Origin of the sequence: Pseudomonas sp. AOB-7, assembly GCF_003696305.1 — a bacterium.
GTDB lineage: Bacteria > Pseudomonadota > Gammaproteobacteria > Pseudomonadales > Pseudomonadaceae > Aquipseudomonas.
On the sequence record NZ_RFFK01000005.1, the window covers coordinates 111,527 to 164,487 of the forward strand.

The following is a 52,961-nucleotide window of genomic DNA, read 5'->3' on the forward strand; positions in this document are numbered from 1 at the left end:
CTGCAGAGCCGCGAGGTGGTCGCGCCCGAGGGCTTGCGCGCCGAGCTGCGGCCCTACCAGCTGCAGGGCCTGAACTGGATGCAGACCCTGGCCGAGCTGCGCGTCGGCGGCGTGCTGGCCGACGACATGGGCCTGGGCAAGACCCTGCAGACCCTGGCGCATATCCTCTGCGAGAAACAGGCCGGGCGCCTGAGCCAGCCGGCGCTGATCGTCATGCCCACCAGCCTGATTCCCAACTGGCAGGACGAGGCCGCGCGCTTCGCCCCCGAGCTGCGCGTGCTGGCCCTGCACGGCGCCAGGCGCCGCGCGCTGTTCGAGGAGATCGAAGCGCACGACCTGATCCTCACTACCTACGCCCTACTGCCGCGCGACCTCAAGGCGCTGAACCGGCATGCCTATCGCCTGCTGATTCTCGACGAGGCGCAGAACATCAAGAACCCGCGCAGCAAGGCGGCCACCGCCGCCGGCCAGGTGCGCGCCGAGCTGCGCCTGTGCCTGACCGGCACGCCGCTGGAAAACCACCTGGGCGAGCTGTGGTCGCTGTTCCACTTCCTCATGCCCGGCTGGCTGGGCGACGCCAAGGCCTTCACCCGCGACTACCGCACGCCGATCGAGAAACGCGGCGACGCCCAGCGCCTGGCCCACCTGGTCGGGCGCATCCGCCCCTTCCTGCTGCGCCGCAACAAGGAACAGGTGGCCCGCGAGCTGCCGCCGAAGACCGAGATCACCCACTGGGTCGAGCTGACCCAGCTGCAGCGCGACCGCTACGAGACCCTGCGCCTGGCCATGGATCAGAAGGTGCGCGCGGAGATCGCCCGCCAGGGCCTGGCGCGCAGCCATATCGTCATCCTCGAGGCGCTGCTGCGCCTGCGCCAGAGCTGCTGCGACCTGCGCCTGCTGGGCGACGGCGCGGCCGAGCTGAGCGCCGCCGACTCGGGCAAGCTCAGCGCCCTGCTGGAGATGCTCGAGGAACTGGTGGACGAGGGTCGCCGGGTGCTGCTGTTCTCCCAGTTCACCTCGATGCTGGCGCTGATCGAGACGGAACTGGCGGCGCGGCAAATCGCCTACGCCAAGCTCACCGGCAGCACCCAGGACCGGCGCACGCCGGTGCAGCGCTTCCAGGCCGGGGAGTTCCCGGTGTTTCTGATCAGCCTCAAGGCCGGCGGCAGCGGCCTCAATCTGACCGCCGCCGACACCGTGATCCACTTCGACCCCTGGTGGAACCCGGCCGCCGAGGCCCAGGCCAGCGACCGCGCCTACCGCATCGGCCAGGACAAGCCGGTGTTCGTCTACAAGCTGATCGCCCGCGGCAGCGTCGAGGAGAAGATCCAGCAGCTGCAGCAGGCCAAGGCCAGTCTGGCCCAGGGCGTGCTGGAGGGCGGCAGCCAGGGCCAGTGGCAGCTGAACGAGGCCGACCTGGCGGCGCTGTTCGCCCCGCTCGACTAGCAGGCCGTTGAAAACCGTAGGCGAGGCAGCCAGTGCTAGGCAAAAACAGGCGAAAAAGCGGAGTTTACGAGCTGTAAATGAGCATTTTGAGCCTGTTTTTAACGCAGCAATGGCAACGCAGGTAGTTTTTCAACAGCCTGCTAAAGGCCCTGGCCCTTGTCGTCGTAGGGTGGATCACGCTTTATCGATCCACCATGGCGCCGGCATAGGTGGATGCAAAGAGCCTGATCCACCCTACGCCTCAATCGGAGGTGTCGTCGCGCTCGGCTTCGGCATCGGCGCGGTTGCGCGCCTTGCCGCGCGCCGCCGGGGCGGCCACCGCCGGGTAGCGGGCCGAGGCATAGCGCACCACCAGAATCGCCAGGGCCAGCAGCAGGATGGCGCCGGACACCATCACCACGCCCCAGTCCGGCTTGTGGTTGTGCGAGATGTCGGAGATCAGCAGGCGGGTCAGCGCGGTGATGGCCACATAGATCATGAAGCGGATCGGCATGTGGTTGGTCTTGAAGTAGATCCCCACCATCGCCGCCAATTCCAGGTAGATGAACAACAGCAGGATGTCGTCCACCGTGATCTGGCCGTTGTCGAGCATGCCGATAAAGGTCATCACCCCGCCCCAGGCGGTGATCGCGCCAATGGCGAACAGCGCCAGGTAGTGGAAGGCCTCCATCAGCAGGTTGCCCAAGGACTCGGCCAGGCCATGCATGCCCGCGCGCAGACGTTCCGCCCAATTCATCCGTACTTCTCCCCCAAGACCCGACATGACGACCCGAGCCACCGAAATGGCGGCTCGCCGGCTTCGTGCATGCAGGAAAAACACCAGCCTCAGGATGATGCCGGCGGACGCGCAAAAGGCACAGGCGCAGATTGCCGCAGGGCGGCTACAGCAGCCAGCCGAGCCCCCCGGCGACCAGCAGCGGCGCGGCGGCCGGCAGCGCCCAGCGCTGACGCCAGGCCAGCAGGGCGACCAGCAGCAAGACGGCGAGCATCAGCTGGCACAGCCACAATAGCGCGCCGATCTCGCCGCCCTGGCGCAGGCTGCACAACCCCAGGGCGAGGCCGCAGCAGGATGCCGCAGCCAGGCGCAGGCCGCGTTGACGCGCGCGTCCCGGCTCGCCGCCGAGCAGCGCTTTGTGGTGACGCGGCATGGCCAGGCACAGGGCGAGCATGCCGAGATAGGCCAGGGCGAAGGCGAGCAACATCACAGCCCCTCCGCGGCCGGCTCGCGCGGCGCGCGCACCGGCCTGGCCTGCGGCTGCGCGCCCAGGCGCCGGGCGCACAGGGCGCAGAGCAGGCCGGCGAGCAGCAGGACGGCGTCGACCCCGGCCAGTGCCCAGTCGCCGCGCGCCAGGCTGGCCAGCAGATGGCCCTGCGGCGCGAGCAGCACCGACAGCAGCGGCAGACCGAGCGCCAGCAGCGCGCCGAGGCGCAGTTGCCGGCGCAGCAGCTGCGTGCTGTGGCGCTGCCACACTGCCCACAATGCCAGCAGCGCCCAGCTGGCGACGAACACCCAGGCCTCGGCGCTGGCCCGCGCCGCGAGGTCGTCCGGCAGCAGCCGATTGCCCCACAGCAGCGTCAGGCTGGCCAGCGGCAGGCCGGCGAACACCGCGCCGTTGAGCGCCCGCACCAGGCCGGTGCCAGGGCCGCCGCGGGCCGCGCGCTTGCTCAGCCAGACCCGGCTGCCGGCCACCAGCATGGCGCAGCCGGCCAAGCCCAGCAGCAGGTAGAGCGCGCGCACCAGGGCGCCGCCGAACTGCGCCATGTGCAGGCCGACCAGCCACAGGTAAGTGCCGTAGCCGGCCGGCGCGCGCTGCACGTGGAGCAACTCGCCGCTGCTCGCGTCGAAGCGGAGGGTGTCGGCCGGGATGGCGATGCGCGAGCGGTCGCCGCGGCGGATCTCCACCACCGCCGCGGCATCGTGCGGGTGATGCACGCTGATCCGCCCCGGCTCGCCGCCCTGCCAGTGAGCGCGCGCCCGTTCGATCAGCGTATCGAGGGAAACCGGCGCCGGTGCCGGGCGCTGCAGCTCCTCGCGGTGATAGCCGCCCATCACCTCGCTGAAGAAGTGCGCGGTGTCGCTCTTGTAGGCCACCTGGGCGCCGGCCGGCATGTAGGAGGCGACGAAGACCGCCACGCCGGTGTAGGCCAGCACCAGGTGGAAGGGCAAGCCGGCGACGCCGAACAGGTTGTGCGCATCCAGCCAGGCGCGCTGGCCGTTGGCGGCCGGGCGCAGGGTGAAGAAATCCTTGAAGATGCGCCGGTGGATGATCACCCCGGAGACCAGCGCCACCAGCATGAACATGCCGGCCAGGCCGACCAGGTAGCGCCCGGCCATGCCGCCGTGCAGCTCGTAGTGCAGCTTGAAGAAGAAGTCGCCACCCTGGGTCTCGGGCAGGGGTTGCAGGCTGTGCGGGGCGAAGGCGCGGCGCTCGATGCGCTCGCTGCCGTCCACTTCCCAGGCCAGCTGCCAGAAGGGCTCGCGCGCGCTCGGCGGCACTATCCAGAAGGCATGCAGCCGGTCCGCGACGTTGGCCTGCAGCCAGCCGCGCAGTTGCTCGGCGCTCAGCGTGACCGCCTGCGGCTGGTGCAGCGCCGGACGCATCCAGCGCTCCAGTTCCTTGTCGAAGCAGGCCACAGTGCCGCTGAACAGGATGACGAACAACAGCCAGCTGGGCAGCAGGCCGCCCCAGGTGTGCAAACCGGCCATGGATTGACGCAGGCTCATGGGCGCGCTCCGAACTCGGCGGGGAGGAAGGCGGCCAGGCACAGCAACAGCGCCAGCCCGAGCGGCAGCGACCAGGCGCGCAGGGCGCTGCGCGCGGCGAACACGTAGATCACCGCGGCGGTCCACACGGCGAAGCACAGCAGGCTGGCGAACACCACGCGGTCGGCGCGCGCCAGCGGCAGGTAGACGGCGAAGAACGCGGTAAAACCGTAGGCCAGGGCATAACCGCCGAACAGTGCGGCCAGTATTCGCGAGGCGATGCTCCAGGGGGGCGGGGAAGGTTGCTTGCTCATGGTCGGCTCGTTGTTCGCTGATCGGGCTGGGGCCGGCGCCCGCATGACGGGCGCCGGCCTGGTGCGCTAGAAGCTGTAGCCCACGGTGCCCACCAGGGTGAACGGATCGGTGCGGGTATTGGTGTAACTGCCGAAGGTCTGCTGCAGGCCGTCGAGGAAGATGCTCGGCGCGCTACCGCGAATCATCGACCAGTCGCCGCGGCTGTCCAGGCCGTAGGTTTCGCCGCGCATACTGGCGGTATAGCGCAGGGCGTCCTGCACGGTCAGCGAACCCAGGTCGCGGATGCGGTCGGCGGTGATCACGCTGACCGACTGCGGCGTCTCCAGCAGCCGCGTATCGGTCTTGGTGCCGGTGGCGCTGCGGCTCGCCACGTAGCCGGCTACCGGACCGTTGGCGCGCTCGGCTTGCGGGGTCGCGACAACGCTCTGCGCCTCGAGCTCGATGGCCTCCTCCGCGGCCAGCACCAGCAGCGGGCTCAGCGCCAGCCCCAGGGTCGCCAGGCGAACCGAGCGGGTCAGGGAACGATGGACAGCAGGGGCAGGCATTGCGGCTCCTTGGGCAAGGTGAGGGCGGTGTAAAACGGCGACATATTAGTGAGAAGTGTTTTTATTTGGAATATCAATTGTAAAAATGACCGGCTCCGCCAACCGGTGTCTGCTCTCGACAGCGGCTGGCCATGGCGGTCGGGATGCGCTCATCATCGCGGGAACAGGTCAAGCCGTTGCCGGCACGCCCAGGAAAGACGAAGCGCGGCCTGAGCAGGCCCAGGGGGCGGTGTGAGAGGGGTTATTGCGGATCCGGTGCGCGCGCCAGGGCGCCCGACTCAGCTGGCGATCAGCGTCAGCGGGCGCTCCTGCGGCCAGGCGCAGCAGTGCTTGCCCGCCTCCTTGGCGCGGTACATGGCGTTATCGGCCGCGGCGATCAGGCGACGGCGCTCTTCGCCATGCTCGGGAAAGCGCGCCAGACCGATGCTGACACCCACCCGCACCGTCGGCTGATCCACCAGCAGCGGCCCGTCGAGCGCCTGGATCAGCCGCTGCGCCAGACGTTCCACCGCCTCGGCATCGCCGGCGGCGATGACGGCGAACTCGTCGCCGCCCAGCCGCGCAAGCAACTCGCCCTCGCGCATCAGGGCCTGCCAGCACGCCACCACCGCCTTCAGCGTGGCGTCGCCGGCGGCATGGCCGAACTGATCGTTGATCGGTTTGAAGCCGTCGAGGTCGAGGTACAGCAACGCAACCTGGCGCTCGCCACGGCGTGCCAGGGCCAGGGCCTGATCCAGGGCCTCGTTGAAGGCGCGACGATTGGGCAGACGGGTCAAGCTGTCGTGCTGCGACTCGAAGGCCAGCCGTTGCACCAACTCGTTGCGCTCGCGCAGGTCGCGGCGCAGGTCGAAAAAGATCAGCGCGAGCAGCCCCAGCATCAGCAGCGCTGCACCGCTGCCGCCCCACAGCGCCAGGCTGGAACGCCAACGCAGGTCGGCACGCTGCTGCTCGAGGGATTCGGCGATACGCCGCTCCAGCTTGCCGATACGCAGGCGCATCTCGTCCATATAGACCTTGCCGCGATCCTCGACCATCAGCGCCCGCGCGGCCAGCAGCCCCTGCTCGCGGCGCAGGCGAATGGTTTCCTCCAGTTCACGGCGCTTGAGCCGGCTGAGCTGCTCGATCACGTTCAGGTCGGTTTCATGACCCAGCAGCGCCGGGTTGGCGCGCAACCGCTGCAGCTGCGGATCGAGCTCGGCGTTGGCGCGCTGATAAGGACGCAGGTAGAGCTCGTTGCCGGTCAACAGGTAACCGCGCTGCCCGGTTTCGGCGTCCTGCAGGTGGGAAAGAGTCAGGGAAAGCTTGTACAAGGCGCTGTGCAAGTTTTCCACTGCCTCGCCGCCCGCCAGGTTGACCCGGCTGCCCCAGATGGCGCCGGCAACCAGCATCAGACTCAGGTAGAGCAACGCCAGAAGGGCAAACAGCTTACGCTCGATACGACCCGCGGTTTGCGGCATGGAACCCCCGTGCAGACTGCACTTGGAGGACGGGGAGAGATAGCCGGCACTATAGCCATGCGCCTGCGCGCCAGCAAGCGACGACCAACGCCCGGGGCCCGTTGAAACGACCGCACCTGATCCTGTACCCATCCTGTACAAGACGCCCCGCGGCCTCCACCCTGATCCACGCGGTTCAACCCGGCTTCGGCCAGACACCGCAGGGGCTGGCACGGGACGCGATGGCGTGCGGTCCGAACGCCGTTGCGATTGCTGCACGGCAGGCTGGCCAAATGGCAGCGAGTTCTTTATGCTCGCCACAACTGTACAAATAACCAGTTAAAAACTGATCGACACGCATGAAGGCAGACGAGGTGATGAATGGCCGTCGAAGTGGTGTACCGCAGCAGCCGCGACCCGGAGCGCTTGTTTATGGATAAGGCCGAAGCCGACCGTCACGACAAGATGCTGGAGCTGGCCGAGCGCCTCAGCCAGGCGCTGCACAAGGCGGTGCCGTCGCTGAGTGAGGAACAGGGCGAGGAGCTGGGCATCTTCATGGCGAAGAACCGCGAGATCTTCGCCAAGGCCTTCAAGAGCCAGCCCGATGCCCTCGACGAGCTCGACGACAACGCCGCCAGCGAGTGACGCTCTCCCCCTGGCCCCGCCGCCCACCTGGGTGGCGGGGCTTTTTTCATGGCTAGGCATCAAGGGGTTGGAGTAGAACAGGCAGGGCCGTCCAGGCCGCTGGCGGCATGCACCGGGAAATCCGGCAAGCTCGTTATGGTTTGTCGCGTTCCGTGGCCCCGGATGGCCTCAGCGGCGCTCAGCTGTCGGTACGCGGCGTCGCCGACGATGAATCGCCATCCCTGGCAGCACCGCTCGCCCGATACTGCGCCGCGGCAAACTCCAGCCAGTTCGGCAGATCGCGCCGGCGAATACCCTCGCGCTGCGCGCGGGTCAGCTGCTCGAGCATGTACTGGCGCATCGGCCCATCGCCTGCGGCCAACGACAGCGCCAGGTCGCGGTCGCCCCACTGACGGATGCGGCGAAACAGCCACCAATGGAAATACAACCCGGCGGCCGTGGTGACGACGATGATGAAGTAGTCCATGGCATGTCTCCTCGCCCGCCACGCTAATCCAGCCCCCTGCTGGCGCCAAGTGCGGCATTGCCGCAGGGCCGTGGACTAGGCTCTGTGCGAGGAGTCAGGCCATGATCCAGTGCAAACGGGTGTATCTCGATGCCGGCGCAGACGATGGCCGCCGCGTGCTGGTCGACCGTCTGTGGCCGCGCGGCCTGGCCAAGGATCGGCTGCCACTCGATGCCTGGCTGCCGCAGGTGGCGCCCTCCACCGCGCTGCGCAAGGCCTTCGGCCATAAGGCCGGCGCCTTCGAAGACTTTCGTCGTGCCTATCTGCAGGAGCTGGCCGGCCATCCCGAACACTGGCAAGCGCTGCTGCACTGGGCCGCCAGCGGCCGCCTGACCCTGCTCTATGCCGCGCGCGACGAGGCGCACAACAACGCGCGGGTGTTGGCGGATTTTCTCGAAGAGGCGCTGGAGCGCCAGGGCTCGCCCAGTTCGCCGGTCTGTTACCAGGGCGAGTTCGGCAGCGGTTGACCGACGCCCGGTGCCGAGCTAGCCTGCAGCCTTTCCCGTCATACCGAAGCCTATTTCGATGACTTCCCTTACGCGCAATCTCCCTGCCGCCAACGCCGCCTCGCGCAGCGCTGTGGCTCTGCTTTGCGCGCCTCCACCTGTCTGCCGCGCCGGCACCCCTCCTCCCCCGCCGGCCAGCGTCTAAGCGGGCCATCCCCGCGACCATTGCGCTCCGTTTGTCATCGGTCTGACCGAGGCGCGTCTGCGCGCACGGGGCTTATGCGGATTTTTCGACAGGTGCTTCACCATGCGTTTCGATACCACCTCACTGGCCGCTTGCGGCTCGACGGCACTGTTCGTGCTGCTCTGGTCCGGCGGTGCGATCTTCGCCCGCCTGGGTCTTGATCACGCCTCGCCCTTCGCCTTTCTCATCCTGCGCTTCGCCCTCGCCTGCCTGGCGCTGGCGCTGATCGCCGCCTACTCGGGCACCTGGCTGCCCGAACGCGGCCTGCGCTGGCCCACGGCCAGGGCCGGGCTGCTGATGATCGGCGGCTACAGCCTGTGCTACCTGCTGGCGCTGGACAGCGGCATCACCCCCGGTGTGCTCGCCACCCTGCTCGGCGTGCAGCCGATCCTCACCCTGATGCTGCTGGAGCGGCGCGCCTCGCCGTTGCGCCTGGCCGGTCTGCTGCTGGCCCTGCTCGGCCTGGCGCTGATCGTCGGCGACAGCCTGCTGCACGCCTCGCTGCCGCTGGCCGGCGTGCTGCTGGCGCTCGCCGCGCTGGTCTGCATCACGCTCGGCGCCATCGCGCAGAAGGGTCTGAACCAGGCGCCCATGCGCGCCCTGCCGCTGCAGTACGGCCTGTGCCTGCTGGCCAGCCTGGCGCTGCTGCCAACCCAGGAATGGCGGGTGCAGTTCGATGCCGGACTGCTGCTGCCGCTGCTGTGGATGGGCCTGGTGATCTCGGTGGGCGCGCAGCTGTTGCTGTACCGGCTGATCCGCGCCGGCAACCTGGTCAACGTCACCAGCCTGTTCTACCTGGTGCCGCTGGTCACCGCCCTGCTCGACTACCTGCTGCTGGGCAACCTGCTGTCGCCCAGCGCCATGGCCGGCATGGCGGCGATCCTGCTGGGCCTGGCGCTGGTGTTTCGCTTCGCCCCGCAAGGCCGGTAGCTCCCGGCCCGGCGTCACGCCGGGCCATCACTCCGGCTGCTGCAGCGCCTCGACCAGCGCCTTGAGAAAGCGCGCCGCCTCGCCGCCGGTGACGGCGCGGTGGTCGAAGGTCAGCGACAGCGGCAGGATCGGGTGCACCACCACCTGGCCATCGACCGCCACCGGCTCGTCGCGGATGCCGCCGGCGCCGATGATCGCCACCTGCGGCGGCACCACCACGGGGTTGGCGTAGCGGCCGAACAGGGTGCCGAAGTTGGACAGGGTCAGGGTCGCGCCCATCATCTCCTGCGGCGGGATGGAACGTGCGCGCACGTCGGCGCGCAGGCGTGCCACGCCCTCTTTCAGATCCTCGGCGCTGCGCGCGCCGACGTTGCGCAGCACCGGCACGAACAGACCGTCGGGGGTGTCCACTGCTATCCCTAAGTCAAGCTGGGCATGGCGCTTGATCGACAGGTTCTTGCCGTCGAACCAGCTGTTGAGCACCGGCTCCGCCTCACAGGCCACGGCGATGGCCTGGGCGATGCGTACCAGCGGGTCGCGCGCCTCGCGCCAGCGGTGCAGGTCGGCGTCGCCGACTATCACCACCGGCACCACCTCGGCATGCGCGCGGGCCATGTTCAGCGCCATGCTGCGGCGTACGCCGCGCAGTTTCTCGCCGCCGAAGCGCTCGCGCGCGCCCTGGCTGGCGCCCTCGACATCGGCGCGGGTGATCAGGCCGTCGGCGCCGCTGCCCTGCACGGTGCCTAGGTCGACGCCGAGCTGACGCGCCAGCTGCCGTACCGCCGGGGTCGCCCGCGGCGCCAGGTGCTCGCGGGTGCTCGGCGCAGCGCCGACGAAGAAGTTGTCCGCGCCCGCCTCGCCACCGCCTTCCAGACGCCCGACCACGGTACCGGCGTCGGCCTCGCCCTCGTAGGCGGCCAGCGGCTCGCCGACATGCAGGAGGTCGCCTTCCTTGCCGAAGGTCTTTACCAGCACCCCGTCATAGGGCGCGGGGATGTCGACTATGGCCTTGGCGGTTTCCACCGACACCAGCAACTGGTCGGCCTTGACCGTGTCGCCGGCCTTGACGTGCCACTCGACGATCTCGGCTTCCTGCAGGCCCTCGCCCAGGTCGGGCAGTTTGAAATATTTCATCGTGCGTTCTCCCGTCGATTCGCTGGCCCGTCTTCAGGCGTACTCCAGCACCGTCTCGCAGGCGGCGAGGATGTCCTCGACGCCGGGGATGTACAGCTGCTCCAGGCGATACAGCGGCGGCGGAATGTCCGGCGCGGTGACCCGCTGGATCGGCGCCTGCAGATCGAGCAGCGCACGCTCGTACAGGCTGGCGGCGATTTCCGCGCCGACCGCGCAGCTCTTCGGCGCCTCGTGGACGATCACGCAGCGCCCGGTCTTGCGCACCGAGGCCTCCAGGGTGTCGAGGTCCAGCGGCTTGACGCAGGCGACGTCGATCACCTCCGCCTCGACGCCGCGCTCGGCCAGCCGATCGGCGGCCTGCAGCGTCTCGTGCACGCTCGCACCCCAGCTGACCAGGGTCAGGTCGCCGCCCTCGCGCAGGGTGAAGCAGCTGTCCAGCGGCAAGCGTCTGCCGTCGTCGGCCAGCGGCTGCGGGTTCATCCGGTACAGCCGGGTGGGTTCGAGAAACACCACCGGATCCGGGTCGTCGATGGCCGCCAGCAGCAGGCCGTAGGCGCGCGCCGGCGACGAGGGGATGACCACACGTAGGCCGGGGATATGCGCCAGCAGCGCTTCGGTGCTCTCGCTGTGGTGCTCGGGGGCGCGGATGCCGGCGCCCATCGGCGTGCGCAGCACCAGCGGGCAGCTGAGGCGACCGCGGGTGCGGTTGCGCAGGCGGCTGGCGTGGCAGATCAGGTGATCCAGGGCCGGGTAGATAAACCCCATGAACTGGATCTCCAGCACCGGCTTGAGCCCCTGCGCCGCCATGCCGACGCCGAGCCCGGCGATCATGGTCTCGGCCAGCGGCGTGTCGATCACCCGCTTGAAGCCGAACGCCTCGCGCAGCCCGGCGGTGGCGCGGAACACCCCGCCGTTGACGCCGATGTCCTCGCCCAGCAGCACCACGTTGTCGTCCTCGGCCATGGCCCGGTGCAGGGCCAGGTTGACCGCTTCCAGCAGGCTGACCTTCTTTTCGCTCATGGCTGGCTTCTCACTCATGGTCCACCTCCCGCCGCGCGGCGCGCTCGCGCAGCCATTCGCGCTGCTCGGCCAGGGCCTGCGGCCATTGGCCGTAGACATGCTCGAGCGCCGCCTCGGCCGGCGGCATGGGCGTCGCCTCGAAGGCCTCCACCGCGCGCTGCACCTCGGCCTGGCACTCGCCGACCAGGGCCTGCTCGCGCTGCGCATTCCACACGCCCTGGCTGACCAGAAAGGCCTGCAGGCGCGCCACCGGCTCCTCGCGCCAGGCCTGCTTGACCTCTTCGGCCGGGCGGTAGCGCGTCGCGTCGTCGGCGGTGGTGTGGTCGCCCAGGCGGTAGCTGAGGCACTCGATCAGGGTCGGCCCCTTGCCCTGGCGCGCCCGCTCCAGCGCCGCCTGCACCCGGTCGTACACCGCCAGCACGTCGTTGCCGTCGACCTGCTCGCCGGGGAAGCCGGCGCCGATCGCCTTCTGCGCCAGGGTCGGCGCGCCGCACTGGATGCGCCGCGGCACCGAGATGGCCCACTGGTTGTTGTTGACCACGAACACCACCGGCAGCTGCCAGGCGCCGGCGACGTTGAGCGCCTCGAGAAAATCGCCCTTGCTGGTGGCGCCGTCGCCGCAGGTGGTGACGGCGACGCGGTGCTGGCCGCGGATCTTGAACGCGCTGGCCACGCCGCAGGCGTGCAGGGCCTGGGTGGCGATCGGCACGCAGAGCGGGAAGTCCTCAGCCACCGCCGGGTCGACATAGGCACTGCCGCGCTCGTCGCCGCCCCAGTAGAGCAGGATCTCCTCCATGCGCACGCCGCGCATCACCTGCACCGCGGTGTCGCGGTAGTAAGGCACCAGCACGTCGTCGGCGCGCATGGTCGCGCCGATGGCCACGCCTATGGCCTCCTGGCCGATGGTCGGCGCGTAGGTGCCGATGCGCCCGGTACGCTGCAGGGCCACCGCCTTCTGGTCGAACAGGCGGGTCAGCAACATCTGCCGGTACAGGCGGATCAGCAGTTCGAAGTCGTCGCTCCAGGCCGGCAGCTCGGCGCAGGGCTTGCCGTCGGCGGCGAGGTAGCGGGTATGCGGCAGTTTCGGCTGTTCGGACATGGCAGTCTCCTCGGCATCTTGTGGACACCTTGCTGGCCCCGGGCTGGTGGCCTGGGGCCGGATGCGCCACCACGCGGGTGGGCGTGGCGCGCGCAGCGGGCCCTCAGGGCCCGTACAACAAGCGTTCGGCCAGGCGGTCGGCGACCCGCGCCGGGGAGCGCTTGTCGGCCTGGGCATGGGCGTAGATCTCGGTCAGACGCAGACTGATCTGCGCCAGATGGGCGGTGATCGCCGCCAGCTCCTCGCCGCGATGGCGCAGCGCCACGTAGATCAGCCCACCGGCGTTGAGCACGTAGTCCGGCGCGTAGAGGATGCCGCGTGCCTCCAGCTCGTCGGCGATCTCCGGGTTGGCCAGCTGGTTGTTGGCCGCCCCGGCCACCGCCGCGCAGCGCAGCTGGCCGACGGTCTGGCCGTTGAGCACGCCGCCCAGGCCGCAGGGCGCGAGGATGTCGCAGGGGGTGGTGAGCAGCGCCTCGCTGGCCACCGGATGGGCGCCGAGCTGCTCTACCGCCAGCTGCACCCGACCGGGGTCGAGGTCGCTGACCAGCAGCTCGGCGCCGGCCGCATGCAGTTCCTCGGCCAGGGCGAAGCCGACGTTGCCGAGGCCCTGGATGGCAATGCGCAGGCCCTCCAGATCGTCGCTGCCAAGGCGCGCCTGGGCGGTGGCGCGAATCCCGGCGAACACCCCCAGCGCCGTGTGCGGCGAGGGATCGCCCTCGCTGGTGGTGCTGGTGGCATGGCGAGTGTGCTGGGCGATGCAGTCCATGTCGACGCTGGAGGTGCCGCTGTCCATGGCGGTGATATAGCGCCCGTTCAGCGTCTCGATAACCCGGCCGAAAGCCTCGAACAGCGCCGCGCGGTTGGCCACGTGGGGCGGACGGATGATCACCGCCTTGCCACCGCCGTGGGCGATGCCGGCCAGGGCGGCCTTGTAGCTCATGCCCTGGGCCAGGCGAATGGCGTCGCGGATGGCGCTCTGTTCGTCGGGATAGGCCAGGTAGCGGCAGCCGCCGAGGGCCGGGCCGAGACGAGTGTTGTGGATGGCGATGACGGCCTTGAGGCCAGTGGCCGGATCCTGCGCCAGGTGCAGGGCCTCGAGGCGGGCGGCTTCCATCATGCTGAACATGGGCGAGCTCCCGGTCTGACTTTAGGCCTCAGTATAGGTGGCTGGGCGGAGACTGGACGCGGATCGGCCGAAGGGCTACAAGAGCAGGAGTCACCGGAGAAAGCGATGAGCCCACGCCAAGCCTGCCTACTGTGCCTGGAGCGCGATCCGCCCGAACCGTTCGAGGCGGCGCTGTGGGTCGCCGCCGAACACGATGGGCAAGTGCAGCCGACGCAGGTGCTCGGCGAACTGCACGGCCTGCAGCTGCAGGTCAGCGCCGGACTGCCCGCCCTGCCGGCGCGCGAACTGGCCCAGCCGCTGTTGCGCCGGCTCGCCGAATTGGACTACCAGGAAGACGACGAAGGCGTCACCCGCCCCCGCCATGCGCTGCTCCACGAGGTGCTACGGCGGCGCCGCGGACAACCGCTGCTGCTGGCGCTGATCGCTCTGGAGCTGGCTCGGCGCCTGGACATCCCCCTGCAGGGGGTGAACTTCCCCGGACATTTCCTGTTGCGCGTGCCCGGCGCCGATCACCTGCTCGACCCCTGCGGCGGTCGCCGCCTGTATACCCGCGACTGCCGCGAACTGCTCTACCGCCAGCTCGGCCCGGACGCCGCGCTCAGCGCCGCGCATCTGCACAGCGCCGACGCTCGCGCCATGCTGCAGCGCCTGTCGCGCAACCTGCGCCTGTTGCATCTTCAGCATGACGACGACCTGGCCGCGCTCAAGGACGCCGAACGGGTGCTGCAGATAGGTCCCGCGAGCATGGTCGACCATCTGGCGCGCGCCGACATCTACCGCAATCTGGCTTGTCCACAGGGCGAGCGCTACGACCTCGAACGCGCCCTGCTGTTGTGCGACGACGCCGCCCTGCGCCTGCAGCTGAGCCAGCGCCTGCGCACGCTGGACGTTGCGCCGGCGCTGCATTGAGCGGCCCCTGAGCGGCGAGCCGCGCAGGGTTCTGCAGGGCCCTTTACGATCTTTCGACCGGCCCGTGTAACTGGATACTTCCCGTCTACACTTTCGCTTGTTCGGCCTTCTGCCAACGCAGCGAACACCACGAACGCACGAATGACTCCACGAAGGGAAATAGCATGCAAAGACTCCTTGGTTCGTCGCTGTTGGCGGCCATTCTGAGCGCTACCGGTTGTAGCAGCACCCTGGTGGCCCCCGAGCAATATTCGGGTTTCTTGCAGGACTACAGTCGCCTGAGCGAGCAGCAATCACCGTCTGGCGTCAAAGTGGCGCGCTGGGTTGACCCGGATCTGCAGATCGCCCGCTACAACCAGCTCTTTCTGGAACCCAGCCAGTTCTACCCGCAGCCACAACCCAGCGCCCGCCTGTCCCAGGAGACCCTGCACGCCATCACTCGCTACTTCGACACCGCGCTGCGCCGCGAGCTGAGCAAGGTCATGCCGCTCACCGACTCGCCCACGGCCGGCACCCTGGTGCTGCGCCCGGCCATCACCGCGGTCTCGGCCTCCACCGAAGGCCTCAAGCCCTACGAAGTCATTCCCATCGCCCTGGTGGTGGCAGCCGCCAGCACAGCGGCCGGCACCCGCGACCAGCAGGTGGAGATCGCCGCCGAGGCCGCGGTCATCGACGCGCAGAACAGCCGCGTCGTCGCCCAGGTGGTGCGCAAGGGCAGCGGCCTGGACCTGGAGAACGACGAGCAGGTGATCAGCCTCGACAACGTCAAGCCGGTGATCGATGTCTGGGCCAACGACATGCGCCAGTCCGTCGAGCAGCTCAAGGCCAAGCGTTGAGAACCGCTCTGCCGGCACCGCTGCGGATCGTCCGAGCGGTGCCGCACGCAGAACAGTCGCATTAGGGAGGCAACATGCTGGATTACTTTGCCTTGGGCGTACTGATCTTCGCCGCCATAGTGCTGTTCTACGGCGTCATCGCGGTGCACGACATTCCCTACGAGATCGCCGTGCATCGCAACCATCCGCACCAGGATGCCATCCACGTGGCGGGCTGGGTCAGCCTGTTCACCCTGCACGTGCTCTGGCCCTTCCTGTGGATCTGGGCGACGCTCTACCGCGAGGATCGCGGCTGGGGCTTCGCCACCACGGCCAAGGAGGATACGGCACGCCTGCAGCAGCTGGAACAACAGGTGGCGGAGCTCAAGGCCCGAGTGGACTCACTGGAACGGCCGGCCGCAGAAGAACGGATCGAGGCGAGGGACTGAATCATGGATCTGCTGCTGATTCTCACCTACACCGCCATCTGCGTCGCCATCTTCAAGATCTTCAAGATCCCGCTGAACAAGTGGACGGTGCCCACCGCGGTACTGGGCGGCATCGTGCTGATCGGCACGCTGATTTTCCTGATGAACTACAACCACCCCTATTCCGAGGTCTCGCGCAGCTACTTCGTCAGCACCCCCATAGTGCCGGCGGTGAGCGGCCAGGTGATCGAGGTGCCGGTGCGCGGCAACCAGCTGCTGGAAGAGGGCGACGTGATCTTCCGCATCGACCCCACCCCCTTCGAGAACCGCGTGCGCTCGATCAAGGCCCAGTTGGTCTCGGCCAAGGGCGACCAGTTCCGCGCCAGCGAGCTGGTCAAGCGCAACCTGGGCAACCGCCGTGATCTGGATATCACCACGGCGCGCGTGGACGATCTGCAGGCGCAGCTCAATATCGCCCAGTTCGAGCTGGACAACACGGTGGTGCGGGCGCCGTCGCGCGGCTACGTGACCCAGGTGGTGCTGCGCCCCGGCGTCTATGCGGTGAAGATGCCGCTGCGGCCGTCGGCGATCTTCATTCCCCACGAGGAATATTTCTACGTGGCCTGGATGCGCCAGAACAGCCAGCTGCGCCTGACCCTGGGTGACTCCGCCGAGATCGCCCTCGACGGCCTGCCCGGCCAGGTGTTCCAGGCGCGGGTCAAGCAGGTGCAACCGGTGATCGCCGAAGGCCAGGTGCAGCCGGGCGGCCACCTGATCGGCGTCACCGGCGCCATGCCGGCCGGACGGGTGCCGGTGTTGCTGGAAATCATCGACCCGGCCTTCGAACCCTACAAGGAGCTGATACCGGGCGGCGCCTATGGTCAGGCGGCGCTCTACTCCGAGCACTTCCCCCATGTGGCGATCCTGCGCAAGGTGCTCCTGCGCATGGCCGCCTGGATGAACTACATCTTCCCGTTCCACTGACGCCCGCAACCCGGCGGCGCCTGGCACAGGCGCCGCGTCATGACACAGAGGAGTCCATCATGTTCGAACCCGGTCACCTCAACCGCAAGAAACAACCCGGCATGCCGGGCGTCCCCGATTACGATATCGACGTCTACTACGAGGTGCGCCACGACCCCAAGGAGGGCGTGCTGCTGCACTTCAGGCTGTCCGGCCAGGTCGCCGGCCAAAGCGTTGCCGAGGAGTTCGACATGCACCGCGACACCGCCTTCAACTTCGCCAGCCGCCTGGCCAAGGCCGCGGTGAAGCTGGGGCTGCCGCCCAATGCCAGCCCGATCATGCGCAGCCATGGCGAGTACGACGCGATGTTCGCGGACATCCGCAAGAAGCTCAACGTCAACCCCGGTGACCCGGTGGACTTCGACCACCTGGACAAGGACGGATTCTGACCCTTTAACCAGCGCTCGTTTCCCTCCACCCACGCACAGCGCGAGGACCGGAACATGGCCGATGCCAGCAAGAAGATGGGCCTGATCGGCCTGACCACCCTGGTGGCGGTCAACATGATGGGCTCCGGCATCATCATGCTGCCCTCGAGCATGGCCCAGCTCGGCGCGGTATCGCTGCTGTCCTGGGTGGTCACGGCGGTCGGCTCCATGGCCATCGCCTACGGCTTCGCCCAGTGCGGCATCTACTGCCCGCGTCCCGGCGGCATGTCGGCCTACAGCGAGGAAGCCCACGGCAAGTCCGCGTTCTTCCTCTGCTCCTACCTGTACTTCCTGTCGCTGGTGATCGGCAACGTGGCCATCGGCATTTCCGCGGTCGGTTACCTCACGCCCTTCTTCCCCTGGCTGGGCAGCAGCGCCGGCGCCCTGGTGCTCGGCACCATCGGCCTGATCTGGCTGACTATCCTGGCCAACCTCGGCGGCCCCAGCCTCACCGGACGCCTCGGCGCGGTGACCGTCTGGGGGGTGATCATCCCGGTGGCCGGCCTCGGCCTGATCGGCTGGTTCTGGTTCCAGCCCAGCCTGTTCATCGAGGCCTGGAATCCCAACGACCTGAAAGTGGGCGACGCCATCGCACAGAGCATCCCGCTGACCCTCTGGGCCTTCCTCGGCATGGAGTCGGCGGCGCAGAACTCCGACGCGGTGGACAATCCCAAGCGCAACGTACCGCTGGCCTGCCTGCTCGGCACCCTCGGCGCCGCCGTGGTCTACGTGCTGTCGACCAGTGTGATCCAGGGCATAGTCCCCAACCCGGAACTGGCCAACTCCAGCGCCCCCTTCGCCCTGGTCTACGCGCGGATGTTCAACGACGGCGTCGGCAACGTCATCATGGCCCTGGCGGTGATGGCCTGCCTCGGCTCCCTGCTCGGCTGGCAGTTCACCCTGGCGCAGACGGCCAAGGTCACCGCCGAACAGGGCATGTTCCCCAAACTCTTCACTCGGGTCAGCTCGCGCGATGCGCCGCTGCTGGGCCTGCTGTTCTGCGGCGTGCTGCAAAGCCTGATCGCCCTGTCGACCATCTCGCCCAACGCCAGCGCCCAGTTCAACAAGCTGGTGGGCCTGGCCGCGGTGACCAACATCATCCCCTACGTCACCTCGCTGACCGGCCTGCTGGTGATCATGCACAAGGCCCAGGTGACACCCCAGGTATTTCGCCGCAACAGCCTGATCCTGCTGGTGGCCATGCTCTACTGCTTCTACGCCCTGTACGCCTCGGGCCTGGATGCGGTGTTCGGCGCGGCACTGGTGATGGTGGTCGGCTACCTGCTGTTCGGCGCCATCGCCAAGCGCTTCGTCGGCGCCCTCGACAGCCTTGGCCGGCCCTAGGAGACTCGGCATGTCTATTCCCTACCTGGTCCGGCTGCTACTGCTCTGTGCCTGGTTGCCGGCCATCGCCAGCGCCGCCACCCTGGAGCGCATCCACGACAGCGGCCAGCTGGTGCTGGGCTTCGTGCCCGGCAACCCGCCCTTCTCCGACGGCGACGCCCAGCAGGCCGACGGCTATGCCATCGAGCTGTGCCGCCGCGTCGCCAGTCAGGTGCAAGAGCAACTGGCCATGCCCGCGCTACGCCTGCGCTATCAACCGCTGACCACCACGGACATGCTCGACGCGGTGGCCGCCGGGCGCGTCGATATCCTCTGCGCGCCCGTGGTGGAGAGCCTGGAGCGGCGCCGCCAGGTCAGCTTCTCGCTGCCGATCTTCACTGCCGGCCTGGGCGTGGTGGTGCGTCAGGACGCACCGGCGACGCTGCTGCTGCCACTCAAGGGCGAGGCGGCGCACAGCGGCCCGACCTGGCGCGCCACCATCAACCGCGGGCTGAGCCGCCACCGCTTCGCCGTGCTCAAGGGCACGATCAGCGTCGACTGGGCGCGCACGCGCATTCGCCAGCTCGGCCTGCAATCCGAGCTGGTCGAGGTCGACAGCAATCGGGAGGGGGTCGAGCAGGTCGTCAGCCGCCGGGTCGACGCCTTCTTCGCCGACCGCCTGGTGCTGCTCAACTACCAGGCCCAGCATCCGCAAGGCGCACAGCTGTGGGTGCCGGAGCGCCTGTTCGAAGTGGAAGCGGTGGCCATGCCGCTGGCCCGCGACGACGAGGACTTCCGCCTGCTGGTGGATACCGCGCTCAGCCGGCTGAACCGCTCCAGCGATGGCGAGGCGCTCTACCGCCGGTTCTTCGGCGAGCTCAGCGAGCAGAGTCGGCTGATGTTGCGGCTCAACTCGCGGCCCTGAGCCCGCGCTCAGGCCGAGGCGGCCAGGCTGTGGAAACTGAAGTAATAACGCAGGGCGTCGACCATCTCGACGTAGTCGGCCGGCGGCGCCACCAGGGCGAAGCCGGAGTCGTAGCTGCCGGGGGTGACGTCCTCACGGCACCACTGGCAGGTGGCGGAGAAGTCGACGAAGTGCTGGCCGTGCTGGCCGGGGATCTTCAGACGCATGTCGAAGCGCGCACCCACCAGCATCGGCAGCTGGCTGATCAGCATCAGGCCGTCCAGTGAGACATTGCCGATGGAGCCCATCGGCTTGTCGGTGATGCGGTTGAACACCTTCAGGTAGTAGGGCAACTGATGGCGTTCGATTCGACGTTGGCTGCGCATGCTGGCGAATCGCTACAAGGGGCTTTGAGTATGGCCCCGAAGCCGCCGCTTAACCAGCCTCAGCCACAGCGCTCGGCGATGCGCGTGCGCAGCTGGCGACGAGCGGTGTCGGTCTCTTCATCACTGTAATAAATGCGCTCGCCGTTGGCGTCCGTGCGGTAGTAGCTGAAGCCTTCCGGAATCTGCGCCAGGCGCCGGCGCAGGTCGCGGCACTCGGCGGCGCGCGCCTCGCGCTGTTCGGCCGCCGCGGCGGCGGCCTGCTGCTGCTCCTCGCGGCGGGCATCGAAGAAGCGCTGGCTGCGCGCCTCGCGCTCGCGGGTGTGTTCGTCGCGTTCGACCACCTGGGGCTTGACCTCCACCGGCTCGGCCCCGGCGCCCGGACGCTGGCCGAAATGCACGCGGCCCTGGGCATCGGTCCAGCGATAGATTTCCGCTGCGGCCAGGGCCGGCAGCAACAGGGCGACAAGCAGCAGGCTGCGCATGCTGATCCTCCGTGAACAGGTGGCCCAGCTTAAACCGCCGCGCAGCCGGCGCAAATGACTGATGATCGGCTCACAATGGCGCCGGCGTAGCCTTGGCCGGCTCCGCCGGATTGTGGTGGCCGAGCTGCTCCAGGGTCTGCAGGCGCGCGCGGGCGCGGTAGGCGTACTCGCTGGTCGGGTAGCGGCTGATGATGAACTGGTAGGTCTGCGCCGCGTCGACGAACAGGTTCTCGCGCTCCAGGCACTGGCCGCGCAGCAGCGAGATTTCCGGCTGCAGGTAGCCGCGCGAACGGCTCTTGCGTTCGGCCTTCGACAGCTCCAGGGCGACGCAGGCGCAGTCGCCATCCTCGTAGGCGCGATAGGCGTTGTTCAGGTGATGGTCGAGCGACCAACGGGTGCAGCCCGTGGCGACCAGCGCCAGGGTCAGGATGATCAGGGTTCGCATGGGCAATTCCTCCGCTGAGCAGTGTATCGACTGGCGCCGGGAAAACTGAACCGCCGCAAACCTCCGATGGGTTGTGCCGCGCCCGCCTTGGCGCTGGGCGGGCGGCTGACTAGACTGCGGCGCATCGGCCGACTCCGGCCAAGGAGCCCGCATGCCGCGCACTCGCCTGATCCCATTTATCGCCCTCGCCGCCCTGCTGAGCGCCTGTGCCCCCACGACGCCGCTGTTTATCGCCCAGGTCACCACCAACGAGGTGGTCGAGTACAAGGCGCTGAAGACCAAGCGCATGACCGCCGCCATCGAAGAGGAAGGCGACCTGCTCACCTACAGCGCCATGGCCATCCGCGACGCCCACAGCGACAAGGCCGAGGCCCTGTACCTGGACGGCTACCGCGACCGCCAGCTGAGCGGCGAGGTGCGCGCCATCGCCCTGTACCAGATCGGCCTGATCTACATGAACCGCTTCAACGAGCAGCGCGACGACGCCAAGGCGCTCAACTACTTCTACCGGGTGCTCAACGAGTTCCCCGCCAGCCGGGCCGCCGGCCGCGCCGAGCAACGCATCACGCTGATCCGCCAGCGCAGCCAGGAGCCGCTGCACAAGACCTCGCGCGAGCTGCTGGCGCACTGGCAGCCGAGCCAGAACCTCGACCTGTACCAGAGCAGCCTCGACCCGGACATGACCCTGCTGTCGCGCCGTGCCGTGCTCAAGGGCCGCGTCGCCGAGGCCGAGGAGCTCTACCTGCTGGGCCTGGCCGACCCGCACGTGCCGGCCGGGATCAAGGAAAAGGCGCTGTACCAGCTGGCGCTGATGCACATGGCGGCGGACAACCCCGACGCCGACCGCGCCAAGGCCATCGCCTACCTGCGCCGCTTGCTGGTGCAGTACCCGGACGGCGAGCTCAACGCCAAGGCCGCCCGCCACCTGGACATGGTGCTGAATCCGGCCGTGCGCTGAGCGGCGCCCGCCCTTCGTTCACCTCCTGGGACTAAGCTGACCCATATCAAGGCAGGCGCCAGCAAAGCGCGCTGCAATGCTCGGGTCACCCTCGCGAGGTACAGACCATGAAACTGCAACGACTGCTGGTGGTCATCGACCCCAACCGCGACAGCCAGCCGGCGCTGCAACGCGCCGCCTGGCTGGCCCGGCACAACCCGGCGCAACTGCACCTGCTGCTGGTGGACTATCACGCCGGCCTCGACGGCCGCCTGTTCGACAGTGCGATCCAGGCCAAAGGCCGCGCCGCGCTGCTGGAGCAGCACGGCCAATGGCTGGAGCAACGCATCGCGCCGCTGCGCAGCGGCGGTCTCGAGGTGCAGGTGGACATCCGCTGGGGCAAACGCCTGGACAAGGAGGTGCTGGCCAAGGTCGCCGAACTGCAGCCGGACCTGGTGCTCAAGTCCGCCGCGCACAATAGCCTGCTGCGTCGCCTGTTGTTGACCGACAGCTGCTGGCAGCTGATCCGCCATTGCCCGGTGCCGCTGTGGCTGGTGCACCACGCCGAGTGGCAGGGGCGCAGCCTGTGCGCCGCCCTCGATCCGCTGCACAGCGCCGACAAGCCGGCGGCCCTGGATCACCAGCTGATCCGCACGGCCATGGAGCTGAGCCAGCGCTTCGCCCTGCAGGCCCACTACCTGCACTGCCACGCGCCGCTGCCGCGCACCCTGGTGTTCGACGCGGCGATGGTCGCCGACTACGACAACTATGTGCGCGACAACGCGAAAAGCCACCGCGAGGCCTTCGAGCAACTGCTCGGCCAATACCCCATTGCCCTGCCCGATACCCACCTGCTGGAAGGTTTCACCGAGGAAGTGCTGCCGCGTTTCGTGCGCGAGCACAATATTGACCTGCTGCTGATGGGCGCCATCGCCCGCGGCCAACTCGACACCGCCCTGATCGGCCACACCGCGGAGCGGGTGCTGGAGGCCGTGGAGTGCGACCTGCTGGTGCTCAAGGCGGATTCGTCACGTAGTGCAACGGAACAATGACTACAGCAAATCGCCGTAGTAGCCTCGCCGGCACATTCCATTAGGGAGTCCGCGCATGACCTTTCGCCGCACCAAAATCGTCGCCACCCTGGGCCCGGCCAGCAACTCGCCGGAAGTGCTCGAGCAGCTGATTCTCGCCGGCCTCGACGTGGCCCGCCTGAACTTCTCCCACGGCACGCCCGACGACCACAAGGCCCGCGCCCAGCTGGTGCGCGACCTGGCGGCCAAGCACGGCCGGCACGTGGCGCTGCTCGGCGACCTGCAGGGGCCGAAGATCCGCATCGCCAAGTTCGAGAACAAGCGCATCGAGCTCAAGGAAGGCGACCTGTTCCGCCTGTCCTCCAGCCACTCGCGCACGGCCGGCACCCAGGACGTGGTCGGCATCGACTACCCGGCGCTGATCCAGGACTGCGACGTCGGCGACGAGCTGCTGCTGGACGACGGCCGGGTGGTCATGCGCGTCGAGCTCAAGGGCGCCGACGAGCTGCACTGCCGCGTACTGATCGGCGGCCCGCTGTCGGACAACAAGGGCATCAACCGCCGTGGCGGCGGCCTCACCGCGCCGGCGCTGACCGAGAAGGACAAGGTCGACATCAAGCTGGCCGCCGAAATGGACCTGGACTACCTCGCCGTGTCCTTCCCGCGCGACGCCGCCGACATGGCATATGCCCGCCGCCTGCTCACCGAGGCCGGCGGCACGGCCTGGCTGGTGGCCAAGATCGAGCGCGCCGAAGCGGTGGCCGACGACGAGACGCTGGACGGCCTGATCCGCGCCAGCGATGCGGTGATGGTGGCTCGCGGCGACCTCGCCGTGGAGATCGGCGATGCCGAGCTGGTCGGCATCCAGAAGAAGATCATCGCCCACGCCCGCCGCCTGAACAAAGCGGTGATCACCGCCACGCAGATGATGGAGTCGATGATCCACAGCCCGATGCCGACCCGCGCCGAGGTCTCCGACGTAGCCAACGCCGCGCTGGACTACACCGACGCGGTGATGCTGTCGGCCGAGAGCGCCGCCGGCGAATACCCGGTGGAAGCGGTCGAAGCCATGGCCCGCGTCTGCCTCGGCGCGGAAAAGCACCCGACCAGCCAGAAGTCCAGCCACCGCATCGGCCGCACCTTCGAGCGCTGCGACGAGAGCGTGGCCCTGGCCACCATGTACACCGCCAACCACTTCCCGGGCGTCAAGGCCATCATCAGCCTGACCGAGAGCGGCTACAGCCCGCTGATCATGTCGCGCATCCGCTCGTCGATCCCGATCTTCGCCTTCACCCCACACCGCGAGGCGCAGGCCCGCGTGGCGCTGTTCCGCGGCGTCTACACCGTGCCCTTCGACCCGGCCGCACTGCCGGCCAACAAGGTCAGCCAGGCGGCGGTGGACGAGCTGCTCAAGCGCGGCGTGGTCGAGCCCGGCGACTGGGTGATCCTGACCAAGGGCGACAGCTACCACGGCACCGGCGGCACCAACACCATGAAAATCCTGCATGTCGGCGATCCGATGGTTTAAGGCACAGCTGAACGCGAAAGGCCGCTCGAACGAGCGGCCTTTTGCTTTTTCTGTGCGAGGCGCTTTAGCGGCGGTGCGCGCGACGCCACCCCCTACGCGAACCTGGAAAAATCCGGCTTTCTGCGCTGCATAAAGGCCGACAGCGCCTCGATGGCCTCGGGCGAGCGCAGGCGTTGGCCGAACAGTGCGCCCTCCTCCTCGATCACCCGGCGCAATTGCTCGCGATCCGGTGCGCGCATCAGGCGCTTGCTGTCGGCCAGCGCCGCGGGCGCCAGGTCGAGAAAGCGCAGCGCCATCTCGCGTGCCTTGGCCAGGGTCGCCGCGCCGTCGTCCAGCGCCTGGTTGGCGATGCCCCAGGCCGCCGCCTGCTCGCCGCTGAAGCTCTCGCCGAGCAGCAGCAGTTCGGCGGCGCGGGCGTGGCCGAGCAGACGCGGCAGGATCAGGCTGGAGCCGTACTCCGGGCACAGGCCGAGGTTGACGAAGGGCATCTTCAGCTGCGCGTCGCGGCTGACGTAGACCAGGTCGCAGTGCAGCAGCAAGGTGGTGCCGATGCCCACCGCCGGCCCCGCCACCGCCGCCACCACCGGCTTGCTGAACTCGAACAGCGCGCGCATGAACTGGAACACCTCGCTGTTCAGCCCGCTCGGCGGCGCCTGGATGAAGTCGGCGACGTCGTTGCCGCTGGTGAAGCACTGCTCGCCGCCGGTGAGCAGCACGGCGCGCACCGAGCCGTCGCGGTCGGCCTCGTCCAGGATTTCGGCCATGCCGGCGTACATGGCGCGGGTCAGCGCGTTCTTCTTGTCCGGGCGCTGCATGCGCAGGGTCAGCAGCGCGCCGTCGCGCTCGATTTGCAGGAATTCGCTCATAGATGCTCCGAGGTCGTAGGCGCACGGGCCCACCTGGGCCGCGCACCGGAGGCCCGCTGTGATCGGCGCCAGTGTGCCCAGCCTGGATGGCCCCGCGCATCCTACATACGGGTTAGAAACAGGTCGGCAAACATCTGGCTACGCGGCAAACCGGCCATATAGAGGCGCCGCGCGAAGCTGTCGACCGTCGTGGGATGGCCGCAGAGTAAAGCGAGGGTCTGCCGCGAAACAAGGCGCAGTTCGGCCAAAGCAGCCGGCAACTGCGCCGCCGTCACCAGCTCGATCTGCAGCTGCGCATGCTCGGCAGCCAGCGCCTGCAGCTCGCCGGCCAGGTAGTGCTCGGCCGGCTCATGGGCCGCATGCAGCAGGCGGATGGCGCCGCGATGCTCCTGGCGCAGCGCCTCGCGCAGCACACCGTAGAGCGGCGCCAGGCCGGTGCCGGCGGCCAGCAGCCAGAGCGGCCGCGCCTGCCAATCGGCATCGTAGTGCAGCGCGCCGCCGCGCAACTCGCCCAGGCGCAGGCCGTCGCCGAGCTGCAGGCGTCGCGCGGCGTCGCAGAAGGCGCCGGGCTGGCGGCAGTCGAGATGGAATTCCAGCCAGGCGTCCTCGCCCGGCAGGCTGGCCAGGGAATAGGGCCGCGCCACGCCGTCTGCGCTCCACAGCAGGAGGTGCTGACCGGCCTGGTAGCGCAGCCGTCGCTCGGGTTGCAGGCGCAAGCGCAGCACGCTGGGGCTCAGCCAGTCGAGGCCGACCACCCTGGCGGCCAGGCCGTCGCGCTGCGGGTCGAAGGGTTCGACCTGCAGATCGCCGCCGACCTGACACTGGCAGGCCAGGCGCCAGCCCTCGGCGCGCTTGTCGGCGGCCAGCGCCTCGGGCTGCAGGTCCAGCGGCTCGCCGGCCAGGCAGCGCACCAGGCAGGCGTGGCAGCTGCCGGCGCGGCAGCTGTAGGGCACGGCGATGCCGCCGACCAGCAGGGCATCGAGCAGATTGGCCTGTTCGGCCACCTGCAATAATTTGGCGCCAACGCGCAGTTCAGGCACCCGCTCTCTCCCAGCTGGCATCGCAGCGATTGCGGCCGCCGCGTTTGGCCTGGTACAGCGCCTGGTCGGCGCGCTGCAAGGCCTCCTCGAGGTCGTCGCCGGCGGCAAGCAGGGTCATGCCGGCGGACAGGCTGAGATTATCCACCTTTATCCCCACCGGTTCAGCCTGGGCGAAGGCTTCGCGCAGGCGTTCGCAGCAGGCGGTGAACTGGTCGGCATCGGTATTGGGCAGCAGCAGGACGAATTCCTCGCCGCCGTAGCGGGCGATGACGTCGCCGTCGCGCAGGCAGGCGCGCGCCACCGCGGCGAAAGTCTGCAGCACGCGATCGCCGGCGGCGTGGCCATGGGCGTCGTTGATGCGCTTGAAGTGATCCAGATCGATCAGCGCCAGGCCGTGCTGGCGACCGGCGCCGAGATGCTGCAGCTCGCGGCCGGCCAGACGGAGGAAATGCCGGCGGTTGAACAGCCCGGTCAGCTCGTCGGTGGCCACCAGGTCCTCGAGCTGGCGCATCATGCCGCGCAGGGTGTCCTGGTGCGCCTGCAGGGCGAAGCGGCGCTGACGCATGCGTTGGCGCATGGCCTGCACATAGCCGGTGAACAGGCACAGCCAGACCAGCAGGATGAACAGCACGCCGACTTGCAGCAGCGCCAGGCTGGGATCGCCGAGCTGCTCGCGGTAAGCCTGGATCAGGATCATGCCGGCGAAACCGAAGAAGGCGAACGCCGCGCAGCGCGCGAACACCCGCGGCGGCAACTGGAACACGCCGAACAGCAGGATCAGCACGTAGAACACCAGCAGGCTGCCACGCGCGCTGTCGAAGAAGGCCAACAGCAGCGGCTGCCAGGCCAGCGCCAGGAGCACCTGCACCTCGGTCAGGCTGGGGTCTGCGAAACGCAGGTTGCGCCCGGACAGAAACAGCCAGAGTAGCACCAGCTGACTGGCAAATATGCCCAGGGTCAGCCCGACAGCCGTGGCCAGGGAACCGCGAAACAGGCCGGCGAGAACGGCGAACCAGCACACCAGCGCCATCATCGCGTAAGTGGCGAAGGCCATGGCGAAGCGCTTGAGCAGCAGGCTCTGCAGGCTGCGTTGCGTTACCCGGTGGCTGGTTGGGCTCATGGGCTCCATCCCATACTGGCATCTGGCCGTTACTCTACCCCCGTGATCACAAATTGCCTAGCGTGCCGATAACCGCCCACAGCTAGCAGCATCGACCTTCGGCGGCTGTGCCCTGTGCGACCGGCGCGCTATACTGCCGCGCCTTTTTTGTTGCCTGCCAACCCTGGCGGCAACCCAAGAGGCCGTCGCGGGGCGAGGTGAAATACCGTTCCCGACCATTTTTCGCCGTTGCGCCGGGTCATGATTCGGCGCTTCCTTATAGATGTTCCCTGATAGAGGAGCGCCCCCATGACCGTGATCAAGCAGGACGACCTGATCCAGAGCGTCGCCGACGCCCTGCAGTTCATCTCCTATTACCACCCCGTCGACTTCATCCAGGCCATGCACGAGGCCTACCTGAAGGAAGAGTCGCCGGCCGCCAAGGATTCCATGGCGCAGATCCTGATCAACTCGCGGATGTGCGCCACCGGCCACCGCCCGATCTGCCAGGACACCGGCATCGTCACCGTGTTCATCAAGGTCGGCATGGACGTGCGCTGGGACGGCGCCACCATGAGCGTCGACGACATGATCAACGAGGGCGTGCGCCGCGCCTACAACCTGCCGGAGAACGTCCTGCGCGCCTCGATCCTGGCCGACCCGGCAGGTGCCCGCAAGAACACCAAGGACAACACCCCGGCGGTGATCCACTACTCCATCGTCCCCGGCGACAAGGTGGAAGTGGACGTCGCGGCCAAGGGCGGCGGCTCGGAGAACAAGTCGAAGATGGCCATGCTCAACCCGTCCGACTCGATCGTCGACTGGGTGCTCAAGACCGTGCCGACCATGGGCGCCGGCTGGTGCCCGCCGGGCATGCTCGGCATCGGCATCGGCGGTACCGCCGAGAAGGCCGCGGTGATGGCCAAGGAAGTGCTAATGGAGCACATCGACATCCATGAGCTGAAAGCCCGCGGCCCGCAGAACCGCATCGAGGAGCTGCGCCTGGAGCTGTTCGACAAGGTCAACCAGCTGGGCATCGGCGCCCAGGGCCTGGGCGGCCTGACCACCGTGCTCGATGTGAAGATCATGGATTACCCGACCCACGCCGCCTCCCTGCCGGTGTGCATGATCCCCAACTGCGCCGCCACCCGCCACGCCCACTTCGTGCTGGACGGCAGCGGCCCGGCCGAACTGGAAGCGCCGGATCTGTCCGCCTACCCGGAAATCGTCTGGGAAGCCGGCCCGAGCGCGCGCCGGGTCAACCTCGACACCCTCACCCCGGAAGAAGTGCAGAGCTGGCAGCCGGGCGAGACCGTGCTGCTCAACGGCAAGATGCTCACCGGCCGCGACGCCGCGCACAAGCGCATGGTCGACATGCTGAACAAGGGCGAAGAGCTGCCGGTGGACCTCAAGGGCCGCTTCATCTACTACGTCGGCCCGGTCGATCCGGTGCGTGACGAGGTGGTCGGCCCGGCCGGCCCCACCACCGCCACGCGCATGGACAAGTTCACCCGGCAGATCCTCGAGCAGACCGGCCTGCTGGGTATGATCGGCAAGTCCGAGCGCGGCCCGATCGCCATCGATGCGATCCGCGACAACAAGGCCGTGTACCTGATGGCCGTCGGCGGCGCCGCCTACCTGGTCGCTCAGGCGATCAAGAAGTCGCAGGTGCTGGCCTTCCCCGAACTGGGCATGGAGGCGATCTACGAGTTCGAGGTCAAGGACATGCCGGTGACCGTGGCGGTCGACACCAAGGGTGAGTCGGTGCACATCACCGGCCCAGCGATCTGGAACAAGAAGATCGCCGACAGCCTGGCGGTGGAAGTGAGGTAAGCGCCCCCGCCAACGACAGACCCGGCCGCGTGCCGGGTTTGTCGTTTCTCGCCTCCGCGTTTTTTTGGGGAAAGGTCTGGCGCCTACGCCTTCCCATGCCCCCGGCCGAAACGCACCAGCTGCATCTCGTGCAGGCGGCTCAGGGTGCGCTGGAAGGCGAAGCCGAGGTAGCCCTGGGTATAGAGCTCGTCCAGCGCCACCTCGGCCTCGATATACAGCGGCACGCGGCGGTCGTAGCACTCGTCGACCAGAGCGATGAAACGCCGCACCGCGTCGTCGTTGCGTGACAGCGCCGGCAACTGGCGATCCCCGGCGTCGACCCGTTCGGCGCCGTCCTCGGTGCCGCGGGCGATGCGTCCTTCATGCTGCTCGCTGCCCAGGCAAGGCACCTCGCCCAGCAGGATGGCCGGGAAACGCTGGCACAGTTCGATGAAGTCGGGCGCCGCCAGCGGCTGCTGGCACAGGTCGGCGAAGCGGCACCATAGCGCCGCCGGGCTATGGCCCAAGGTCGGCAACGGGCGGTGCGCCAGCTGGAGCGGTTCATGCAGCAGCGCCTGCCCTGCGGACAAGCGGGCGAATACGCCAGCCAGCGCCTGCGGCTGGTTCACCCAGTAACGCTGGACTTCTGCGCCCGGGTGCAGACGATGATCCTGCGCGCCATCCACCGCCACCACCCGCATATGCGCCTCGAGCGCGGCGATCGCCGGCAGGAAGCGCTCGCGGTTGTAACCACCGGCATACAGCTGCTGCGGCGGCTGGTTGGAGGTGGCCACCAGCACCACGCTCTCCTCCACTACCAGGCTGAGCAGGCGGCCGAGCAGCATGGCATCGCCGATATCGCTGACGAACAGCTCATCGAAGCACAACACCCGCAGCTCGCGCCCCAGCTCCTCGGCCAGCAGGCGCAGCGGGTCGGGGTTGCCGGTCAGCTGAAACTGGCGGCGATGCACCCACTGCATGAAGTGGTGGAAATGCTGACGCCGCGCCGGCACCCGCAGGGTGTTGTAGAAGCTGTCCATCAGCCAGGTCTTGCCGCGCCCCACCGGACCCCAGAGGTAGACGCCCAGCGGCCGCCCGCCGCGGTGCACCGCGTCGTGACAGTCTTGCAGCGCGGAGGCGGCGCGCCGCTGCGCGGCATCGACGACGAAACCGGACGCGAGCGCGCGTTCGTACGCCGCCTGCGGCGAGTCGGGCAACTCCTGCATGGCACTCAACGCAGCAGCAGCCGGCCATCGTCGAACTGCCGCGGCCAGTCGCGACGGGTGAATACCTGACCTTGTTGGCGCAGCCCGCGCACCGCGTCCAGGTCCAGCTCGGCGATCAGCCAGCGGCTGCGCTGCGGGCACAGCTCGGCGCTTTCGGCGAGCACGCCGCTGGCCGGCATGCCGTAATCGGAGGGCACGTAGAGCGCGGCGCGACCGATGTTCTCGTCCAGCGCCGGCGACCAGGGCGCCAGGCCGACGGTGGGCGCCTGCAGCACGGCGATCTGGTTCTCCAGGGCGCGGGCCTGGGCGCCGATGCGCACACGGTAAAAGCCGGCCTCGGTGTCGGTGCAACTGGGCGCGAGAATCAGGTCCACCCCGGCCTCGGCCAGGGTGCGCGCCAGCAACGGAAATTCGTTGTCGTAGCAGATCAGGATGCCCAGCTTGCCCAGCACCGTGTCGAAGACCTTGAGCCCGCTGCCCGCCGCAACCTGCCACTGCTCCAGTTCGAAGCGGGTCATGATCAGCTTGTCCTGACTGCCCAGGCAGCCGTGCGGGCCGAACAGCCAGGCGCGGTTGCGGTAGTGGCCGTCCTCGTCCAGCACCGGCAGCGAACCCGGTTGCAGATGGATCTTCAGCCGCCGCGCCAGGGCCTCGCACAGCGCCAGCCAACGCGGCAGCAACGGCTGGATGCCGGCGATGGAGGCGTGCAGGTCGCCGCGCTCGGCTTCGGGCAGTTGGCCGCTGAGCACCAGGCCGGCGTATTCGGGCAACAGCAGCAGTTCGGCACCCTGCCCCGCGGCCTCCTCGCACAGCGCGGTCAGGTGCGCGGCGTAGGCCTCCCAGCTCTCGTGCAGGTCGATATGGTATTGGCAGGCGGCGACCCTGATCATCGAGCGAGCTCCTTCAGCCAGAACGACATGGGCTTGGCCGACTCCTCACTCTCGTCCAGGTCGCGCCAGTGGTACTGGGTGTGCAGTTCGGGGTGATGGCGATAGCCGCGCCGCGCCCAGAAGGCGTCCAGCGCCTGGTAGTCGGCGGGCCGCCGTGGATGCTCGGCCGGGCGCTGCACGGCGCAGAAGGCGCACCAGTCGAAACGCCCCAGCCGCTGCGCATGGGCCTCACGCTCGGCGAAGAAGCGCACGCCCAGGCCGCGGCCGCGCCAGGCCGGCAGCACTACTGACTCGGCCAGGTAGAAGACCCGCGCCGGGTCCCAGCCGCCTTCGACGAAGGGCCGCTGGAACTCCTCGGTCTCATCAATCAGCGGCAGCGCCGTGGAGGCGCCGACCACCCGGCCCTCGTCGCGCACCAGCACGCAAAGGCTGTCCGCACTGCGCAGGTAGGCGGCCAGGTACTCGGCCTCGTAGACGAGGCTGCCGTCGTAGAGGTAGGGAAACTCGCGGAACACGGCGATGGGCAGGCGCGCCAGGTCGTCGATATGGGGCGCGATCTCGGCACCGCGCAGCAGTCGGATATCCATGGGGCGTCGCTCGCCAGCAGCAGGGTGACGCCGGCGGCTATGCCGGCGGGAAGCGGCGAACTTATCATGCGCGCCAGCGAACCACTAAACGGACTACGACAGGAGCGTCTCCATGACCGCCACCGAACTGCTGCAGGCCTACTACGCCGCCTTCAATGCCGGCGACATGCCCGCCTTCCTCGACCTGCTCAGCGAGGACGTGGTGCACGACATCAACCAGGGCGAGCGCCAGGTCGGCAAGGCCGCCTTCGCCGCCTTCATGGACAAGATGAACCGCTGCTACCGCGAGCGCCTCACCGACATCGTGCTGATGCAGAATGCCGACGGCAGCCGCGCCGCCGCCGAATTCGTGGTGCATGGCCAGTACCTGGCCGACGACGAAGGCCTGCCGCCTGCCAATGGCCAGACCTACGTGCTGCCGGCCGGCGCCTTCTTCGAGATCAAGGCCGGCAAGGTGGCGCGCATCAGCAACTACTACAACCTCAATGACTGGGTGGCGCAAGTAGGCTGAAAGCCCCCCGCAACGCACGCGCGCCCTGGCCTGCAGGGCCGCTGCAACGATTCTGCAAGCGCTTAATAAAGCGTTAAGCCAGCCCACCACACAATCGCCCCCAGGTTCATCACCGAGGTTCCGAGCATGGAACTACCCTGGGCGCATCATGAGCGTCCCGTGGCCCGAATCGGCCGCGGCGACAGCTTCGAGCTTCACCTGGTCGCCCAGGGCAGCGCACGTCGCGCTGCCCTGGAACAGTTCATCCGCCGGCGCTTTGCTCTGCAGTACGGCGCACGAGTTCATCAGTTCATGCCCTGCCTGTTCGCTCTGGAGAATCGGGCCGGGCAGCTGCTCGGTGCTCTGGGTGTGCGCAGTGCAGGCAACGGCCCGCTGTTTCTCGAGCGCTACCTGGACGAGCCGATCCAGAGCGCCATCGGCGCACGCCTGGGCCGAATCGAGCCCGGCCGTGGCGAATTGGTGGAAGTGGGCAACCTGGCCGCCGACAGCCCCGGTGCAGCGCGCCTGCTGATCGTCGCGCTGACCGACCTGCTGGTGGCGCTGGGCTTTTGCTGGGTCGCCTTCACCGGCACGCCGACCCTGCTCAACAGCTTCCAGCGCCTGGGGCTGGCGCCCATCGCCCTGGGTCAGGCCAACCCCAGGTGCATGGGCGAGGAACTGGCCGACTGGGGCAGCTATTACGACAGCCGCCCCCTGGTGATGGCCGGCGATATCCGCGGCGGTCATCAGCGCCTGTTGCAGCTGGGCGCCTACCCACGCCTCGGCCACCAGCCGCTCTACGCCCTGGAGGACATGCCTGATGTGCGCTGCAGTTGAGGCCTTCTTCGCGCGCCTGGCGCAGCATGGCGAGCGTGTCGCGCTGGTCGAAGGTGAACGCACACTGAGCTACACCAAGCTGCTCGCAGCCGTGACGCCCCGTAGCAGATATCTGAGCGCACAGGGTGCCCGCCGCGTGGCGCTGGCCCTGGACAACGGCATCGACTGGGTGCTGTGGGATCTGGCGGCGCTGCACGCCGGCCTGGTCTGCGTACCGCTGCCGGCGTTCTTCTCTGCCGAGCAGCAGCGTCACGTGCTCGACAGCGCCGGCATCGACTGTCTGATCGGTGCTGGCGCCCCAGGTTTCACCAGCGTGGAGGGCGATATCCATCGCCGCTCGGTGGCGCACCCCGCCGCGCTGCATGCCAACACCTGCAAGATCACCTACACCTCCGGCACCACCGGCCAGCCCAAGGGGGTGTGCCTGGATCTGGATACGCAGCTGGCGGTGGCCGGCAGCCTGCTCGAGGCCAGCGCCAGCCGCGAGGTGCAGCGGCACCTGTGCATCCTGCCGCTGGCGACCCTGCTGGAGAACATCGCCGGCGTCTACGCGCCGCTGCTGGCCGGCGCGCGGGTCGAACTGATGCCCATGGCACAGATCGGCCTCACCGGCGCCAGCGGCTTCGACCTGGCGCGCTTTCTCCAGGCACTGCAGGCGGCCCAGCCGCACAGCCTGATCCTGCTGCCGCAATTGCTGCTGGCCCTGGTCAGCGCCGCCGAACGCCAGTTGCCGCTGCCGGGTTCGCTGCGCTTCGTCGCCGTCGGTGGCGGCCGGGTCGCCGCGCAGTTGCTGGAGCGGGCCGATGCCCTCGGTCTACCGATCTTCGAGGGCTACGGCCTGTCCGAATGCGCCTCGGTGGTGTGCCTGAACACGCCCGAGCAGCGCCGCATCGGCAGCACCGGCAAGCCGCTCGGCCACCTGCAGGTGAGGCTGGCCGACGACGGCGAGGTACTGGTCAAGGACGCGCGCATGCTCGGTTACCTCGGCGAGCCGGCGCCGCAAGGCGAATGGCTGGGCAGCGGCGACCTCGGGCATTTCGAGGACGGTTTCCTGGTGCTGCACGGGCGCAAGAAGCATCAGTTCATCACCGCCTACGGGCGCAACGTCAACCCGGAATGGGTCGAGGCCGAGCTGGTGCAGCAGTTGCCCATCGCCCAGGCCTGGCTGCACGGCGAAGCGCTGCCGGGCAACGTCGCGGTGCTGGTGCCGCGCGTCGCCAATACCCCCGACGCGCAGCTGCAGGCTGCCGTCGACGAAGTCAATCACGGCCTGCCGGACTACGCCCGCGTGCACCGCTGGCTGCGCGCCGAGGCCCCGTTCAACGCGAGCAACGAGTTGGCCACGGCCAACGGTCGGTTGCGCCGCGCCGCCCTGTTCACCCATTACCAAAGCGCCATCCATGAGCTGATGGCAGAAGGAGTACCCGCATGAGTTTCTATGAATCCCTGCTGAGCCAGACCCAGCGTGAGCGCGACTACCTGCTCGGCGCGCCGATCATCCAGCAGGCCATGACCGGTCGGGTCGCCCTGCACAGCTACATCGCCTTCCTCACCGAGGCCTACCACCACGTCAAGCACACCGTGCCGCTGCTGATGGCCTGCGGTGCGCGCCTGCCGGAACGCCTGGAATGGCTGCGCGAAGCCATCGCCGAGTACATCGAGGAGGAAACCGGCCACCAGGAGTGGGTGCTGGGCGACATCGCCGCCTGCGGTGCCGATAAGGAAGCGGTGCGCAACGGCACACCGCGCCTGTCCACCGAACTGATGGTGGCCTACGTCTACGACCGCATCGCCCGACACAATCCGGTGAGCTTCTTCGGCATGGTCAACGTGCTCGAAGGCACCAGCATCGCCCTGGCCACCCAGGCCGCCGGCATCATTCAGGACAAACTGCAACTGCCGAACCAGGCCTTCAGCTACCTCAACTCCCACGGCAGCCTGGACCTGGAGCACATCGAGTTCTTCAAGAAGCTGATGAACCGCCTGGACAACGATGATGACAAGGCCGCCGTGGTGCATACCGCGAAGGTCGTCTATCGCCTCTACGGCGACATGTTCCGCAGCCTGCCGCTGGCCGGCGAGGAGTAAGTTCATGCAACCGACGGATTGCCGTGTCCTGCTTACCGGCGCCAGCGGCGGCATCGGCCTGGCCCTGGCGCAGCGTCTGGCCAGCGAAGGTGCCCATCTGCTGCTGGTGGGCCGTCGCCTGGAACCGCTACAGCCGCTGCAACAACGCTTCCCCCAGCACGTGCAACTGCTGCAGGCCGATATCGCCAGCCGCACCGGGCGTAATGCGCTGGTCGCTGCAGCGCAGAACTTCGGCGGCCTCAACTGCCTGATCAACGCCGCTGGGGTCAACCGCTTCGGCCTGCTCGATCAGCAGGACGAGCAGCAGATCGCCGAGCTGATCGACCTCAACGTCACCGCCACGCTGCAGCTGACCCAACGCCTGCTGCCGCTGCTACGCGCCCAGCGGCGCGCCCTGGTGATCAATGTCGGCTCCACCTTCGGCGCCATCGGCTACCCCGGTTTCGCCGCCTACTGCGCCAGCAAGTTCGCCCTGCGCGGCTTCTCCGAGGCGCTGCGCCGCGAGCTGGCCGACACCCACGTGCGCGTCCTCTACTTCGCCCCGCGCGCCACCCGCACCTCGATGAACGCCCCCAGCGTGGTGGCGATGAACGATGAGCTGGGCGTGGCCATGGACGACCCCGCACAGGTGGCCGAGGAACTGCTCGACACCATCCGCCGCGAGCAGGAGGAACGTCACCTGGGCTGGCCGGAACGCCTGTTCGTGCGCCTCAACGGTCTGCTGCCGCGCGTGGTCGACCAGGCCCTGCGCAAGCAGTTGCCGATCATTCAACGCTTTGCCCGCCACAAGCACTGAGGAGATTGCCCGTGAACGCATTTCGCCCCCTGATCATCGCCGCGCTCGGCTGCACCGCCCTGCCCGCCTTCGCCCTCAGTGACAACGGCCAGATCCAGTTGCAGCAGTTGCAGACGCGCTGGGCCGAGATCCACTACCAGACGCCGGAGAAGCAGCGCGAAGAGGCCTTCGCCACACTCGTCACGCAGGCCGACGCGGCGCTGGCCAGCGAGCCCAAGGCGCCGGAGCTGCTGATCTGGCGCGGCATCATCCTCAGCACCCAGGCCGGCGCCAAAGGTGGCCTCGGCGCCCTGCGCCTGGTCAAGGAGGCCAAGGCCAGCCTGGAACAGGCGCTTACCATCGACCCGCAGGCCCTGGCCGGCTCGGCCTACACCAGCCTCGGCAGCCTCTACTACCAGGTACCCGGCTGGCCGATCGGCTTCGGTGACGACCAACAGGCCGAGAAGATGCTCAAGCAGGCGCTGGCGATCAACCCGGACGGTATCGACCCGAACTACTTCTACGGCGACTTCCTGCAACGGCAGAAACGCTACGAGGAAGCCCGCGCCGCGCTGGAAAAAACCCTGGCCGCCAAGGATCGCCCCGGCCGCGAACTGGCCGACCAGGGGCGCCGCGCCGAAGCCAAGGCGCTTTTGCAGCAGGTCGAGAGTAAACTCCGGTAGTTCGGCCCCCCCTGCAGGAGTTGCCATGCGCATTCTTCTCGTCGAAGACGATCAGGCCCTGGGCGAAGGCATTCGCACCGCGCTGAAACCCGAAGGCTACACCGTGGACTGGCTGCAGGACGGCGCCAGCGCCCTGCATGCGCTGAGCCACGAGAGTTTCGAGCTGGTCATCCTCGACCTCGGCCTGCCGCGCATGGACGGCCTGCAGGTGCTCAAGCACCTGCGCGCCGCCGCCAACCCGGTGCCGGTGCTGGTGCTGACCGCCCGCGACGCCACCAGCGACCGCATCGCCGGCCTTGATGCCGGCGCCGACGACTACCTGATCAAACCCTTCGACGTCGCCGAACTCAAGGCCCGCCTGCGTGCCCTGCTGCGGCGCAGCTTCCAGCGTCCACAGCCGGCGCTGGAGTACCGCGGCATTCGCCTCGATCCGGCCAGCCAGCGGGTCGAATACCAGGGCCAGGCCATCAATCTGCCGCGCAAGGAATTTCTTCTGCTGCACGAAATGCTGATCCAGCCTGGACGCGTGCTGACGCGCGACAAGCTGCAACAGGCACTCTATGGCTGGGACGAAGAGGTGGAGAGCAATGCCCTGGAAGTGCACGTGCATCACCTGCGCAAGAAGTTCTTCCCGGAGCTGATCCGCACCGTGCGTGGCGTCGGCTATCTGGTGGACAAATGAGACTGCACAGAACCTTCGGCTCCATGCGCATCCGCTTGTTGGTTCTGTTGCTGCTGATGCTGGCCGGCAGCTTCGGGCTGATCAGCCACAAGATCTACAGCGACTCCGTGCACGAAGTACGCGAGCTGTTCGACGCCCAGCTGTCGCAGACCGCGCGCCTGCTCATGGGCCTGATACGCCACGACCTCAGCAGCAACGAGCGGCGCGACCTCCAGGCGGTTCTCGATGAAGCCCTCATGCTGCAAGATGCCCGTAACCCGGAAAACCTGCTCGGCCACGAGTACGAAGGCAAGCTGGCCTTCCAGATGCTCGATGACGATGGCGAGCTCTTATTCCAGTCCGCCAGCGCGCCGCCGGGCTTGCTCGAGGAGATGATCGAGCAACTCGGCCTGGCCCCGCCCAACGCTGACCAATCCAGGCGCGAACGCCTGGCGCAACTGGCCCGCTACCTGATCGGCTACCACAGCCTTAGCATCGGCGAGCATCGCTGGCGCGTGTTCGTCCTGCACGACAGCCGCGACTACCACTGGGTGCTGGCCGGCGAACGCGAGGACGTGCGCGGCGAACTGATCGGCAAGATCGCCCGGCGCAGCCTGCAACCGCTGCTGATCGGCCTGCCAGCCGTTGGCCTGCTGCTGTGGCTGGCGGTGGGCTGGGGCCTGAGCCCGCTGCAGCGCATGGCCCATGCCATTCGCGGCCGCGCCCCGGACAATCTGGCGCCGCTGGTGTTTCCGCCGCTGCCCAACGAACTGGAGCCGATGGCGGCCGCGCTCAATCGCCTGCTGCTGCAGGTCAACCAGTTGCTCGATCAGGAAAAACGCTTTATCGCCGACGCCGCCCACGAGCTGCGCACACCGCTGGCGGTGCTGCGCATCCACGCCCAGAACGCCCTGGAGGCAGCGGATGCCGGCGACCGCAGCGAAGCCCTGCGTCAGTTGACCGGCGCCGTCGACCGTGCGACCCGGGTGGTGACGCAGTTGCTGACCCTGGCCCGTCTCGACCCGAGCAGCGCGCACCTGAGCATGGGCGACCTCGATCTGCTGGCATTCCTGCGTGGCGAGCTGGCCGAACTGACGCCGCTGGCCCTCGATCGGCAGCAGGATCTGGTGCTCGATGCCAACGAATCCGGCGACTACCGGCTGATCGCTGACGCCCCGAGCCTGGGCATCCTGCTGCAGAACCTGGTGAGCAACGCCGTGCAGTACACGCCGAAGGGTGGCTGCATCCAGGTACAGCTGATCGCCGAGCAGCAGGCGCTGGTAATGCGGGTGCAAGACAGCGGCCCCGGGGTGCCGGCGGAGTTACGCGAGCGCCTGTTCGAACGCTTTTTCCGCCTCGGCGAAGGGCTGGGCGCAGGGCTGGGCCTGTCGATCGTACTGCGGGTGGTGGAGCTGCATCAGGGCAGCATCAGCCTGGAGGATTCGCCGCTGGGAGGGCTTCAGGTCACCGTGCGTTTGCCCAAACGACTGCACCCATAGTCTTTGACTAATAGCTGCCATAGACAAAATCCAGTTCTTCTATCGAAGCGTCGCCACCATCATGCATCCCTGTCAGCCATATCACTCAGGGATCCTCATCATGACCATGCTCAAACGCCTCTTCCAGCAAACCCGCCCGACCCCGAAGCCGGCAGCGCCGGCCGTGCCGGAGCATCCGAACTTCTGGATGTACCAGTGATTCAACCGGCGCCGACCACCCGCAGCGGCACCGCGCGCCCGGCCTTCTGCGCCAGGTAGCGGGTGCAGCTGACGCGTAGGAAGGAGGCGAAGTTGACCACCTCGCCGCGAAAGTCCATGACCTCGTCGTAGAGCTTGGCGATCAGCTGGTTGGTGGTCATGCCGTCGACTTCGGCGATCTCGCGCAGGATGTCCCAGAACTGGTTTTCCAGGCGCAAGGTGGTCACCACGCCGTGGATGCGCAGCGAACGCGAGCGCGATTCGTAGAGGATGGGGTCGGCCTTTACATAGAGTTCGCACATGAGCGTCGCCTCCTGGAAACTTGTGGCAGCGTCGTAGCCCGGATGCAATCCGGAGAATAGCGGCAATGATGCGCCGCGGATGGCGTCCGGGCTACGGCCCGACTACAGGCGAATCTCGGTGCCGAGCAGCTTGAGGAAGCCCGCCAGCCAGGCCGGATGCGCGGGCCAGGCCGGCGCGGTAGCCAGGTTGCCCTGCACGTGGGCCTGATCCACCGGGATATCCACGTAGCGGCCGCCGGCCAGCGTCACTTCCGGCGCGCAGGCCGGGTAGGCGCTGCATTCGCGGCCCTCCAGCACGCCGGCGGCGGCCAGCAGCTGGGCGCCGTGACAGACCGCGGCGATCGGCTTGTCGGCCTTGGCGAAGGCTTTTACCAGCGCCACGACGTCGCCATTCAGGCGCAGGTATTCCGGGGCACGGCCGCCGGGAATCAGCAGCGCGTCGTAATCCTCGGCCTTGACCTTGGCGAAGTCGAAATTGAGGGCGAAGTTGTGCCCCGGCTTCTCGCTGTAGGTCTGGTCGCCCTCGAAGTCGTGGATGGCGGTGCGCACGGTCTGCCCGGCGACCTTGTCCGGACACACCGCATGCACGCTGTGACCGACCATCTGCAGGGCCTGGAAGGGCACCATGGTTTCGTAGTCTTCGGCGTAGTCGCCGACCAGCATCAGAATCTTCTTGGCAGCCATGATCGTCTCCTGAGGGTGGATGCAACGGAGCCATTATTCGCCCCTACTTGCTCCGACAGGTAACAGCCCGGTACTACTCCCGTGCGCCCGCGCAGGCCGATGGTCGTTGCCGCCAGTTGGCACGCGCGGCGCCGCCAAATCAGATGCCGATCTTGTCCAGCGCCTGGCCGACCGAGCGCCAGAAGCCGCGCTGCGGGCGCTCCCCCTGCCGGTGATGGGCAGCGATGCGAGCCGGCGGCTGCACCAGGCGGGTGGCGCCCAGTTCGCGCTCGGCCAGCTCGGCCGACACCAGTTGCAGCGGGCCATCGCCACCGCCGTCCAGGGCGCCGCTGTGCGGCGGCGGGCCGTCCTCGTCGTAGCGCAGGTAGTAGGTGCCGCCAACGGCGGCATCCAGGCTGAAGCTGGAGATCAGGGTGAAGTCCAGCGGCCCGTCGGCCAGCAGGGTCCAGAAGCTGCCGGCCAGCGGCCGACGCATTTCCAGCCGATGGTTGGCCGCCTCGAACTCCAGCACCAGGTAGCCGTTGCTCGGCAGGCTGCCGATCAGCTGGTTGTCGAGAAACAGCCCCGGCGCCTCCAGCTCCTGATCGGCCCAGTCGTTGCGTGGACGGTACAGATAGACCAGGGCGTGGTTCTCGTCGCTCAGCGCGTGGGGGACGAAGGCTTCGCCGTCCAGGTCGCCGAAGAAGGCGCCGGGGGTCGAGCAGCCGACCAGCAGGACGGCGAGCAAGGGCAGCAGCAGGCGGCGCATCGAGCATTCCTTGTGAGGGGCATGCACGCAGCTTAGCCGGCACGCACACGGGCAACACCCGACAAAAGTGCGGCCTGTTCAGAAGGCACCGTGGCGCCCCTTGCCGTCGCGAAAGCGCCGCGCGCCCTCCGCCGTCTCGCCGCTGGCCACCACCGCCAGGCCGCCGCGGAATTCGCCGGCCAGCGCCTCGTTCAGCGGCAGGTCCCACTGCGCATAGACACTGGCGCGGTCGGCCAGCAGGCAGCGCTGGGGGAAGGCGGCGAGCTGCGCCGCCAACTGCTGCGCCGCCGCCAGCGCCTGACCGGGGGCCACCACGCGGTTGACCAGGCCCATCTGCAGCGCCTCGTCCGCCGCCACCGGGCGGCCGCTCAGGATCAGGTCCAGCGCCCGGCCCTGGCCAACGATACGCGGCAGGCGCACCGTGCCGCCGTCGATCAGCGGCACGCCGAAGCGCCGGCAGAACACCCCGAGCAGCGCATCCTGCGCCATCACCCGCAGGTCGGCGAGCAGCGCCAGCTCCAGGCCGCCGGCCACGGCATGGCCCTCGATGGCGGCGATCAGCGGTTTGCCGAGCTGCATGCGACTCGGCCCCATGGGCGCATCACCCTGCTCGTCCAGGCGATTGGCACGCTCGCCGCCCTCGGCCACCGCCGCCAGGTCGGCGCCGGCGCAGAAGGTGCCGCCGCTGCCGGTCAGCACCGCCACGCGCGCTTCATCGTCCGCCTCGAAGGCGCGCAGGGCCGCGGCCAGCGCCTCGGCCGTGGGGCGGTCGACGGCGTTGCGCGCCTGCGGCCGGTCGATGCTCAGGGTGGTCACCGGGCCGTTCTTCTCGACTATCACCGACATGAAGCTGCACTCCGCTGGCTGAACGAAAAAAGACCGGCATCGCTGCCGGCCTTCGAGCCTAATCCGCCTGCGCGGGCGCGTCAGCCCGGCTGGCCGATCAGAGGGCGTACTTGTGCAGATTCGCCATCATTTCCCGGAGCGCCTCGACGTTGTCGGCCGGGTGCGCGGCGCCCTCGAAGTCGCAGATGCGCTGCCACTGCGCGGCCACGTCGTCCGGGCTGAAGCCGGCCTTGGGGTCGAAGCCGGCGCCCAGGCTGCGCTCCCAGCGCACCTTGCCGACCCAACCGCCGCCGACCTCGAACAGGCCGCCGCTGTCCTGGCAGGCGGCGCTGCCGAGGTAGACCACCAGCGGGCTGACCAGCTCGGGTTTGAGCTGCTCGAACACCTGCGGCGGAATCAGCCCCTCGGTCATGCGGGTGGCGCCGGTGGGGGCGATGGCGTTGACCAGGATGTTGTTCTTGCGCCCCTCGATGGCCAGGGTGCGGGTCAGGCCGTAGAGGCCGAGCTTGGCCATGCCGTAGTTGCTCTGGCCGAAGTTGCCGTAGATGCCGGAGGTGGACGAGGTGAAGATCACCCGCCCGTAGTTCTGCTCGCGCAGGTGCGGCCAGGCGGCGTGGGTGGTCTTGTAGGCGCCTTCGACATGGACCTTGTAGACCAGCTCCCAGTCGGCGTCCTCCATCTTGTGGAAGCTCTTGTCGCGCAGGATGCCGGCGTTGTTGACCAGCACGTCGATGCGGCCGAAGTGATCCAGCGCGGTCTGCACTATCTTGTCGCCGTCGGTCACCGAGTCGTGGTTGGCTACGGCATCGCCGCCGAAGGCCCTGATCTCTTCCACCACCTTGTCCGCCGCCGAGGCATTGGCGCCCTCGCCGTGGGTGCTGCCGCCGAGGTCGTTGACCACCACCTTGGCGCCATGGCGGGCGAACAGCAGCGCGTGGGCGCGGCCCAGACCGCCGCCGGCGCCGGTGACGATGACGACCTGATCCTCGAAACGAACCGCTTCACTCATGGCAGAAACTCCTCGGCAGTGGGCAATGGCAGCGAGTGTCACGCAGGGCCGCTGCGCTCACAACGAACCGGCCTGACGCTGAATGGTGCGCGATAAGGCGCCGGGATGGTCAGGCCGGACGGATCAGGCGCAGATGGTCGTACAGGTGCAGCACATGGGCCTGGGCGTACTCGGCGTGGCTCAGCGCGCCGTAGGCGAAATGCGGCTGCAGGGCGCCAGTGTGCGCGGCGAAGCGCTCGAAGGCGGCCTGCAGACGCTGCAGGGCAGCCGCCTGGCTCGCCGGCTCGGCCAGTGGCGCGGCGCCGGGAATCGCCTCGGTCAGCGGATGGCGCATGCCGCCACGGGCGCTGAACAGGGCGAAGGCGGCCGGGCCGAGGCTGTGGCGAAACCAGGCAGGTTTGAGCTGCGGAAAACCGTCCAGGGAATACTCGATGCTCTGCGCGCAGTGGTTGAATACCTCGCTCGGGCTCCAGCCCTGCAGGCTGACCAGTGGCCGGCCGGCCAGCTCGGCCAGCAGGCGCTGCGCCGCCGCCAGCTCGACGGCAGTCGGCGCCGGGCCGCCGGGCAGCGCCCAGAAACCAGCGCCGAGGGCCGCCACGCCGCCGACGGCGGCACCTTTCAACAGGGTGCGGCGCTGCATGCTGCGGTCTCCAGCCGTTGGTGAAACTCGAGGTAATGGGCGAGCACCAGCTCCGGCGCCTCGGTTTGCGGGTAGTGGCCGATGCCGTCGAGCAGCACCGTGTCGGGCTGCTCGATCAGCTCGCGGTAGCGCGCCACCATATGCGCGCCGGAGATCGGATCGACCGCACCGTCGATCACCCGCATGGGCACCGTGGTTTCCTGCATGGCCGCCACCCAGCGTGCGCGGTTGGCGCGGCGATCGAGGATGTAGCGGATCAGCCGGTGCATCACCTTGGGCCCGTCGTTATGTGCGATCAGCGCCCAGAAGGCGTCCAGCTCGGCCTCGCTGGGCGGCGTATGCGGGCCGAACACCTTGGCGAAGTTCTGCGCCAGGGTGCGCCGCGAGAACAACCGGCCGAGCAGCGGCCCCAGCGGGCCGAGCAGCAGTTTCTGGGTCAGCACCGGATAGTGGGTCTCGGGAAACAGGCCACCGTTGAGGAACACGCAGCTGGCCAACTGGATGCGTCCGTCCTGATGGCGGGCCAGCAGCTCCTGGGCCACGCTGTCGCCGTAGTCGTGGGCCAGCACATGCAGCCGGCGCGTCTCGCCCAGGTGGGCCAGCAGCGCCTGCTGCAGGTCGGCCTGCTCCAGCAGGCTGTAGGCATGGCCGCGCGGCTTGGCCGAGTAGCCGAAGCCGAGCATGTCGCAGGCGATCAGCCGGTACTGCTGCGCCAGCGGCTGCCACAGGCGGTGCCAGTCCCAGCTGGCGGTGGGAAACCCGTGGATCAGCAGCAGCGGCTCGGCTGCCGCTTCGCCCGCCGTCCAGTAGCGAATCGCGTGCGGGCCGAAACGCAGCTCGTGCCCCTGGGCGCGCCAGGCGTCCAGGGCGATGCCGGGCAACGCCGTCACTGCGCGTAGCCCGGGTTGCAGCGGTCGAGCTTGCGCAGCAGCGCCGGCCAGGGCAGCGCGCCGCCCATGCCCTGCGGGCTCTTCATCACCCCGGCGAGCATCGCCCGGGCGCCGTCGAGGATCTGCTGCGGGATATGGATCAGCTCGCCGCCACCGCTCTGCGCCATCACCTGGATCTCGCAGGCGCGCTGCAGGGTGAACATGCCGAGGAAGGCGTCGGCGATGCTGCCGAAGGCGGTGAGCAGGCCGTGGTTGGGCAGGATCATGAAGTTCTTCTCGCCCAGGTCGGCCTGCAGCCGCGCCTTCTCGTCATGATTCAGCGCCACGCCCTCGTAGCCGTGGTAGGCCAGGCTGGAGAGGACGAACAGCGACTGCTGCGACAGCGGCAGCAGGCCCTGCTGCTGCGCCGAAACGGCGATGCCGGCGGCGGTGTGGATATGCAGCACGCAGCCGACGTCGTGGCGCACCTCGTGCACGGCGCTGTGGATGGTGTAGCCGGCCGGGTTGATGTCGAAGGGGCTGTCCATCAGCTTGTTGCCGGCCAGGTCGACCTTGACCAGACTGGAGGCGCTGATCTCGTCGAACATCAGGCCGTAGGGGTTGATCAGGAAGTCCTCGGTGCCCGGCACCTTGGCCGAGATGTGGGTGAAGATCAGATCGTCCCAGCCGTACAGGGCGATCAGCCGGTAACAGGCGGCCAGGTCGACGCGGGTCTGCCATTCGGCGGCGGATACCTGGTTCTTCACGTCGGGCAGATTCAGCGGAGCGTTCACGGCGGTCACCTCGATCTTGTTGTGGTTCGGCGGTGTCCGCAGTCTAGCCGTGCGTGGGCCCCGCGATAGTTGCCCTGGCAGCCAAGCTGCTGACCCTGCGGGTCAATGACGCGGCCGTAAGGGCCGCGATAAGGCGTCATTCGCCGCTCTTATGGAAGGCCATGTTCCATTCTGCGTCGACAGGGCACGCGGTTTTGCAGGAGCGGATTTATCCGCGAGTATCGCGGCTCAAGCTGCTTCCACGGCAAATCAACGACAACGGGGCCTTAGAGCAGGGCGATCAGCAGCGGCGCGGCCTGCCCCCCCGCAGGAAGGCGGCCGCAGCGGCCAGGCGGACTTTCTCGCCGCGCTGGAACGGCCGGGCGTGGTGCGCCGGCCATTGCTGGAGTCGGATCTGCGCTGGGATATCGCCTTTATCTGGCGGCGCGACGCCTACCTGTCACGCGCGGCGCAGGCCTGGCTGGAGCTGCTGGACGAGTCCCCGACGCCGTAGGCCGCCCGCGGCATCAGCCCTGCAGCGCGGCGACGAACGCCTGCAGCCAAGGCTCGGCGTCGCGTTCCGGAGTGACGGTCTCGCTGGCGTCCAGGCGCAGCATCTCCACCACTTCGCGCAGGCCCAGCTCGGCGTACAGCTCGCGCACCAGCTCGCCGCCGCCGCAGAAGCTGTCGTAGCTGGAATCGCCCAGCGCCAGCACCGCGCCGGGCAGCCCCTGCCAGGCCGGCAGGTGATCGCGAATGGCGCCGTACAGCGGCAGCAAGTTGTCCGGCAGCTCGCCCATGCCGGTGGTGGAGGTCACGGTGAGAAAGGCCTCGGGGCCGAAGGCCAGCAGCTCTTCCAGGCTCAGGTTCGGCTTGTGCCAGGCCTCCAGCCCGGCGGCCTGGAGCAGGCGCTCGGCGTGGCGGGCAACTTCTTCGGCGGTGCCGTAGACCGACCCCGAGAGGATGGCGACTTTCATGACAACTCCTGAAACAGTGGCAAAGGCGGCGCATTATGCCGCAAGTGGACAGCCCGACCCGATGTTTTAGAATGCAGCGCACATACCCTGCGGAACCGCGCCCATGATCAACGCCAAACTGCTGCAACTGGTAATCGACGCCTCCAACGACGGCATCGTGGTGGCCGAGCAGGAGGGTGACGACAACATCCTGATCTACGCCAACCCGGCCTTCGAGCGCCTCACCGGCTACGCCAGCGAAGACATCCTCTACCAGGATTGCCGCTTCCTGCAGGGCGACGACCGCGACCAGCCCGGCCTGGACGCCATCCGCCAAGCGGTCAAGACGCAGCAGCCGTGCCGGCAGATCATCCGCAACTACCGCAAGGACGGCAGCGTCTTCTGGAACGAGCTGTCGATCACCCCGGTTTTCAACGAAGGCGACCAGCTGACCTACTATATAGGTATCCAGAAGGACGTCACCGAGCAGGTCGAGGCCCAGCAGCGCGTCAAAGCGCTGGAGGCGGAGCTGGCCGAACTCAGGGCACGCCTGGATAACTGACGAACGCACACAACTCTCGCTGCGGGACGCGGTCTGAAGGTGCTGGACTCTAGGTAGTATCCGCCATGCAAAGCGACCCGCTGCTGACCCAAGCCGAGTTGGATTTCATCCAGCAACTCAGCTCGCCACAACCCCGCAAACGCCGCCCCAGTGAAGCGCAAACACGGCGCCTGGCCATCGGCGCACAATTGCGCGAGCTGCTCAACCAGTTGAGCAGCGACGAGCAGCTAAGCCTGGACACCCACAGCGACAATCAGCACCTGAGTTTTCCCTTGCGCCTGATCCAGGACGGCCAGAGCGGTTCACGCCTGGAGCTGGACGCACCGCTGATCTTCGAGCAAGGCGTCAGCGAACGTCCATGGCGCCTGTCCCTCGCCGCCCCGCTGCCCCTGCTGGACCGACGAGAACGCCCCAGTGGCCTGCAGGTAGTGGAGCTGTCGAACAACGGCATGCTGGTGCAGCACAACAATCCCGGCAACCCGGCCAAGGATCAGCTGCTGCAGCTGCTGTTGCCGCAACAGCGCCGCGTGCAGTTGCGCGCCCGCCTGGTACGGCGCATCGGCAAGGCCCGCTACGCCTACAGCCTGCAAACCCTGCACGACGAAGACGAGCAGACGCTGCGCCAATACCTCTTCGAACAGCACAGCGACCGCCAGCGGCGCAGCGACCCGGTCACCTGAGCGCCGCCGCGGAAGAAAAAATCCGATAGCCGAAGGGGATAGGAGAGGGCTGGCTATCGGATTGCGCAGTCGGTCGAGCTTCCGCCGTGCAACCTTAGCGGCCGCGAGTCGCGACGGTAAGCCCTACACACGATCACAATGTACAACTCTTGTACAACTAATTTTCGTCACCGACAAGCGTTTTCGCGCACGCTCACGCGCCCGGCTCCCGGCAGACGGGATAAGCGGCACGTGCGGACGGGGATCAGGTATCGAGGTGACCGGCGAGAAACTGCTGCAGACGTCGCTGCATCAGCCGCCCTTCATTGCCCAGGCAGGCAATCGGCGAACCGGCCAGGCTCTCCTCGGCCAGGTCGGCGCTGTCGCCGGCCAGCAACAGCGGGCAGTCCAGCGCCAGCGCCAGGCGCGACAGCTGCCGCGGCAGCTCGTCGCTGGGCGGCTGGTTGCTGAACAGCACCAGCGCCTGCGGCTGCATCTTCTCGCACACCAGCGGCAGCTCGGCCAACGGCTGGCCAACGCCGAGCACGCTGACGCCGATATCGAGGCTGCCCAGCAGCAGCGCGGCGACCAGCAGCTCCAGCTCGCGACAATGCCCCGGCAAGGCGGCGAGCAGCACCCTTTCCTCGACGCTACCGCGGCCCAGTTGCAGGCGCTGCAGGCAACGTCCGCGCAGGAAGCTGTCGAGCAGCAGCCATTCGCTGCACTGGCCGAACTCGTCCTGGCGCAGCAGCAGGGTCTGCCACACCGGCATGAGGATGTCCTGGAACACCACCGGCAGCGGGTAGGAGGAGAAGATCTGGCCGTACAGGCGCTCCAGACGCAGCTCGTCGAAATCGCCGAGGGCGCGGCGGACCTGCCCCTGCCACTCGCTCCATTCGCCGGCGCTGACTTCCTCGTAGGCCGGCGTCGCCGCGCTGCGAGCGCCGGCGCTCTTGGCCAGGATCTTGCCGACCTTGCTCACCGCCACGCCGCGCTCGATCCAGGCCAGGATGCTGCGCACCGCCTCGATGTCGGCCTGCGAATAAAGGCGATGGCCGCTGTCGGTGCGGGTCGGCTGGATCAATCCGTAGCGTCGTTCCCAGGCCCGCAGGGTGACCGGGTTGACGCCGGTCAGGCGCGAGACTTCGCGGATCGGGAATAACTCTTCCTGTTTCAGGGCGCTGGACGCGAGCAGAGGGGCACCGGCGAGTTCAGGCATGGCTTCGGGCATCGCGGCAGAAAAGGTGCCGGCATTGTAACCCAGGCCCCGACGCGCTTACATTGTACAAAACCTGTACAAGGCATCCCCATGCGCGATCCCACCTGGCCACTCACCCTCTACTACGACGGCGCCTGCCCGCTCTGCGCCCGCGAGATCGCCCTGCTGCGCCGCCATGCCGCCCGCGAACGGCTGCGGCTGGTGGATATCGCCGCCGCGGACTTCGACCCGCAGCCGCTGGGCCTGGCACTGTCGACCCTGCAGGCCCGCCTGCATGCACGCTGGGCCGACGGCCGCTGGCTGGTCGGGCTCGATGCCAGCCTGGCCAGCTGGCAGGCCGCCGGCCTCGGCGCCTGGGTCGCGCCGCTGGGCTGGCGCGCGCTGCGCCCGCTGCTGGAGTGGGGCTATCGGCTGTTCTGCCGTCTGCGCCCGCACCTGGCGCGGCTGCCGCACCCCGATGGTGCGCGGCGCTGCCGGCAGAACGCGGCCTGCACGCCGCCACGCCCGCCATCGCACGACGCTGGCTAATTGGCGCAAAAGCGGAATAATCCTTGCTGCATTCCTACCCGGCGCATCACCCCGCGCCGCGTACGCCCCAGGCCACACCCCGGCCACGGGCCAGCTTCGAGGAGATACACGATGTCCCCGGTTACCCTGATGGTGGCGCGCCGCGTCGCCCACGGCCGCTATCACGACTTCATCGCCTGGCTGCGCGAAGGCGAACACCTGGCCACCGACTTCCCCGGCTACCTCGGCTCCGGCGTGCTGGCGCCGCCGTCCGGCGACGACGAATTCCAGATCGTCTTTCGTTTCAGCGACGAGCAGACCATGGCCTCCTGGGAGCATTCCGCCTCGCGCCAGGCCTGGCTGCAGCGCGGCAGCGGGCTGTTCGCCCAGCCCCAGGAAAAACGCGCCGTCGGCCTCGACGCCTGGTTCGGCAGCGTGTACCGCCAGCCGCCGCGCTGGAAGCAGAGCATCGCCATCTGGCTGGCGTTCTTCCCGGTCTCGCTGGCCTTCAACCTGCTGTTCGGCCCGGCGCTAGGCGACCTCTCGCTGGTCGTCCGGGTGCTGCTCAGCACCCTGGCCCTGACCCCACTGATGACCTACCTGTTCATTCCCCTGGCCACCCGCCTGCTGGCGCCCTGGCTGCTGGCCGACAGCGGGCGCCTGGACGCACGCCAGGACCTGCCCGGCAAGCCCTGATCAGAGCGGCAGGCGCAACCCGGCGTGGCCCTGGTGCAACGCCGGTCGAGCGATGATTTCGTCGTGCACCTCACTCTGCAACAGGTACAGAGCATCCACCCCGCACTGACGCAGACGCCGCTTCAGCGGCGCCAGCGCCAGGCTGGGCGGCCCCAGCCAAGGGCGACGACCGTCGGCACACAGCGCCCGCGCGCGGTAACCCGCCGCGCGCAGCACCAGCACCTCGATGCGCAGCACGCTCCCCGCGCGCCAGGCCACACGCAACTCGCGCCAGCTCATCCACACCTCACACCTATACAGAGATAAGTTTTTTGTACATGCAAAGAGCAAATTTTCTACAGGCCAGAGAAAATTAAAAACCCTTGAAGCTCAATGAAATAGCGAAAACAAGCGCTTTTCCTGAAAAACCACAGGCGCGGCATGGTTGTACAAGTTGCCGAGCTGGTATAGCTTTACTCCAGGTTCGGCCGGTGCCGTTTCCCTACTGGTCAGGTAACCCGAAGCGGTGCCGCTGAACCCTCCCTTTTTCCGCCAGGGCCCGAGATGAGCGCTGCCAGCCTTCCCATCCTGATCACCGGCGCCAGCCAGCGAGTCGGCCTGTACTGCGCCGAACGCCTGCTCGATGCCGGCCAGCCAGTGATCCTCAGCTACCGCCACGAACGCGAGGGTGTGCAGCGCCTGCGTCAGCGCGGCGCCCTGTGCCTGCCGGCGGACTTTCGCGACGAGGCCAGCATCCTCGCCTTCGTCGACGCGGTGAAATGCCACACCGACGGCCTGCGCGCCATCGTCCACAACGCCTCGGACTGGCTCAGCGAGACGCCGGGCGACGAGGCGGCGGCCTTCCAGCAGCTGTTCGCCGTGCACATGCTCGCGCCCTACCTGATCAACCTGCACTGCGCCGAGCTGCTGCAGCACGCCAGCCCGGCCGACATCGTCCATGTCAGCGACGACGTGACGCGCAAGGGCAGCGCCAAGCGCCCCGCCTACTGCGCCAGCAAGGCCGGCCTGGAGAGCCTGACGCTGTCGTTCGCCGCACGCTTCGCGCCGCACATCAAGGTCAACGGCATCGCCCCGGCGCTGCTGATGTTCAACCAGGACGACGACGCCGAGTATCGCCAGCAGACCCTGGCCAAGTCGGCGCTGGGCATCGAGCCCGGCCCGGAAGCCTTCTACCTGAGCCTGCGCTACCTGCTGGACAACCCCTACCTGACCGGCACCACCCTGACCCTCAACGGCGGCCGCCACCTCAAGTGAGGCGGCGCCAAGGACAACTGCCATGCACCCACATCTGCCCCAGCACTACCGCGAGATCCTCATCGGCCTGGGCGAGAATCCCGAGCGCGAGGGCCTGCTCGACACCCCCAAGCGCGCGGCCAAGGCCATGCAGTACCTCTGCCACGGCTACCAGCAGTCGCTGGAAGAGATAGTCAACGGCGCGCTGTTCGCCTCGGACAACGACGAGATGGTGATCGTCAAGGACATCGAGCTGTACTCGCTGTGCGAGCACCACCTGCTGCCCTTCATCGGCAAGGCGCACGTCGCCTACATCCCCACCGGCAAGGTGCTGGGCCTGTCCAAGGTGGCGCGCATCGTCGACATGTTCGCCCGCCGCCTGCAGATCCAGGAGAACCTGACCAAGCAGATCGCCGATGCGATCCAGCGCGTGACCAACGCCGCCGGCGTCGCCGTGGTGATCGAGGCCAAGCACATGTGCATGATGATGCGCGGGGTGGAGAAGCAGAACTCGGTGATGAGCAGCTCGGTGATGCTTGGCGCCTTCCGCGAGTCCTGCAACACTCGCCACGAATTTTTGCAACTGATCGGACGGAGCAAGTAATGCCGCGACTGGAACCCGGAATGGCGCGCATCCGCGTCAAGGACCTGCGCCTGCGCACCTATATCGGCATCAAGGAGGAGGAGATCAACAACAAGCAGGACGTGCTGATCAACCTGACCATCCTCTATCCGGCGGTCGACGCCGTGCAGGTCAACGACATCGACCACGCGCTGAACTACCGCACCATCACCAAGGCGATCATCGCCCACGTCGAGGGCAACCGCTTCGCCCTGCTCGAACGCCTGACCCAGGAAATCCTCGACTTGGTCATGGCCCACCAGGCGGTGCGCTACGCCGAGGTGGAAGTGGACAAACCGCACGCCCTGCGTTTCGCCGAGTCGGTGTCCATTACCCTGGCCGGCCACCGCTAAGCGGCGCCGCGGTCGGCTTGCCGGCCCCGCGAGGGGCTCTTATCATCGCCGCCACCGCCCGCCCCGGAGAGCCCGAGATGACCGAGCAAGAACGCCTCGAACTGGAAGCCGCCGCCTTCCGCAGCCTGGTGCAGCACCTGCGCACCCGCCCCGACGTGCAGAACATCGAGCTGATGAACCTGGCTGGCTTCTGCCGCAACTGTCTGTCCAAGTGGTACAAGGCCGCCGCCGACGACCTCGGCGTCGAGCTGAGCCCCGACCAGGCCCGCGAAGCGGTCTACGGCATGCCCTATGCCGAGTGGAAGGCCAAGTACCAGAAGGACGCCACACCCGAACAGCAGGCCGCCTTCGACAAGGGGAACAAGGCATGAGCGCCCTCGCCGACTTCCGCCGCCGCCTGCAGCAGGACGACTTCGCCTTCGCCGAGACCCTGGCCTTCGTCGCCGCGCACTACCACTACCAGCCCAGCGCCTTTCGCAACGGCAGCGTGGACAACGCCGCCGGGCAGAACGAAGGCTCGTGCAAGACCCTCGGCCTGGCCCGGCTCGAAGGCTTCAGCCTGGACGAAACCCTGCGCTGCTTCGGCGAGCACTACCGCAGCGTGCTGGCCACCCCGGACGGCAGCGATCACGGCAATATCCGTGCGCTGATGGCCCACGGCCTGAATGGCGTGCGGTTCGAGCAGGCACCGCTGCGCCGCCAGGACTGATCCAGCCGCGCAACAATTTGCGCAACTGTCGGCAAAAGCTGACAGACATCACAAAACCAAGCGCTTATCCTGCGCGCCATGAGAGTCACCAGGGAAGGGGCTCGGCGCGATCCGTGCGGCACTTCCCGTGGTGCGTACACGGCATGGAGTCGCCCGATGCAGCAAACCCTGGTATGGAAACCCTGGAGCAACCCCGGCGTGGAGACCCTGCGCCTGAGTCAGGACGAAGCCGGCATCCACGCCAGCAGCCACCTGATGCAGAGCCTCAGGGGCGACAGCATAGTCGCCAGCTACCTGCTCGACTGCGACCCGCGCTGGCGCTTTCGCCGCCTCTGGCTCAAGGTGGACAACCACGGCCCGCGCAAGCTCTGCCTGCAACGCGATCTCCGCGGCAACTGGCTGCACAACGGCGAGCCGCGCCCCGATCTGCAGGGCTGCCAGCACGTCATGCTGTCCGCCTCGCCCTTCACCCACACCCCGCTGCTGCAACGCTGCGCCCTGGAAACCGGGCAGAGCGATGAGGTCCAGGTGGCCTACGTCGACCTGCTCAGCTTGCGGATCGAGCCGCGCCGCCAGCACTACCAGTGCC

Annotated in this window: 64 protein-coding genes and 1 pseudogene (2 of these 65 running past the window's edge); 34 read left to right on the forward strand and 31 right to left on the reverse strand. The window is 68.1% G+C overall.

The window, feature by feature from the left end:
* Positions 1–1,446, forward strand: the 3' portion of a protein-coding gene (locus EA796_RS11540; RefSeq protein ID WP_122108717.1) for a DEAD/DEAH box helicase. The gene continues 1,185 nt to the left of window position 1, outside the view; only the last 1,446 of its 2,631 coding nucleotides appear in the window; its start codon lies beyond the left edge, outside the window; its stop codon occupies positions 1,444–1,446.
* Positions 1,447–1,687: 241 nt separating this feature from the next.
* On the opposite strand, the gene EA796_RS11545 is transcribed toward EA796_RS11540, so the two are convergent.
* The 6 genes from EA796_RS11545 to EA796_RS11570 all read right to left on the reverse strand — a co-directional run bounded on the left by EA796_RS11545 (position 1,688) and on the right by EA796_RS11570 (position 6,467).
* On the reverse strand, positions 1,688–2,182 hold the full coding sequence (locus tag EA796_RS11545) for a phosphate-starvation-inducible protein PsiE (protein WP_021444933.1): 495 nt from the start codon (positions 2,180–2,182) through the stop codon (positions 1,688–1,690).
* A gap of 145 nt (positions 2,183–2,327) precedes the next feature.
* Positions 2,328–2,651, reverse strand: coding sequence for a DUF3325 domain-containing protein (locus tag EA796_RS11550; protein WP_122108718.1), 324 nt, complete (start codon positions 2,649–2,651; stop codon positions 2,328–2,330).
* Positions 2,648–4,171, reverse strand: coding sequence for a PepSY domain-containing protein (locus EA796_RS11555; RefSeq protein ID WP_122108719.1), 1,524 nt, complete (start codon positions 4,169–4,171; stop codon positions 2,648–2,650). Before EA796_RS11555 ends, EA796_RS11550 begins: the two co-directional genes overlap by 4 nt.
* Positions 4,168–4,464 carry a DUF3649 domain-containing protein gene (locus EA796_RS11560; RefSeq protein ID WP_122108720.1) on the reverse strand — a complete coding sequence of 99 codons (297 nt, stop codon included), beginning with the start codon at positions 4,462–4,464 and terminating at the stop codon, positions 4,168–4,170. Before EA796_RS11560 ends, EA796_RS11555 begins: the two co-directional genes overlap by 4 nt.
* 66 nt (positions 4,465–4,530) lie before the next feature.
* Positions 4,531–5,010 (reverse strand): TonB-dependent receptor plug domain-containing protein, encoded by a 480-nt coding sequence (locus tag EA796_RS11565; protein WP_021443556.1) that lies wholly within the window; start codon positions 5,008–5,010, stop codon positions 4,531–4,533.
* A 278-nt stretch (positions 5,011–5,288) separates the two neighbouring features.
* Complete coding sequence (locus EA796_RS11570) at positions 5,289–6,467, reverse strand: diguanylate cyclase domain-containing protein (RefSeq protein WP_021443555.1); 1,179 nt, start codon at positions 6,465–6,467, stop codon at positions 5,289–5,291.
* A 360-nt stretch (positions 6,468–6,827) separates the two neighbouring features.
* On the opposite strand from EA796_RS11570, the gene EA796_RS11575 reads away from it, so the two are divergent.
* Positions 6,828–7,091: a YebG family protein gene (locus EA796_RS11575; protein ID WP_122108721.1), complete on the forward strand. Its 264-nt coding sequence runs from the start codon at positions 6,828–6,830 to the stop codon at positions 7,089–7,091.
* Between the two features lie 178 nt (positions 7,092–7,269).
* On the opposite strand, the gene EA796_RS11580 is transcribed toward EA796_RS11575, so the two are convergent.
* Positions 7,270–7,557, reverse strand: coding sequence for a hypothetical protein (locus EA796_RS11580; RefSeq protein WP_122108722.1), 288 nt, complete (start codon positions 7,555–7,557; stop codon positions 7,270–7,272).
* A 101-nt stretch (positions 7,558–7,658) separates the two neighbouring features.
* On the opposite strand from EA796_RS11580, the gene EA796_RS11585 reads away from it, so the two are divergent.
* Both EA796_RS11585 and EA796_RS11590 read left to right on the forward strand, forming a co-directional pair.
* On the forward strand, positions 7,659–8,063 hold the full coding sequence (locus tag EA796_RS11585; protein ID WP_122108723.1) for a DUF488 domain-containing protein: 405 nt from the start codon (positions 7,659–7,661) through the stop codon (positions 8,061–8,063).
* 286 nt (positions 8,064–8,349) lie between these two features.
* Complete coding sequence (locus EA796_RS11590; RefSeq protein WP_122108724.1) at positions 8,350–9,216, forward strand: DMT family transporter; 867 nt, start codon at positions 8,350–8,352, stop codon at positions 9,214–9,216.
* A gap of 27 nt (positions 9,217–9,243) precedes the next feature.
* Here EA796_RS11590 and EA796_RS11595 read toward each other — a convergent pair whose 3' ends face one another.
* The 4 genes from EA796_RS11595 to EA796_RS11610 all read right to left on the reverse strand — a co-directional run bounded on the left by EA796_RS11595 (position 9,244) and on the right by EA796_RS11610 (position 13,595).
* Entirely contained in the window at positions 9,244–10,350 is a 1,107-nt protein-coding gene (locus EA796_RS11595) for a dihydrolipoamide acetyltransferase family protein (protein WP_122108725.1), read from the reverse strand.
* A 33-nt stretch (positions 10,351–10,383) separates the two neighbouring features.
* Positions 10,384–11,370: an alpha-ketoacid dehydrogenase subunit beta gene (locus tag EA796_RS11600; protein ID WP_122108726.1), complete on the reverse strand. Its 987-nt coding sequence runs from the start codon at positions 11,368–11,370 to the stop codon at positions 10,384–10,386.
* Between the two features lie 10 nt (positions 11,371–11,380).
* Entirely contained in the window at positions 11,381–12,469 is a 1,089-nt protein-coding gene (pdhA, locus tag EA796_RS11605) for a pyruvate dehydrogenase (acetyl-transferring) E1 component subunit alpha (RefSeq protein WP_122108727.1), read from the reverse strand.
* 103 nt (positions 12,470–12,572) lie between these two features.
* Positions 12,573–13,595 carry a Glu/Leu/Phe/Val dehydrogenase dimerization domain-containing protein gene (locus EA796_RS11610; RefSeq protein ID WP_122108728.1) on the reverse strand — a complete coding sequence of 341 codons (1,023 nt, stop codon included), beginning with the start codon at positions 13,593–13,595 and terminating at the stop codon, positions 12,573–12,575.
* A gap of 105 nt (positions 13,596–13,700) precedes the next feature.
* Here EA796_RS11610 and EA796_RS11615 point away from each other — a divergent pair, with 105 nt between their 5' ends.
* The 7 genes from EA796_RS11615 to EA796_RS11645 all read left to right on the forward strand — a co-directional run bounded on the left by EA796_RS11615 (position 13,701) and on the right by EA796_RS11645 (position 19,446).
* Positions 13,701–14,504: a SirB1 family protein gene (locus EA796_RS11615; RefSeq protein WP_122108729.1), complete on the forward strand. Its 804-nt coding sequence runs from the start codon at positions 13,701–13,703 to the stop codon at positions 14,502–14,504.
* Between the two features lie 164 nt (positions 14,505–14,668).
* The gene (locus EA796_RS11620; RefSeq protein ID WP_031302739.1) at positions 14,669–15,340 is read left to right on the forward strand and encodes a DUF3313 domain-containing protein; all 672 of its coding nucleotides are present in this window, start codon (positions 14,669–14,671) and stop codon (positions 15,338–15,340) included.
* Positions 15,341–15,414: 74 nt separating this feature from the next.
* A complete protein-coding gene (locus EA796_RS11625; protein ID WP_122108730.1) occupies positions 15,415–15,768 on the forward strand; it encodes a DUF3302 domain-containing protein in 354 nt (117 codons plus the stop codon).
* A gap of 3 nt (positions 15,769–15,771) precedes the next feature.
* A complete protein-coding gene (locus EA796_RS11630; protein ID WP_021442477.1) occupies positions 15,772–16,731 on the forward strand; it encodes an HlyD family secretion protein in 960 nt (319 codons plus the stop codon).
* A 59-nt stretch (positions 16,732–16,790) separates the two neighbouring features.
* Positions 16,791–17,159, forward strand: coding sequence for a DUF5064 family protein (locus tag EA796_RS11635; RefSeq protein ID WP_122108731.1), 369 nt, complete (start codon positions 16,791–16,793; stop codon positions 17,157–17,159).
* A 54-nt stretch (positions 17,160–17,213) separates the two neighbouring features.
* Positions 17,214–18,542: a putrescine-ornithine antiporter gene (gene potE / locus EA796_RS11640; protein WP_122108732.1), complete on the forward strand. Its 1,329-nt coding sequence runs from the start codon at positions 17,214–17,216 to the stop codon at positions 18,540–18,542.
* A gap of 10 nt (positions 18,543–18,552) precedes the next feature.
* Complete coding sequence (locus EA796_RS11645) at positions 18,553–19,446, forward strand: amino acid ABC transporter substrate-binding protein (RefSeq protein ID WP_021442480.1); 894 nt, start codon at positions 18,553–18,555, stop codon at positions 19,444–19,446.
* Positions 19,447–19,454: 8 nt separating this feature from the next.
* On the opposite strand, the gene EA796_RS11650 is transcribed toward EA796_RS11645, so the two are convergent.
* The 3 genes from EA796_RS11650 to EA796_RS11660 form a co-directional block, all read right to left on the reverse strand.
* Positions 19,455–19,811 (reverse strand): PilZ domain-containing protein, encoded by a 357-nt coding sequence (locus EA796_RS11650; protein WP_021442481.1) that lies wholly within the window; start codon positions 19,809–19,811, stop codon positions 19,455–19,457.
* A 59-nt stretch (positions 19,812–19,870) separates the two neighbouring features.
* Entirely contained in the window at positions 19,871–20,293 is a 423-nt protein-coding gene (locus tag EA796_RS11655; RefSeq protein WP_122108733.1) for a DUF4124 domain-containing protein, read from the reverse strand.
* Between the two features lie 70 nt (positions 20,294–20,363).
* Positions 20,364–20,738: a tol-pal system YbgF family protein gene (locus EA796_RS11660; RefSeq protein WP_021442408.1), complete on the reverse strand. Its 375-nt coding sequence runs from the start codon at positions 20,736–20,738 to the stop codon at positions 20,364–20,366.
* 151 nt (positions 20,739–20,889) lie between these two features.
* Between EA796_RS11660 and EA796_RS11665 the strand changes: the two genes are divergently transcribed.
* From EA796_RS11665 to pyk, 3 genes are all read left to right on the forward strand, one after another.
* Positions 20,890–21,696 carry a tetratricopeptide repeat protein gene (locus EA796_RS11665; RefSeq protein ID WP_122108734.1) on the forward strand — a complete coding sequence of 269 codons (807 nt, stop codon included), beginning with the start codon at positions 20,890–20,892 and terminating at the stop codon, positions 21,694–21,696.
* Between the two features lie 107 nt (positions 21,697–21,803).
* Positions 21,804–22,727, forward strand: a complete 924-nt coding sequence (locus EA796_RS11670) for a universal stress protein (protein ID WP_021442406.1) — start codon at positions 21,804–21,806, stop codon at positions 22,725–22,727.
* A 55-nt stretch (positions 22,728–22,782) separates the two neighbouring features.
* The gene (gene pyk, locus EA796_RS11675) at positions 22,783–24,234 is read left to right on the forward strand and encodes a pyruvate kinase (protein ID WP_122108735.1); all 1,452 of its coding nucleotides are present in this window, start codon (positions 22,783–22,785) and stop codon (positions 24,232–24,234) included.
* Between the two features lie 92 nt (positions 24,235–24,326).
* On the opposite strand, the gene EA796_RS11680 is transcribed toward pyk, so the two are convergent.
* The 3 genes from EA796_RS11680 to EA796_RS11690 all read right to left on the reverse strand — a co-directional run bounded on the left by EA796_RS11680 (position 24,327) and on the right by EA796_RS11690 (position 27,260).
* Positions 24,327–25,100, reverse strand: coding sequence for an enoyl-CoA hydratase (locus tag EA796_RS11680; RefSeq protein WP_122108736.1), 774 nt, complete (start codon positions 25,098–25,100; stop codon positions 24,327–24,329).
* 101 nt (positions 25,101–25,201) lie between these two features.
* Positions 25,202–26,140, reverse strand: coding sequence for an iron-sulfur-binding ferredoxin reductase (locus EA796_RS11685; RefSeq protein ID WP_122108737.1), 939 nt, complete (start codon positions 26,138–26,140; stop codon positions 25,202–25,204).
* On the reverse strand, positions 26,133–27,260 hold the full coding sequence (locus tag EA796_RS11690; RefSeq protein ID WP_122108738.1) for a diguanylate cyclase: 1,128 nt from the start codon (positions 27,258–27,260) through the stop codon (positions 26,133–26,135). Before EA796_RS11690 ends, EA796_RS11685 begins: the two co-directional genes overlap by 8 nt.
* A gap of 288 nt (positions 27,261–27,548) precedes the next feature.
* Between EA796_RS11690 and EA796_RS11695 the strand changes: the two genes are divergently transcribed.
* Positions 27,549–29,072: a fumarate hydratase gene (locus tag EA796_RS11695; protein WP_122108739.1), complete on the forward strand. Its 1,524-nt coding sequence runs from the start codon at positions 27,549–27,551 to the stop codon at positions 29,070–29,072.
* Between the two features lie 83 nt (positions 29,073–29,155).
* Here EA796_RS11695 and zapE read toward each other — a convergent pair whose 3' ends face one another.
* Genes zapE through EA796_RS11710 form a run of 3 tightly spaced genes read right to left on the reverse strand, consistent with a single transcriptional unit; the run spans position 29,156 to position 31,754 of the window.
* Entirely contained in the window at positions 29,156–30,277 is a 1,122-nt protein-coding gene (zapE, locus tag EA796_RS11700; protein WP_122108740.1) for a cell division protein ZapE, read from the reverse strand.
* Positions 30,278–30,282: 5 nt separating this feature from the next.
* Positions 30,283–31,167, reverse strand: a complete 885-nt coding sequence (locus EA796_RS11705; RefSeq protein WP_021442208.1) for a carbon-nitrogen hydrolase family protein — start codon at positions 31,165–31,167, stop codon at positions 30,283–30,285.
* Entirely contained in the window at positions 31,164–31,754 is a 591-nt protein-coding gene (locus tag EA796_RS11710) for a GNAT family N-acetyltransferase (RefSeq protein ID WP_122108741.1), read from the reverse strand. The genes EA796_RS11705 and EA796_RS11710 overlap by 4 nt, the downstream gene beginning before the upstream one ends.
* Positions 31,755–31,866: 112 nt before the next feature.
* Here EA796_RS11710 and EA796_RS11715 point away from each other — a divergent pair, with 112 nt between their 5' ends.
* From EA796_RS11715 to EA796_RS11750, 8 genes are all read left to right on the forward strand, one after another.
* Entirely contained in the window at positions 31,867–32,265 is a 399-nt protein-coding gene (locus EA796_RS11715) for a nuclear transport factor 2 family protein (RefSeq protein WP_122108742.1), read from the forward strand.
* 126 nt (positions 32,266–32,391) lie between these two features.
* Positions 32,392–33,081 (forward strand): thermostable hemolysin, encoded by a 690-nt coding sequence (locus tag EA796_RS11720; RefSeq protein ID WP_122108743.1) that lies wholly within the window; start codon positions 32,392–32,394, stop codon positions 33,079–33,081.
* Positions 33,065–34,513 (forward strand): AMP-binding protein, encoded by a 1,449-nt coding sequence (locus tag EA796_RS11725; protein ID WP_122108744.1) that lies wholly within the window; start codon positions 33,065–33,067, stop codon positions 34,511–34,513. Before EA796_RS11720 ends, EA796_RS11725 begins: the two co-directional genes overlap by 17 nt.
* Positions 34,510–35,169, forward strand: coding sequence for a TenA family transcriptional regulator (locus EA796_RS11730; RefSeq protein WP_021442213.1), 660 nt, complete (start codon positions 34,510–34,512; stop codon positions 35,167–35,169). Before EA796_RS11725 ends, EA796_RS11730 begins: the two co-directional genes overlap by 4 nt.
* Before the next feature lie 4 nt (positions 35,170–35,173).
* On the forward strand, positions 35,174–35,965 hold the full coding sequence (locus EA796_RS11735; protein WP_021442214.1) for an SDR family oxidoreductase: 792 nt from the start codon (positions 35,174–35,176) through the stop codon (positions 35,963–35,965).
* Between the two features lie 11 nt (positions 35,966–35,976).
* Positions 35,977–36,627, forward strand: a complete 651-nt coding sequence (locus EA796_RS11740; protein WP_021442215.1) for a tetratricopeptide repeat protein — start codon at positions 35,977–35,979, stop codon at positions 36,625–36,627.
* A gap of 25 nt (positions 36,628–36,652) precedes the next feature.
* Entirely contained in the window at positions 36,653–37,309 is a 657-nt protein-coding gene (locus tag EA796_RS11745; RefSeq protein ID WP_021442216.1) for a response regulator transcription factor, read from the forward strand.
* The gene (locus EA796_RS11750; protein WP_122108745.1) at positions 37,306–38,787 is read left to right on the forward strand and encodes an ATP-binding protein; all 1,482 of its coding nucleotides are present in this window, start codon (positions 37,306–37,308) and stop codon (positions 38,785–38,787) included. Before EA796_RS11745 ends, EA796_RS11750 begins: the two co-directional genes overlap by 4 nt.
* A 200-nt stretch (positions 38,788–38,987) precedes the next feature.
* On the opposite strand, the gene EA796_RS11755 is transcribed toward EA796_RS11750, so the two are convergent.
* From EA796_RS11755 to EA796_RS11790, 8 genes are all read right to left on the reverse strand, one after another.
* Positions 38,988–39,287 (reverse strand): ribbon-helix-helix domain-containing protein, encoded by a 300-nt coding sequence (locus EA796_RS11755; RefSeq protein ID WP_021442219.1) that lies wholly within the window; start codon positions 39,285–39,287, stop codon positions 38,988–38,990.
* 102 nt (positions 39,288–39,389) lie between these two features.
* Entirely contained in the window at positions 39,390–39,974 is a 585-nt protein-coding gene (locus tag EA796_RS11760; RefSeq protein WP_177342869.1) for a DJ-1/PfpI family protein, read from the reverse strand.
* 136 nt (positions 39,975–40,110) lie between these two features.
* Complete coding sequence (locus EA796_RS11765) at positions 40,111–40,719, reverse strand: DUF2846 domain-containing protein (RefSeq protein WP_122108746.1); 609 nt, start codon at positions 40,717–40,719, stop codon at positions 40,111–40,113.
* A 78-nt stretch (positions 40,720–40,797) separates the two neighbouring features.
* Complete coding sequence (locus EA796_RS11770) at positions 40,798–41,565, reverse strand: crotonase/enoyl-CoA hydratase family protein (RefSeq protein ID WP_122108747.1); 768 nt, start codon at positions 41,563–41,565, stop codon at positions 40,798–40,800.
* A gap of 97 nt (positions 41,566–41,662) precedes the next feature.
* Positions 41,663–42,574 carry an SDR family oxidoreductase gene (locus tag EA796_RS11775; RefSeq protein ID WP_122108748.1) on the reverse strand — a complete coding sequence of 304 codons (912 nt, stop codon included), beginning with the start codon at positions 42,572–42,574 and terminating at the stop codon, positions 41,663–41,665.
* 109 nt (positions 42,575–42,683) lie between these two features.
* Positions 42,684–43,214 carry a DUF1569 domain-containing protein gene (locus EA796_RS11780; RefSeq protein ID WP_122108749.1) on the reverse strand — a complete coding sequence of 177 codons (531 nt, stop codon included), beginning with the start codon at positions 43,212–43,214 and terminating at the stop codon, positions 42,684–42,686.
* Positions 43,193–44,104: an alpha/beta fold hydrolase gene (locus tag EA796_RS11785; RefSeq protein WP_122108750.1), complete on the reverse strand. Its 912-nt coding sequence runs from the start codon at positions 44,102–44,104 to the stop codon at positions 43,193–43,195. The genes EA796_RS11780 and EA796_RS11785 overlap by 22 nt, the downstream gene beginning before the upstream one ends.
* Positions 44,101–44,877, reverse strand: coding sequence for a class II aldolase/adducin family protein (locus EA796_RS11790; protein WP_371921467.1), 777 nt, complete (start codon positions 44,875–44,877; stop codon positions 44,101–44,103). Before EA796_RS11790 ends, EA796_RS11785 begins: the two co-directional genes overlap by 4 nt.
* Positions 44,878–45,181: 304 nt before the next feature.
* On the opposite strand from EA796_RS11790, the pseudogene EA796_RS11795 reads away from it, so the two are divergent.
* A pseudogene (locus EA796_RS11795) lies at positions 45,182–45,370 on the forward strand (LysR substrate-binding domain-containing protein); the annotation flags it as partial.
* A gap of 13 nt (positions 45,371–45,383) precedes the next feature.
* Here the strand turns inward: EA796_RS11795 and EA796_RS11800 are convergent.
* Positions 45,384–45,833: a flavodoxin gene (locus EA796_RS11800; RefSeq protein WP_122108752.1), complete on the reverse strand. Its 450-nt coding sequence runs from the start codon at positions 45,831–45,833 to the stop codon at positions 45,384–45,386.
* 103 nt (positions 45,834–45,936) lie between these two features.
* On the opposite strand from EA796_RS11800, the gene EA796_RS11805 reads away from it, so the two are divergent.
* The gene (locus tag EA796_RS11805; protein ID WP_122108753.1) at positions 45,937–46,374 is read left to right on the forward strand and encodes a PAS domain-containing protein; all 438 of its coding nucleotides are present in this window, start codon (positions 45,937–45,939) and stop codon (positions 46,372–46,374) included.
* Between the two features lie 65 nt (positions 46,375–46,439).
* Complete coding sequence (locus tag EA796_RS11810; RefSeq protein ID WP_122108754.1) at positions 46,440–47,054, forward strand: PilZ domain-containing protein; 615 nt, start codon at positions 46,440–46,442, stop codon at positions 47,052–47,054.
* Between the two features lie 244 nt (positions 47,055–47,298).
* Here EA796_RS11810 and EA796_RS11815 read toward each other — a convergent pair whose 3' ends face one another.
* Entirely contained in the window at positions 47,299–48,252 is a 954-nt protein-coding gene (locus EA796_RS11815; protein WP_031303067.1) for a MerR family transcriptional regulator, read from the reverse strand.
* Positions 48,253–48,342: 90 nt separating this feature from the next.
* Between EA796_RS11815 and EA796_RS11820 the strand changes: the two genes are divergently transcribed.
* Both EA796_RS11820 and EA796_RS11825 read left to right on the forward strand, forming a co-directional pair.
* On the forward strand, positions 48,343–48,780 hold the full coding sequence (locus EA796_RS11820) for a thiol-disulfide oxidoreductase DCC family protein (protein WP_122108755.1): 438 nt from the start codon (positions 48,343–48,345) through the stop codon (positions 48,778–48,780).
* 111 nt (positions 48,781–48,891) lie between these two features.
* Positions 48,892–49,455, forward strand: a complete 564-nt coding sequence (locus EA796_RS11825) for an antibiotic biosynthesis monooxygenase (protein ID WP_122108756.1) — start codon at positions 48,892–48,894, stop codon at positions 49,453–49,455.
* Here EA796_RS11825 and EA796_RS11830 read toward each other — a convergent pair whose 3' ends face one another.
* Positions 49,456–49,734 (reverse strand): hypothetical protein, encoded by a 279-nt coding sequence (locus tag EA796_RS11830; RefSeq protein ID WP_122108757.1) that lies wholly within the window; start codon positions 49,732–49,734, stop codon positions 49,456–49,458.
* A gap of 264 nt (positions 49,735–49,998) precedes the next feature.
* Between EA796_RS11830 and folM the strand changes: the two genes are divergently transcribed.
* The 6 genes from folM to EA796_RS11860 form a co-directional block, all read left to right on the forward strand.
* Positions 49,999–50,709: a dihydromonapterin reductase gene (gene folM / locus EA796_RS11835; RefSeq protein ID WP_122108758.1), complete on the forward strand. Its 711-nt coding sequence runs from the start codon at positions 49,999–50,001 to the stop codon at positions 50,707–50,709.
* A 22-nt stretch (positions 50,710–50,731) separates the two neighbouring features.
* On the forward strand, positions 50,732–51,292 hold the full coding sequence (gene folE / locus EA796_RS11840; RefSeq protein ID WP_122108759.1) for a GTP cyclohydrolase I FolE: 561 nt from the start codon (positions 50,732–50,734) through the stop codon (positions 51,290–51,292).
* Complete coding sequence (gene folX / locus EA796_RS11845) at positions 51,292–51,663, forward strand: dihydroneopterin triphosphate 2'-epimerase (RefSeq protein ID WP_031303127.1); 372 nt, start codon at positions 51,292–51,294, stop codon at positions 51,661–51,663. The genes folE and folX overlap by 1 nt, the downstream gene beginning before the upstream one ends.
* 77 nt (positions 51,664–51,740) lie before the next feature.
* Positions 51,741–52,034, forward strand: coding sequence for a DUF1244 domain-containing protein (locus EA796_RS11850; protein ID WP_021444042.1), 294 nt, complete (start codon positions 51,741–51,743; stop codon positions 52,032–52,034).
* Positions 52,031–52,372 (forward strand): HopJ type III effector protein, encoded by a 342-nt coding sequence (locus EA796_RS11855; RefSeq protein ID WP_122108760.1) that lies wholly within the window; start codon positions 52,031–52,033, stop codon positions 52,370–52,372. The genes EA796_RS11850 and EA796_RS11855 overlap by 4 nt, the downstream gene beginning before the upstream one ends.
* 156 nt (positions 52,373–52,528) lie before the next feature.
* On the forward strand, positions 52,529–52,961 hold the 5' portion of the coding sequence (locus tag EA796_RS11860; RefSeq protein ID WP_021444040.1) for a putative glycolipid-binding domain-containing protein. It continues 155 nt past the right edge of the window; 433 of the gene's 588 nt are visible here — the first part of the coding sequence; its start codon is at positions 52,529–52,531; its stop codon lies off the right edge, out of view.

Bases quoted from the DNA above. Each gene is read 5' to 3' on its own strand.
- EA796_RS11545 (WP_021444933.1), bottom strand. From the start codon at position 2,182: ATGAATTGGGCGGAACGTCTGCGCGCGGGCATGCATGGCCTGGCCGAG.
- EA796_RS11555 (WP_122108719.1), bottom strand. From the start codon at position 4,171: ATGAGCCTGCGTCAATCCATGGCCGGTTTGCACACCTGGGGCGGCCTG.
- EA796_RS11560 (WP_122108720.1), bottom strand. From the start codon at position 4,464: ATGAGCAAGCAACCTTCCCCGCCCCCCTGGAGCATCGCCTCGCGAATA.
- EA796_RS11565 (WP_021443556.1), bottom strand. From the start codon at position 5,010: ATGCCTGCCCCTGCTGTCCATCGTTCCCTGACCCGCTCGGTTCGCCTG.
- EA796_RS11570 (WP_021443555.1), bottom strand. From the start codon at position 6,467: ATGCCGCAAACCGCGGGTCGTATCGAGCGTAAGCTGTTTGCCCTTCTG.
- EA796_RS11575 (WP_122108721.1), top strand. From the start codon at position 6,828: ATGGCCGTCGAAGTGGTGTACCGCAGCAGCCGCGACCCGGAGCGCTTG.
- EA796_RS11580 (WP_122108722.1), bottom strand. From the start codon at position 7,557: ATGGACTACTTCATCATCGTCGTCACCACGGCCGCCGGGTTGTATTTC.
- EA796_RS11585 (WP_122108723.1), top strand. From the start codon at position 7,659: ATGATCCAGTGCAAACGGGTGTATCTCGATGCCGGCGCAGACGATGGC.
- EA796_RS11590 (WP_122108724.1), top strand. From the start codon at position 8,350: ATGCGTTTCGATACCACCTCACTGGCCGCTTGCGGCTCGACGGCACTG.
- EA796_RS11595 (WP_122108725.1), bottom strand. From the start codon at position 10,350: ATGAAATATTTCAAACTGCCCGACCTGGGCGAGGGCCTGCAGGAAGCC.
- EA796_RS11600 (WP_122108726.1), bottom strand. From the start codon at position 11,370: ATGAGCGAAAAGAAGGTCAGCCTGCTGGAAGCGGTCAACCTGGCCCTG.
- pdhA (WP_122108727.1), bottom strand. From the start codon at position 12,469: ATGTCCGAACAGCCGAAACTGCCGCATACCCGCTACCTCGCCGCCGAC.
- EA796_RS11610 (WP_122108728.1), bottom strand. From the start codon at position 13,595: ATGTTCAGCATGATGGAAGCCGCCCGCCTCGAGGCCCTGCACCTGGCG.
- EA796_RS11615 (WP_122108729.1), top strand. From the start codon at position 13,701: ATGAGCCCACGCCAAGCCTGCCTACTGTGCCTGGAGCGCGATCCGCCC.
- EA796_RS11620 (WP_031302739.1), top strand. From the start codon at position 14,669: ATGCAAAGACTCCTTGGTTCGTCGCTGTTGGCGGCCATTCTGAGCGCT.
- EA796_RS11625 (WP_122108730.1), top strand. From the start codon at position 15,415: ATGCTGGATTACTTTGCCTTGGGCGTACTGATCTTCGCCGCCATAGTG.
- EA796_RS11630 (WP_021442477.1), top strand. From the start codon at position 15,772: ATGGATCTGCTGCTGATTCTCACCTACACCGCCATCTGCGTCGCCATC.
- EA796_RS11635 (WP_122108731.1), top strand. From the start codon at position 16,791: ATGTTCGAACCCGGTCACCTCAACCGCAAGAAACAACCCGGCATGCCG.
- potE (WP_122108732.1), top strand. From the start codon at position 17,214: ATGGCCGATGCCAGCAAGAAGATGGGCCTGATCGGCCTGACCACCCTG.
- EA796_RS11645 (WP_021442480.1), top strand. From the start codon at position 18,553: ATGTCTATTCCCTACCTGGTCCGGCTGCTACTGCTCTGTGCCTGGTTG.
- EA796_RS11650 (WP_021442481.1), bottom strand. From the start codon at position 19,811: ATGCGCAGCCAACGTCGAATCGAACGCCATCAGTTGCCCTACTACCTG.
- EA796_RS11655 (WP_122108733.1), bottom strand. From the start codon at position 20,293: ATGCGCAGCCTGCTGCTTGTCGCCCTGTTGCTGCCGGCCCTGGCCGCA.
- EA796_RS11660 (WP_021442408.1), bottom strand. From the start codon at position 20,738: ATGCGAACCCTGATCATCCTGACCCTGGCGCTGGTCGCCACGGGCTGC.
- EA796_RS11665 (WP_122108734.1), top strand. From the start codon at position 20,890: ATGCCGCGCACTCGCCTGATCCCATTTATCGCCCTCGCCGCCCTGCTG.
- EA796_RS11670 (WP_021442406.1), top strand. From the start codon at position 21,804: ATGAAACTGCAACGACTGCTGGTGGTCATCGACCCCAACCGCGACAGC.
- pyk (WP_122108735.1), top strand. From the start codon at position 22,783: ATGACCTTTCGCCGCACCAAAATCGTCGCCACCCTGGGCCCGGCCAGC.
- EA796_RS11680 (WP_122108736.1), bottom strand. From the start codon at position 25,100: ATGAGCGAATTCCTGCAAATCGAGCGCGACGGCGCGCTGCTGACCCTG.
- EA796_RS11690 (WP_122108738.1), bottom strand. From the start codon at position 27,260: ATGAGCCCAACCAGCCACCGGGTAACGCAACGCAGCCTGCAGAGCCTG.
- EA796_RS11695 (WP_122108739.1), top strand. From the start codon at position 27,549: ATGACCGTGATCAAGCAGGACGACCTGATCCAGAGCGTCGCCGACGCC.
- zapE (WP_122108740.1), bottom strand. From the start codon at position 30,277: ATGCAGGAGTTGCCCGACTCGCCGCAGGCGGCGTACGAACGCGCGCTC.
- EA796_RS11705 (WP_021442208.1), bottom strand. From the start codon at position 31,167: ATGATCAGGGTCGCCGCCTGCCAATACCATATCGACCTGCACGAGAGC.
- EA796_RS11710 (WP_122108741.1), bottom strand. From the start codon at position 31,754: ATGGATATCCGACTGCTGCGCGGTGCCGAGATCGCGCCCCATATCGAC.
- EA796_RS11715 (WP_122108742.1), top strand. From the start codon at position 31,867: ATGACCGCCACCGAACTGCTGCAGGCCTACTACGCCGCCTTCAATGCC.
- EA796_RS11720 (WP_122108743.1), top strand. From the start codon at position 32,392: ATGGAACTACCCTGGGCGCATCATGAGCGTCCCGTGGCCCGAATCGGC.
- EA796_RS11725 (WP_122108744.1), top strand. From the start codon at position 33,065: ATGTGCGCTGCAGTTGAGGCCTTCTTCGCGCGCCTGGCGCAGCATGGC.
- EA796_RS11730 (WP_021442213.1), top strand. From the start codon at position 34,510: ATGAGTTTCTATGAATCCCTGCTGAGCCAGACCCAGCGTGAGCGCGAC.
- EA796_RS11735 (WP_021442214.1), top strand. From the start codon at position 35,174: ATGCAACCGACGGATTGCCGTGTCCTGCTTACCGGCGCCAGCGGCGGC.
- EA796_RS11745 (WP_021442216.1), top strand. From the start codon at position 36,653: ATGCGCATTCTTCTCGTCGAAGACGATCAGGCCCTGGGCGAAGGCATT.
- EA796_RS11750 (WP_122108745.1), top strand. From the start codon at position 37,306: ATGAGACTGCACAGAACCTTCGGCTCCATGCGCATCCGCTTGTTGGTT.
- EA796_RS11755 (WP_021442219.1), bottom strand. From the start codon at position 39,287: ATGTGCGAACTCTATGTAAAGGCCGACCCCATCCTCTACGAATCGCGC.
- EA796_RS11765 (WP_122108746.1), bottom strand. From the start codon at position 40,719: ATGCGCCGCCTGCTGCTGCCCTTGCTCGCCGTCCTGCTGGTCGGCTGC.
- EA796_RS11770 (WP_122108747.1), bottom strand. From the start codon at position 41,565: ATGTCGGTGATAGTCGAGAAGAACGGCCCGGTGACCACCCTGAGCATC.
- EA796_RS11775 (WP_122108748.1), bottom strand. From the start codon at position 42,574: ATGAGTGAAGCGGTTCGTTTCGAGGATCAGGTCGTCATCGTCACCGGC.
- EA796_RS11780 (WP_122108749.1), bottom strand. From the start codon at position 43,214: ATGCAGCGCCGCACCCTGTTGAAAGGTGCCGCCGTCGGCGGCGTGGCG.
- EA796_RS11800 (WP_122108752.1), bottom strand. From the start codon at position 45,833: ATGAAAGTCGCCATCCTCTCGGGGTCGGTCTACGGCACCGCCGAAGAA.
- EA796_RS11805 (WP_122108753.1), top strand. From the start codon at position 45,937: ATGATCAACGCCAAACTGCTGCAACTGGTAATCGACGCCTCCAACGAC.
- EA796_RS11810 (WP_122108754.1), top strand. From the start codon at position 46,440: ATGCAAAGCGACCCGCTGCTGACCCAAGCCGAGTTGGATTTCATCCAG.
- EA796_RS11815 (WP_031303067.1), bottom strand. From the start codon at position 48,252: ATGCCTGAACTCGCCGGTGCCCCTCTGCTCGCGTCCAGCGCCCTGAAA.
- EA796_RS11820 (WP_122108755.1), top strand. From the start codon at position 48,343: ATGCGCGATCCCACCTGGCCACTCACCCTCTACTACGACGGCGCCTGC.
- EA796_RS11825 (WP_122108756.1), top strand. From the start codon at position 48,892: ATGTCCCCGGTTACCCTGATGGTGGCGCGCCGCGTCGCCCACGGCCGC.
- EA796_RS11830 (WP_122108757.1), bottom strand. From the start codon at position 49,734: ATGAGCTGGCGCGAGTTGCGTGTGGCCTGGCGCGCGGGGAGCGTGCTG.
- folM (WP_122108758.1), top strand. From the start codon at position 49,999: ATGAGCGCTGCCAGCCTTCCCATCCTGATCACCGGCGCCAGCCAGCGA.
- folE (WP_122108759.1), top strand. From the start codon at position 50,732: ATGCACCCACATCTGCCCCAGCACTACCGCGAGATCCTCATCGGCCTG.
- folX (WP_031303127.1), top strand. From the start codon at position 51,292: ATGCCGCGACTGGAACCCGGAATGGCGCGCATCCGCGTCAAGGACCTG.
- EA796_RS11850 (WP_021444042.1), top strand. From the start codon at position 51,741: ATGACCGAGCAAGAACGCCTCGAACTGGAAGCCGCCGCCTTCCGCAGC.
- EA796_RS11855 (WP_122108760.1), top strand. From the start codon at position 52,031: ATGAGCGCCCTCGCCGACTTCCGCCGCCGCCTGCAGCAGGACGACTTC.